The 57,671-nt window shown below is 57.8% G+C and carries 53 protein-coding genes (2 of these 53 only partly in view); 28 read left to right on the top strand and 25 right to left on the bottom strand.

The window, feature by feature from the left end; all coding sequences use genetic code 11:
- Both SPL01S_RS01480 and SPL01S_RS01475 read left to right on the top strand, forming a co-directional pair.
- Positions 1-395 carry the 3' portion of a glycoside hydrolase gene (locus tag SPL01S_RS01480; RefSeq protein ID WP_063197154.1) on the top strand. Its footprint begins 1,789 nt before the window's first position, so the window shows 395 of its 2,184 coding nt (coding positions 1,790-2,184); its start codon lies beyond the left edge, outside the window; it ends in the stop codon at positions 393-395.
- A gap of 64 nt (positions 396-459) precedes the next feature.
- Complete coding sequence (locus SPL01S_RS01475; RefSeq protein ID WP_063197152.1) at positions 460-1,845, top strand: CoA transferase; 1,386 nt, start codon at positions 460-462, stop codon at positions 1,843-1,845.
- 1 nt (position 1,846) lies between these two features.
- Here the strand turns inward: SPL01S_RS01475 and SPL01S_RS01470 are convergent, their stop codons facing one another.
- Positions 1,847-2,719, bottom strand: coding sequence for a LysR substrate-binding domain-containing protein (locus SPL01S_RS01470; RefSeq protein ID WP_063197150.1), 873 nt, complete (start codon positions 2,717-2,719; stop codon positions 1,847-1,849).
- Positions 2,720-2,820: 101 nt separating this feature from the next.
- Here SPL01S_RS01470 and SPL01S_RS01465 point away from each other — a divergent pair, with 101 nt between their 5' ends.
- On the top strand, positions 2,821-4,236 hold the full coding sequence (locus tag SPL01S_RS01465; RefSeq protein ID WP_063197148.1) for a pyridoxal phosphate-dependent decarboxylase family protein: 1,416 nt from the start codon (positions 2,821-2,823) through the stop codon (positions 4,234-4,236).
- 765 nt (positions 4,237-5,001) lie between these two features.
- Complete coding sequence (rcsA, locus tag SPL01S_RS01460) at positions 5,002-5,631, top strand: transcriptional regulator RcsA (protein ID WP_063197146.1); 630 nt, start codon at positions 5,002-5,004, stop codon at positions 5,629-5,631.
- A gap of 230 nt (positions 5,632-5,861) precedes the next feature.
- Here rcsA and dsrB read toward each other — a convergent pair whose 3' ends face one another.
- Positions 5,862-6,062, bottom strand: a complete 201-nt coding sequence (gene dsrB, locus SPL01S_RS01455; protein ID WP_006326209.1) for a protein DsrB — start codon at positions 6,060-6,062, stop codon at positions 5,862-5,864.
- A 346-nt stretch (positions 6,063-6,408) separates the two neighbouring features.
- On the bottom strand, positions 6,409-6,621 hold the full coding sequence (gene cspE / locus SPL01S_RS01450; protein ID WP_004946278.1) for a transcription antiterminator/RNA stability regulator CspE: 213 nt from the start codon (positions 6,619-6,621) through the stop codon (positions 6,409-6,411).
- A 548-nt stretch (positions 6,622-7,169) separates the two neighbouring features.
- Here cspE and SPL01S_RS01445 point away from each other — a divergent pair.
- From SPL01S_RS01445 to SPL01S_RS01435, 4 genes are all read left to right on the top strand, one after another.
- Positions 7,170-7,541, top strand: a complete 372-nt coding sequence (locus tag SPL01S_RS01445; protein ID WP_063197144.1) for a hypothetical protein — start codon at positions 7,170-7,172, stop codon at positions 7,539-7,541.
- A gap of 249 nt (positions 7,542-7,790) precedes the next feature.
- On the top strand, positions 7,791-7,907 hold the full coding sequence (locus tag SPL01S_RS25425) for a FeoB-associated Cys-rich membrane protein (RefSeq protein ID WP_006326216.1): 117 nt from the start codon (positions 7,791-7,793) through the stop codon (positions 7,905-7,907).
- Positions 7,908-8,049: 142 nt separating this feature from the next.
- Positions 8,050-8,259, top strand: a complete 210-nt coding sequence (locus SPL01S_RS01440; protein WP_006319262.1) for a hypothetical protein — start codon at positions 8,050-8,052, stop codon at positions 8,257-8,259.
- A 162-nt stretch (positions 8,260-8,421) separates the two neighbouring features.
- Positions 8,422-9,429 carry an NAD(P)H-quinone oxidoreductase gene (locus SPL01S_RS01435; protein WP_063197142.1) on the top strand — a complete coding sequence of 336 codons (1,008 nt, stop codon included), beginning with the start codon at positions 8,422-8,424 and terminating at the stop codon, positions 9,427-9,429.
- A gap of 38 nt (positions 9,430-9,467) precedes the next feature.
- Here the strand turns inward: SPL01S_RS01435 and SPL01S_RS01430 are convergent, their stop codons facing one another.
- Complete coding sequence (locus tag SPL01S_RS01430) at positions 9,468-10,550, bottom strand: endonuclease/exonuclease/phosphatase family protein (RefSeq protein ID WP_063197140.1); 1,083 nt, start codon at positions 10,548-10,550, stop codon at positions 9,468-9,470.
- A 110-nt stretch (positions 10,551-10,660) separates the two neighbouring features.
- Positions 10,661-11,713 (bottom strand): SDR family oxidoreductase, encoded by a 1,053-nt coding sequence (locus tag SPL01S_RS01425; RefSeq protein ID WP_062871243.1) that lies wholly within the window; start codon positions 11,711-11,713, stop codon positions 10,661-10,663.
- 111 nt (positions 11,714-11,824) lie between these two features.
- Here SPL01S_RS01425 and SPL01S_RS01420 point away from each other — a divergent pair, with 111 nt between their 5' ends.
- A complete protein-coding gene (locus SPL01S_RS01420) occupies positions 11,825-12,757 on the top strand; it encodes a LysR family transcriptional regulator (RefSeq protein ID WP_063197138.1) in 933 nt (310 codons plus the stop codon).
- Between the two features lie 3 nt (positions 12,758-12,760).
- Here SPL01S_RS01420 and SPL01S_RS01415 read toward each other — a convergent pair whose 3' ends face one another.
- The 5 genes from SPL01S_RS01415 to SPL01S_RS01395 form a co-directional block, all read right to left on the bottom strand.
- A complete protein-coding gene (locus SPL01S_RS01415) occupies positions 12,761-13,153 on the bottom strand; it encodes a YidB family protein (protein ID WP_062871245.1) in 393 nt (130 codons plus the stop codon).
- Between the two features lie 93 nt (positions 13,154-13,246).
- Entirely contained in the window at positions 13,247-13,495 is a 249-nt protein-coding gene (locus SPL01S_RS01410; RefSeq protein ID WP_013813563.1) for a GlsB/YeaQ/YmgE family stress response membrane protein, read from the bottom strand.
- 15 nt (positions 13,496-13,510) lie between these two features.
- The gene (locus SPL01S_RS01405; protein WP_063197136.1) at positions 13,511-13,708 is read right to left on the bottom strand and encodes a glycine zipper domain-containing protein; all 198 of its coding nucleotides are present in this window, start codon (positions 13,706-13,708) and stop codon (positions 13,511-13,513) included.
- A gap of 351 nt (positions 13,709-14,059) precedes the next feature.
- Entirely contained in the window at positions 14,060-14,962 is a 903-nt protein-coding gene (locus tag SPL01S_RS01400) for a LysR family transcriptional regulator (RefSeq protein WP_063197134.1), read from the bottom strand.
- 51 nt (positions 14,963-15,013) lie between these two features.
- Positions 15,014-15,787, bottom strand: a complete 774-nt coding sequence (locus SPL01S_RS01395; protein ID WP_062871248.1) for an SDR family oxidoreductase — start codon at positions 15,785-15,787, stop codon at positions 15,014-15,016.
- A gap of 268 nt (positions 15,788-16,055) precedes the next feature.
- On the opposite strand from SPL01S_RS01395, the gene SPL01S_RS01390 reads away from it, so the two are divergent.
- Positions 16,056-16,472 carry a VOC family protein gene (locus tag SPL01S_RS01390; RefSeq protein ID WP_013813567.1) on the top strand — a complete coding sequence of 139 codons (417 nt, stop codon included), beginning with the start codon at positions 16,056-16,058 and terminating at the stop codon, positions 16,470-16,472.
- 53 nt (positions 16,473-16,525) lie between these two features.
- Here SPL01S_RS01390 and SPL01S_RS01385 read toward each other — a convergent pair whose 3' ends face one another.
- On the bottom strand, positions 16,526-16,720 hold the full coding sequence (locus SPL01S_RS01385) for a hypothetical protein (RefSeq protein WP_006326225.1): 195 nt from the start codon (positions 16,718-16,720) through the stop codon (positions 16,526-16,528).
- Between the two features lie 153 nt (positions 16,721-16,873).
- On the opposite strand from SPL01S_RS01385, the gene SPL01S_RS01380 reads away from it, so the two are divergent.
- A complete protein-coding gene (locus SPL01S_RS01380) occupies positions 16,874-18,436 on the top strand; it encodes a sensor domain-containing diguanylate cyclase (protein ID WP_063197132.1) in 1,563 nt (520 codons plus the stop codon).
- Between the two features lie 41 nt (positions 18,437-18,477).
- Here SPL01S_RS01380 and paaZ read toward each other — a convergent pair whose 3' ends face one another.
- Complete coding sequence (paaZ, locus tag SPL01S_RS01375) at positions 18,478-20,550, bottom strand: phenylacetic acid degradation bifunctional protein PaaZ (protein WP_063197130.1); 2,073 nt, start codon at positions 20,548-20,550, stop codon at positions 18,478-18,480.
- 319 nt (positions 20,551-20,869) lie between these two features.
- Here paaZ and paaA point away from each other — a divergent pair, with 319 nt between their 5' ends.
- The 13 genes from paaA (at position 20,870) to pdxR (ending at position 32,628) form a co-directional block, all read left to right on the top strand.
- Positions 20,870-21,808, top strand: a complete 939-nt coding sequence (paaA, locus tag SPL01S_RS01370; RefSeq protein ID WP_063197239.1) for a 1,2-phenylacetyl-CoA epoxidase subunit PaaA — start codon at positions 20,870-20,872, stop codon at positions 21,806-21,808.
- 15 nt (positions 21,809-21,823) lie between these two features.
- Positions 21,824-22,111 (top strand): 1,2-phenylacetyl-CoA epoxidase subunit PaaB, encoded by a 288-nt coding sequence (paaB, locus tag SPL01S_RS01365; protein ID WP_004946321.1) that lies wholly within the window; start codon positions 21,824-21,826, stop codon positions 22,109-22,111.
- A gap of 8 nt (positions 22,112-22,119) precedes the next feature.
- On the top strand, positions 22,120-22,878 hold the full coding sequence (gene paaC / locus SPL01S_RS01360) for a 1,2-phenylacetyl-CoA epoxidase subunit PaaC (protein ID WP_063197128.1): 759 nt from the start codon (positions 22,120-22,122) through the stop codon (positions 22,876-22,878).
- A gap of 10 nt (positions 22,879-22,888) precedes the next feature.
- Entirely contained in the window at positions 22,889-23,386 is a 498-nt protein-coding gene (gene paaD / locus SPL01S_RS01355; protein ID WP_063197126.1) for a 1,2-phenylacetyl-CoA epoxidase subunit PaaD, read from the top strand.
- A gap of 26 nt (positions 23,387-23,412) precedes the next feature.
- Positions 23,413-24,471, top strand: a complete 1,059-nt coding sequence (gene paaE, locus SPL01S_RS01350; RefSeq protein ID WP_062871253.1) for a 1,2-phenylacetyl-CoA epoxidase subunit PaaE — start codon at positions 23,413-23,415, stop codon at positions 24,469-24,471.
- A 9-nt stretch (positions 24,472-24,480) separates the two neighbouring features.
- Positions 24,481-25,254 carry a 2,3-dehydroadipyl-CoA hydratase PaaF gene (paaF, locus tag SPL01S_RS01345; RefSeq protein ID WP_063197124.1) on the top strand — a complete coding sequence of 258 codons (774 nt, stop codon included), beginning with the start codon at positions 24,481-24,483 and terminating at the stop codon, positions 25,252-25,254.
- Between the two features lie 3 nt (positions 25,255-25,257).
- The gene (gene paaG, locus SPL01S_RS01340) at positions 25,258-26,049 is read left to right on the top strand and encodes a 2-(1,2-epoxy-1,2-dihydrophenyl)acetyl-CoA isomerase PaaG (protein WP_063197122.1); all 792 of its coding nucleotides are present in this window, start codon (positions 25,258-25,260) and stop codon (positions 26,047-26,049) included.
- A 2-nt stretch (positions 26,050-26,051) separates the two neighbouring features.
- The gene (locus SPL01S_RS01335; RefSeq protein ID WP_063197120.1) at positions 26,052-27,572 is read left to right on the top strand and encodes a 3-hydroxyacyl-CoA dehydrogenase; all 1,521 of its coding nucleotides are present in this window, start codon (positions 26,052-26,054) and stop codon (positions 27,570-27,572) included.
- Positions 27,572-28,012 (top strand): hydroxyphenylacetyl-CoA thioesterase PaaI, encoded by a 441-nt coding sequence (paaI, locus tag SPL01S_RS01330; RefSeq protein WP_062871257.1) that lies wholly within the window; start codon positions 27,572-27,574, stop codon positions 28,010-28,012. Before SPL01S_RS01335 ends, paaI begins: the two co-directional genes overlap by 1 nt.
- A gap of 126 nt (positions 28,013-28,138) precedes the next feature.
- Positions 28,139-29,446: a phenylacetate--CoA ligase PaaK gene (paaK, locus tag SPL01S_RS01325; RefSeq protein WP_062871258.1), complete on the top strand. Its 1,308-nt coding sequence runs from the start codon at positions 28,139-28,141 to the stop codon at positions 29,444-29,446.
- Positions 29,447-29,524: 78 nt separating this feature from the next.
- Positions 29,525-30,469, top strand: coding sequence for a phenylacetic acid degradation operon negative regulatory protein PaaX (paaX, locus tag SPL01S_RS01320; protein WP_063197118.1), 945 nt, complete (start codon positions 29,525-29,527; stop codon positions 30,467-30,469).
- A 2-nt stretch (positions 30,470-30,471) separates the two neighbouring features.
- Positions 30,472-31,068, top strand: a complete 597-nt coding sequence (paaY, locus tag SPL01S_RS01315) for a phenylacetic acid degradation protein PaaY (RefSeq protein ID WP_062871259.1) — start codon at positions 30,472-30,474, stop codon at positions 31,066-31,068.
- 81 nt (positions 31,069-31,149) lie between these two features.
- A complete protein-coding gene (gene pdxR / locus SPL01S_RS01310) occupies positions 31,150-32,628 on the top strand; it encodes a MocR-like pyridoxine biosynthesis transcription factor PdxR (protein WP_063197116.1) in 1,479 nt (492 codons plus the stop codon).
- Between the two features lie 11 nt (positions 32,629-32,639).
- Here the strand turns inward: pdxR and SPL01S_RS01305 are convergent, their stop codons facing one another.
- The 6 genes from SPL01S_RS01305 to SPL01S_RS01280 all read right to left on the bottom strand — a co-directional run bounded on the left by SPL01S_RS01305 (position 32,640) and on the right by SPL01S_RS01280 (position 38,554).
- On the bottom strand, positions 32,640-33,557 hold the full coding sequence (locus SPL01S_RS01305) for a DMT family transporter (protein ID WP_063197114.1): 918 nt from the start codon (positions 33,555-33,557) through the stop codon (positions 32,640-32,642).
- A 94-nt stretch (positions 33,558-33,651) separates the two neighbouring features.
- Positions 33,652-35,052, bottom strand: coding sequence for an amino acid permease (locus SPL01S_RS01300; protein WP_063197112.1), 1,401 nt, complete (start codon positions 35,050-35,052; stop codon positions 33,652-33,654).
- Between the two features lie 18 nt (positions 35,053-35,070).
- Positions 35,071-36,258 (bottom strand): amino acid aminotransferase, encoded by a 1,188-nt coding sequence (locus SPL01S_RS01295; RefSeq protein WP_063197110.1) that lies wholly within the window; start codon positions 36,256-36,258, stop codon positions 35,071-35,073.
- Positions 36,259-36,318: 60 nt separating this feature from the next.
- Positions 36,319-36,690: a RidA family protein gene (locus SPL01S_RS01290; protein WP_062871266.1), complete on the bottom strand. Its 372-nt coding sequence runs from the start codon at positions 36,688-36,690 to the stop codon at positions 36,319-36,321.
- A gap of 3 nt (positions 36,691-36,693) precedes the next feature.
- Positions 36,694-37,488 carry an alpha/beta hydrolase gene (locus tag SPL01S_RS01285; RefSeq protein WP_063197108.1) on the bottom strand — a complete coding sequence of 265 codons (795 nt, stop codon included), beginning with the start codon at positions 37,486-37,488 and terminating at the stop codon, positions 36,694-36,696.
- 166 nt (positions 37,489-37,654) lie between these two features.
- Positions 37,655-38,554: a LysR family transcriptional regulator gene (locus SPL01S_RS01280; protein ID WP_062871268.1), complete on the bottom strand. Its 900-nt coding sequence runs from the start codon at positions 38,552-38,554 to the stop codon at positions 37,655-37,657.
- Positions 38,555-38,652: 98 nt separating this feature from the next.
- Between SPL01S_RS01280 and SPL01S_RS01275 the strand changes: the two genes are divergently transcribed.
- Complete coding sequence (locus SPL01S_RS01275; protein ID WP_063197106.1) at positions 38,653-39,270, top strand: glutathione S-transferase family protein; 618 nt, start codon at positions 38,653-38,655, stop codon at positions 39,268-39,270.
- 5 nt (positions 39,271-39,275) lie between these two features.
- Positions 39,276-40,190 (top strand): pyridoxamine 5'-phosphate oxidase family protein, encoded by a 915-nt coding sequence (locus tag SPL01S_RS01270; RefSeq protein WP_063197104.1) that lies wholly within the window; start codon positions 39,276-39,278, stop codon positions 40,188-40,190.
- A 46-nt stretch (positions 40,191-40,236) separates the two neighbouring features.
- Here the strand turns inward: SPL01S_RS01270 and SPL01S_RS01265 are convergent, their stop codons facing one another.
- Positions 40,237-40,452, bottom strand: a complete 216-nt coding sequence (locus SPL01S_RS01265; protein ID WP_063197102.1) for a glycogen synthesis protein — start codon at positions 40,450-40,452, stop codon at positions 40,237-40,239.
- Between the two features lie 189 nt (positions 40,453-40,641).
- Here SPL01S_RS01265 and gabD point away from each other — a divergent pair, with 189 nt between their 5' ends.
- Both gabD and SPL01S_RS01255 read left to right on the top strand, forming a co-directional pair.
- Positions 40,642-42,117 (top strand): NADP-dependent succinate-semialdehyde dehydrogenase, encoded by a 1,476-nt coding sequence (gene gabD / locus SPL01S_RS01260; RefSeq protein ID WP_063197100.1) that lies wholly within the window; start codon positions 40,642-40,644, stop codon positions 42,115-42,117.
- Positions 42,118-42,216: 99 nt separating this feature from the next.
- Positions 42,217-42,582 carry a glyoxalase superfamily protein gene (locus SPL01S_RS01255; RefSeq protein ID WP_063197098.1) on the top strand — a complete coding sequence of 122 codons (366 nt, stop codon included), beginning with the start codon at positions 42,217-42,219 and terminating at the stop codon, positions 42,580-42,582.
- Between the two features lie 79 nt (positions 42,583-42,661).
- Here the strand turns inward: SPL01S_RS01255 and SPL01S_RS01250 are convergent, their stop codons facing one another.
- From SPL01S_RS01250 to SPL01S_RS25105, 6 genes are all read right to left on the bottom strand, one after another.
- Positions 42,662-44,578: a putative phage tail protein gene (locus SPL01S_RS01250; RefSeq protein WP_063197096.1), complete on the bottom strand. Its 1,917-nt coding sequence runs from the start codon at positions 44,576-44,578 to the stop codon at positions 42,662-42,664.
- Positions 44,579-44,768: 190 nt separating this feature from the next.
- A complete protein-coding gene (locus tag SPL01S_RS01245) occupies positions 44,769-45,164 on the bottom strand; it encodes a (R)-mandelonitrile lyase (protein WP_063197237.1) in 396 nt (131 codons plus the stop codon).
- 345 nt (positions 45,165-45,509) lie between these two features.
- Positions 45,510-45,941 (bottom strand): hypothetical protein, encoded by a 432-nt coding sequence (locus tag SPL01S_RS01240; RefSeq protein ID WP_063197094.1) that lies wholly within the window; start codon positions 45,939-45,941, stop codon positions 45,510-45,512.
- Entirely contained in the window at positions 45,938-46,642 is a 705-nt protein-coding gene (locus SPL01S_RS01235; protein WP_063197235.1) for a hypothetical protein, read from the bottom strand. Before SPL01S_RS01235 ends, SPL01S_RS01240 begins: the two co-directional genes overlap by 4 nt.
- Before the next feature lie 563 nt (positions 46,643-47,205).
- A complete protein-coding gene (locus SPL01S_RS01230; protein ID WP_063197092.1) occupies positions 47,206-57,243 on the bottom strand; it encodes a non-ribosomal peptide synthetase in 10,038 nt (3,345 codons plus the stop codon).
- A gap of 309 nt (positions 57,244-57,552) precedes the next feature.
- On the bottom strand, positions 57,553-57,671 hold the 3' end of the coding sequence (locus SPL01S_RS25105; RefSeq protein ID WP_147424909.1) for a hypothetical protein. Its footprint extends 214 nt past the window's final position; 119 of the gene's 333 nt are visible here — the last part of the coding sequence; its start codon lies beyond the right edge, outside the window; it ends in the stop codon at positions 57,553-57,555.

Below are 57,671 nucleotides of genomic sequence, written 5' to 3'. Positions count from 1 at the left end.
CGCTTTATCAGGCGGTATTTCACGATGCGATTATCAGCAGCCACCACTGGAATTACGACAACCTGAAGTTCAGCGATGTCAAAACCCTTCGCAGTCTGCTCAGCCAGTTGTACAACACCGCGCCGATGTTCCATCTCAGCCGAGCCACCCTGCAGGCACGCCTGCCGGAGATCAAACGGAGCGATGCGGCGTTCCGCCCGCTGCATCAGGCGTTGTGGGATAAGGCGCTGACGGACTTCCGCTGGCTGGATACGGCGGGTTGGGTACAGCAAACCACCTTCAGCGACGGCTCAACGTTGATCGCCAACTTTGGCAACCAGCCGTTCGAGGGCATCGCCGCCCATAGCCTGCGTGCCAAACTGGCGGACGGTCGCACCCTGAACATCACGCAATAGCAACTCCGGCCGGGGTGAACTACGCTAGGCTCAGTCCCCCGTTCGGCAACGATGGAGTTTACTGATGCCTACCCTTACCCAAAAGCTGCTCGAAGAAATCTGGCAAAGCCTGAGCCACACCCCTCCTCCTGTGAGCCAATTGGCGGTCAGCGGCGAAGGCGAACTGGCCAGCGCATTCCCGGTGACCGAACTGGCTACGGCCTGTTGGGGCGCCGCCGGCCTGGCCTGCGCCGGGCTGTTGCAACAAAGCAAAGGCGGTATGCAGCAGGCATTGGTCGATCGCCGGCTGGCTTCGCTGTGGTTCGGTTGGACCTTACGGCCGCTGGGGTGGCAACTGCCTGCCGCCTGGGATGCGCTGGCGGGCGATTATGCCACTCGCGACGGCTGGATCCGTCTGCATACCAATGCGCCGCATCACCGCAAAGCGGTAGAGCGGGTGCTGGGGCCGCATCAGGATAAAGGCACGCTGGCGCAACGGGTGCTGGAGTGGCAAAAAAGCGAATTGGAACAGGCGGTGATAGAGGCCGGTGGCTGCGCGGCGGAAATGCGTTCGGTCGAGGCGTGGCGGCAGCATATTCAGGGCAAAAGCGTCGTACAAGAGCCGTTAATCCATCAAACGCGGCAACCTGAAGCCCCGCCCCCTGCCTGGACGTTGCCGGCCGCCAGACCGCTGCACGGCGTGCGGGTGTTGGACCTGACGCGGATTATCGCCGGGCCGATCGCCACCCGCTTTCTGGCCGGGTTGGGTGCAGACGTATTGCGTATCGATCCCTACGGTTGGGATGAACCGGGCGTCGAGCATGAAGTGCTCCTCGGCAAACGCTGCGCGCGCCTGAATCTGAATAACGCCCACGATCGCCACACCTTTGAGCACCTACTGCAAAACGCCGATGTCATCGTGCATGGCTACCGCGCCGGCGCGCTGGAAAAATTGGGCTATGGTGCGGAACAACGGCGTACGTTGTCACCGGGGTTGATCGACGTCTGTCTGAACGCTTACGGCTGGAGCGGCCCGTGGCGTGGGCGGCGCGGCTTCGATAGCCTGGTGCAAATGAGTTGCGGGTTGGCGGCATCAGGTATGACGTGGAAAAACGCCGCCATGCCGGTGCCATTGCCGGTACAGGCACTGGATCACGCTACCGGTTACCTGATGGCGACGGCGGTGCTGCATGGCATGCGCGAGCGGCTGGCGCGTGGCACCGGTTACAGTGCACGGCTGTCCCTGGCCCGCACCGCACAGATGCTGTTCGATAATCCTTATCCGCTGGAGCACCTGTCAAAGCCGTTGGCGCCGGTCACCGAGGCCGATGAAAACCCGGAAACCGAGTTGACCCATTGGGGTGCTGCGCTGCGCCTTTGCGCCCCGCTGCATCTGAACGGGACTGCGCTGCAATGGGCCCTGCCCGCTACCGCTCTGGGCACTTCCCAGCCGGAGTGGCTGCGTCGCTGATTCAGGCCAATTGGCGTTGTAACCAGTGTAATAACTCTTCGACCGCCGGCGTCAATCCCGCGGTCTGTGGCCAAACCAGGTAAAAATCGCCATTATCCAGATGCCTGGCCTCGGCCAGCGCCACCAGCCGCCCCTCCGCCAGGGCATCACTGACCAGCAGCCTTTTCACCAGCGCAATGCCGAATCCCTGCTCGGCCGCACGGATCAGCAAACCGGCGTCATTGAACAACGCCATTTGCTGACCGTACTCCCCCTGTTGCTGCGCCGCGAACCACCTGCGCCACGGCGTAACATCATGCTCCAGCAGCGGCGTGCGCGGTGAACCCTTGTCGAATGCCGCCTGCCACTGTCGCGCCAACTCAGGGGTGGCCACCGGTACCACCTCTCCGGAAGCGATACGCTGTGCCTGCAAGTTCGGCCATTGGCCCTCGCCAATACGGATAGCCGCATCAAACCCCTTACGCGACAGATCCTGCACCGCCAGAGAAGCGTCGATATCCAGCGCAATGCCGGCGCAGGCCTCGCGGAAAGCGGGCAGTCGCGGCATTAACCAATAGTGTGCGAAGGAAGGCAGTACGCTGATGTGCAGCCTGTGGCTTTGCGCAATACGCCTGACGCGGCCAATCCCCTGTTGCAGCGCCTGTAGCGCCGGTTCCGCCACCGCCAACAGTTCGCGGCCGGCGGCGTTCAAACGCAACCCGCGCCCGTGTCGTTCAAACAACGGGCAGCCGATAGCCTGTTCGAGCTGCTGGATCTGTTGACTAACCGCTCCGTGGGTCAGATGTACCTGCTGCGCGGTGGCGCGCAAATTCTCCAGTTTGGCGGCAATCACAAAAGTCGGCAGGGTATGCAAGGGAACACGCTCATTAAGCATTGGTTAGTCCAGCTATCCAAAAGGGTCATTTTTCATCGATTTTCGCACTAAAGCAAATGCTCTAAGGTGTCACCCTTATCCTCTTCTCTCCGGAGCCACAGATGCACCCTCGCTTACAGCAGGATCTTGACCAATTTCCACAAATACTCGACCGGACCCGCCAGTTGGCAGAGGGGTTTCTTGCCGGGTTGAAACAGCGTCCGGTTTACCCTCCTCTTGAGGCCCAACAGCTGCAGTTGGGCGACGACCAACTGGCGGACAGTGGCAACGGCGCTTTGGCGACGCTGGAGGATTTCTGGTTACGCTATGCCGAGGGCCTCTCAGGCAGCGCCGGGCCGCGTTATTTTGGCTTTGTCACCGGCGGCGCTACTCCGGCCGCGCTGGCGGCGGATTGGCTGGTTAGTGCCATAGACCAAAACAGCCTACTGAGCCACGACACCGTGGCCGCAGCGATTGAGCTGGCCACTATTGAGCAATTGAAGTCGTTGCTGGGTTTACCGAAAGCATTTAGCGGCAGTTTTGTCAGCGGGGCGACCATGGCCAACTTTGTCGGCATCGCTATTGGCCGCCAGTGGCTGGGGCAACAACGAGGAATTGATGTCGCCGAACAGGGATTGGCGGCATTAGGGCCAATACAGGTGCTGTCGGCGAATGCCCATTCCAGCAGCGTGAAGGCACTCAGCATGCTCGGGATCGGCCGCGATGCGCTGAAAATCGTCGATTGTCTGCCGGATTCCGAAGCCATGGACACCGCAGCTCTGGAACGGCACCTGGCCGCCAGCAATGGCGCACCTGTCATCGTGCTGGCCAGCGCCGGCACGGTCAACACCGTGATCTTCGACGATTTGCCGCGCCTGCTGGCACTGCGCGAGCGCTACCCGTTCTGGTTGCACGTTGATGCCGCGTTTGGCGGTGTCGCCGCCTGTTCACCGCACTACTCCCCGCTGTTGACCGGCTGGGAGCAAGCGGATTCAATCACCGTTGACGCACATAAATGGTTGAATGTGCCCTATGACAGCGCCATTCAATTCACCCGTCATTTGGAACTGCAGATGCAGGTTTTCCAAAACCATTCGGTCTATATGGAAGCGCCGACGTTGCGCCCGGACGACTACCTGCACCTGACGCCGGAAAACTCACGGCGTTTCCGCGCCCTGCCGTTATGGATGGCGCTTAAGGCCTATGGCCGCAGCGGCATGCAAGACATGGTTGAGCGTAATATCCAGTTGGCACGCCGGTTGGGCGCAGGGTTGGATGCCAGCGAGGGTTTTCATCTGCTGGCGCCGGTCAATTTGAACGTGGTGTGTTTCGCTCTCAGTAACGTTGAAGGGGATGCCGCGGCCGCACGGGATCGCTTTATCGCCCGGCTCGATCGACATGGCATAGTGCGCTGCACCCCCACGCATTATAACGGGCAACCCGGGATCCGCGCCGCATTGGTCAATTGGATGACGGAAGAAGAAGATATCCGCCTGGCGCTGGAATCGTTGCGACACTGCCTGCCAGAAGCATTTTAATCACCACGTTTAGGGCGCCCTTGCGGCGTCCTGCTTTATCATTGTTATTGCTACCAACATACTGCAAGCAGCAGGCCCGGCGCATTGTCCCCTTATCGCCCCTCTTCAGCGCCACACTGGCCACAATGGGCAAAATAGTTCAGAGAAACCAATTAATCACGCTCTGACATTTCTCACATTTCGTGGAATAGCACATATAGCTACATCAACTCGTTGTTATAACGCCTGTTTCCTTAACAAAGAACCGGTTCCATGTTAACTCAATGTGAGCGTTGGATATCGCAACTGATAAAAAAAGAAAAAATTCTTATTATCAAATACGAGAATAAAACAAATAATATATTGATATATAATGATAATTTTGTAAAAAACAAGACTTGTCAGTTCTCAATGCGATGAAAAATCAGACTGAAAAATGTTAAAAAAACAACACATGAATTTTTTTTAAGAATTTTCCTAGCAATTTAAAATTTCATTTCGTGACATGATGCGCAGATTCAATCATAACGATGCCCACAGGCACGCAGCTCAAGCATAAGTTAGCGTTATAGACTGGCTATTTGTCGGTTAGCAGATTATTCTGACTTAAGCTAAACTTATAGGTTCATGCAATTAATTAGTTTAGAAAGAAAATATCGTTGAGTGCCGTCGTGTTTATTGATAGAACACTGGCTATACGTGAAATTTTGTTCCATTTTTTGCCTTTAGGCTTCAGGCTTTTTCTTTTTGTTACCGCGGTAAAACGGATTTAAGTGGGGGTGCGATATGCCAACGATCATTATGGATTCATGCAGCTATACCAGATTGGGTTTAACAGACTACCTGACAACACATGGAGTAAAAAAACGCCAAATTAATGCCATCAACGATATCGACGATCTGCATGAAAAATGCAGCAAGTTGAAACCCAGCCTGGTGTTTATTAACGAAGATTGCTTTATACACGAAGCCGATGCGACAGAACGTATAAAGCGGGTGATTTCACTGCACCCGGACACCTTATTCTTCATCTTTATGGCTATCACCAACGTGCATTTTGACGATTATTTATATGTTCGTAAAAATGTCATTATCTCGTCAAAATCCATCAAGCCAGAGACTATGAATCAGCTACTTAGTCACTATCTTGAGAAAAAAGCCAGTCGTACGGAAAAGACCTCATTTGACCAAACGCCCGTTACGCTGAGTCAAACAGAATCAAACATGTTGCGCATGTGGATGTCGGGTCAGGGAACCATCCAGATATCCGACCAGATGCAAATTAAAGCCAAGACCGTCTCTTCCCAGAAGGGAAATATCAAAAGAAAAATTAAAACGCACAACAAGCAAATTATTTATCATGTTGTCCGTTTAACCGACACCTTAACCAGTGGGATATTTGTCAATAGCCGCTAGGTAAAGAGATTTACCGTGTATTCTGCTCAGCCTTGGTTTTAAATGTCTTACAACCAGTCATCCTGGATATAAAACATTTAAATAACCTCATACCTGCTCGCGACGACATTTTCGGCCGCGGCGGGTATTCCCGCAGCAAAAATAGCCCCTCCCCTCCGAAATAGTAACCTTGCGAAAAACTTGCTGATTAAATTAATCCGTTGGAGAGATATTGGCTCTTTGCCGAGCGCCTACCGGGTTCCGCCCTGTCTCAGCTCGACGAAGGTGCCGTCCCGGCTGTCAATCTCGTTGAAAAACCAGACGCCGGCAGGATACTCATCCAATGCGACCAGGTACATTATCCCTTCATTGAATTCTTCTACCGCCAGTATCACCCCTTCACGCCTCAGTTCACCGTCAGTTTTAACCGTTACCAGATCGTTAACTTTCATACTGTGCCCCATCATTTATCATTGATGTCAGTGTATTACAGAATAAGGTGCGAAAAACACTGTGCCGTGCCGGTAAACCCGCAGCTCGCCCGTTTTAGTGCTTTTCTAAAGCGTAGCAGGCCGCCGCACCAACATGTTTTTTCACTTTCTTAACGTTTTGACCGCAGAATCTTAAGACCGTAAAGGATAGGCTGTTCACAGGTGCTTCCCCCCAGAGAGGTACCTGCAAATGAAGAAGTAACAAGGAACTTTTGCCCGCAGACTTGCGGGCTTTTTTTTGCCTTCGGCAAATTGCAGGCACAAAAAAACCCGCCTTGGCGGGTTTTTGTTAATCAGCAGAAGCCGATTAGATAGCGGTAACGTTAGCCGCTGACGGACCTTTAGCACCGTTCTCGATAGAGAACTGTACGTTCTGGCCTTCAGCCAGGGTCTTGAAGCCTTGATCCTGGATAGCAGAGAAGTGTACGAACACATCTTTGCTGCCGTCTGCTGGAGTGATGAAACCAAAACCTTTAGACTCGTTGAACCACTTCACTTGACCTTTGATCATGTTAGACATGTCTAATTCCTTCAATATTAAATGTAAGCCACCATGGGCATATGATATAGCCGGTCATCAGTTACTTATGGAGGCACTAGAAAGGAAATTCGTCAGAGAAGAGCTATCTAGGATAACGCTTTAAATTTGAACTACTTTACTCAAAATGTCGTGCATAAATAGGTCTGTACCACAGGCCGAGAAGCATTAACTCATGACAGGACTTTAATAGCAACTCTTTTTATCAGCCCCTCTGTAGAAACGGGGTTAAATGCACAGAATTTAACCCAATTTGTTTAATTTTTCAGCGTTATCTACCGTATTTGCCCGATAATGACGGCCAGGCACAGCCAAAAATTTTTTTTAATTTCACCCAGGCCAAGTAGCCACCTTGTTGAGATTGAACACAATTTCGCCTTTCAGGCTGTCACCGAACCTGGTCCGATGCCTGATAAAGAGCAATTGTTTATGGCGCAGCCTCAAAAGAAGACTCCCACAGCCATAAATGATAGTCATTCTCGTTGAGCTGTTTTATAGTTGCGCCGCGTAATGATGAAGGGAGATCGACCATGCTTAGAAAGCGTACGCTGGCAGCATCCTGCTGCACTGCCCTGTTGATGCTGAGCGCCTACTCAGCCCAGGCGCTCGATTTATCTTATACCGCGCCGGAGCCGAGCCCCACTCCTGCGCCCGTGCCGCAAAGCGCGCTTGGCCCGGCAGCTAAAACGGCCAAGCCACCGGTTGTCTGGTCTGAGTCAGAGGACAAAACCGGTTTTCGCGTTGAAATGGAATGCGATCACCCCGGTTGCAGCCGTCCGCGCGCCAAACCCTATTCGGCACTTAGCGGCCCGGTGAAAAAAACCGATCGTCTCCGCCAATCCGATCCTTACTCCACCAATCAGGATCCCGATTACAGCCTGAATATGGGCTATCAGTGGTAGCTGAGCTTTAAGAGTTATCCCTATATCTGCCGCTGCGGGGAGTTCATACAATGGCGCCGTGTTCACCACTCCTCCTGGTGCTGAGCATGACAAGCTGTGTTGTAAATTTTTATGCGCCTTCCTATAGGCGCTTTTTTTATGTCTAAATATCAACACTCTGCTGCGTTACAGAATGGTCTCATTGCGCGATAACGTGATAACTGTCACAAATAGCGGCTCCTTAGCCACTCTTTATCGGAGGTTAGTCTCATGGCGACAGAATATATGTCTTTACTGGCGGTTTTGGCCGGCATTGCAGGATATGCGCTGTACAAACACTTTAAATCACAGAAGAAAAGCACGCTGATTCGTCCGCACGATCGTTGACAGAACAGAGGGGAGCATAACCCCCGTGTTATGCTCCAGGCCACACAACCGTTCACTGTCATGCTTCCATCACAAAATTGTCACAATTCAGCCATATGATGGTCCCCGATTATCCGCACTGGCTTACACCAAGGATTTCGTTATGACCACCATTAAAGCAACAAACCACCAGGAAGCAGAAAAGCTGATCCGTTATGGAACAGCCAAGAAAATCGAACTGGCTTATGACATCGACAGCGACGACTTTTTCCAGCTCGCCAGTCTGTGGTGTGATAAAGGCGCCAAGATCTCCAAAGGGAAAGAGCACTTCATCGTCTCACTCAAAGGTTTCCGCATTCCGCCAAACGACTGATACCATGCCGCCCCTACGGCGGCTCCCCTCTTCTGCCCCCCTAAAAACCGCCCTATGATCCACATTCTCTCGTCGGCATTTCTGTAAGATAAAATATGAATTACAGCAGGTGCTTATCTACACTGTTCACTGTGCCTGAACGCCAATCGGAGGAGAATGACCATGTCAGTAAACCCGCCACTGCCCAACACCATGAAAGCGATCGAAATCAGCCAGCCGGGCGAACCGGAGGTGCTGGTTGTCGCCGAGCGGCCATTGCCGACGCTGCAACAAGGTGAGATTTTGGTGAAGGTCGCCGCCGCCGGGGTTAACCGGCCCGACGTTATGCAACGCCGTGGCCAATACGCGCCGCCAGCCGGTGCATCGGATATTCCCGGCCTCGAAATAGCCGGTGAAGTGGTTGCCATCGGCGTTGGGGTGAAAAATTACGCCATCGGCGATCTCGTGTGCGCCCTGATTGCCGGCGGCGGCTACGCCGAATACTGCAAAGTGCATGAGAGCAATGCGCTGCCGGTGCCTCAGGGCATGAGCCTGACGGAGGCGGCAGCCATCCCTGAGACCTTCTTTACCGTCTGGGTCAACGTGTTCCAGCGCGGGCATCTAAAAGCCGGTGAAACCGTGCTGATCCACGGTGGCACGTCAGGCATTGGTACCGTCGCCACCCTGCTGGCGAAAGCGTTCTGCGCCCGCGTGATCACCACCGTCGGCTCCGAGGAGAAACGTCAGGCCAGCCTGGCACTGGGTGCCGATGTGGCGATTAACTACCGCAACGAAGACTTCGTCGAGCAGACCAAACACGCGACCAACGGCAAGGGCGCAGACGTGATTGTCGATCTGATCGCCGGGGATTACGTGGCGAAGAACTACCAGGCGGCGGCGATGGATGGGCGCATTGTGCAAATCGGCACCCAGAACGGCGTGGTCAAAGAACTGAACCTGATGCCGCTGCTGCTCAAACGTCTGACTCACACCGGCTCAACCCTGCGCGCGCGCAGCGTGGAAGATAAGGCGAAAATTGCCGCCGATTTGCAGCAGAAGGTGTGGCCGCTGCTGGAGCGCGGCGCGTTAAAACCGCAGATATTCAAAACGTTCCCGCTGGAACAAGCGGCCGCAGCGCATGCGTTGATGGAATCCAGCATGCATATCGGCAAGATTATGCTGACCCTCTAAAGAGAGACACCCCGCAGCCGATGCCGCGGGGTGATGTTTCAAGCGCCCGGCGTATGCACGTCCTCTGGCGAAGAACCGGTGTTGGCCAGTTTTTCTTGCGCCAACGCTTCATCTTCGCCGTCTTTCTCCAGGCTTTCCTGTTCAGCCCCCTGCTTGGGCGCGTACACCAGTTCCACCAGAATCGGGAAGTGATCCGAACCGACGTGGGTTAAACGACGCAGCGAGCCGAGCACAAAATCATCGCTGTGGAACACATGATCCAGCGGCCAGCGCAGGAACGGATAGCCGGCATGAAAGGTGCTGAACATGCCGCGACCGCGACGCGGATCCAACAGACCGCTGACTTTAAGGAACAAGCGGGTAGTGGTCGACCAAGCCACATCGTTCAGATCACCGGTCACAATCGCCGGGAACGCCGATTTGGCAACACTTTTTCCCACCATGACCAGCTCGGCGTCACGATCTTCCGACTCGTCATTCTCGGTGGGGCTTGGCGGCATCGGATGCACGCAGTGCAAGCGCACCTGCGGCCCTTGCGGCAAATGCACCATCATGTGCATCGACGGAATCTCTTTATCTACCAGGTACTGAATTTCCGCATCGCTGAGTTTCAGCCGCGAATAAACATGCATGCCGTAAAGATTATCCTGCGGGCATTTCAAACTGTGAGGATAATCTTGTTCCAGCGGCGCCAGCCGCTGCTCCCACCAACTGTCGGTTTCCACCACCACCAGCACGTCCGGCCGTTCGGTCGCCACCAACGCCAGCAGTTTATCCGCCTGCCGATTGGGGGTTAACACATTGCACACCAGAAGGCGCAAACGCGGCTTGTGCTGGTAGCCGGTAAAGTCCACTACCTGGGGCTTGCTCAGTCGGGTATAAGGGAAGATCCATACCCCCTGATACGCTACACAGGCCAGATTCACCGCTATCATGCCCCACACCAGCGGCGAGGACAGAGGCAGAAAAAGCAGGTTAAGCAGTAACACCGATAATGACAGCGCCAGTATTTGCAGGCGTGGAAAATCCCACACCCGAATCCACCAGGCTGTATGCTTTGAGAGTGGCGCAATGGTCACCAGCGCCAGCAAAAGCGTCAGTATGGCGGTAATCCCCGTCACGTTTATTTCCTCATCATCCTCCAGGCCGGTCGGGCTGACGGCCTCTCTGGCCGCCCGACCGGGCGGCAGCCAAAGAGTGCCATAAAAAGCGCCCGCCCCGCCAGCAGGCGCTAGGGAATAATCCTTCTGCGCCGGAACTCGTCAAACAGCGTGAAGAACATCGCCTCGGTTTCGACAAATTGGGTGAAACCAAAACGCCTCGCCTTGCTGCCGTCGGCAAACATGTCGTAATCCCACGAGAAAACAAAATCGGCAAAGCGCCAGCCGGTCACCGCATGGTAATCAGTCACCGCCAAATCATGCTGCTGCGCGAGGGTCGCCCACAACGCGGTTTTATCCGCCATCATCTGTTCCAGTGACATCGGCAGCGGCGGCGCCGTCTCCAGGCCAAAATAATCGGCAATTTTCGGCCACATCTCGCTCCAACGGAACAGATCGCCATTATTGATGTTAAACGCCTGATTGGCCGCTGCAGGCTCGGTCGCCGCCCACAGCGTAGCCCGCGCCAGCAGGCCGGCATCGGTCATTTCCAACAGGCTGTGGTAAGCCCCCGGTTTGCCGGGAAAACGCAGCGGCAGCCCCAGCGCCTTGCTGATTGAGGCATAAACGGCAACGGTCAGCGCCAGGTTCATTGGATTGCCGAGCGAAAACCCGCCGACCACGCTGGGGCGAATCGCGCTCCAGCGCCAGCGTTTGCCCTGCTGTCGCCGCTCAAGGTAGTGCTGCTGATCCACGTTGAACTCCGGTGGCATATGTCCGGCGTCACTTTCACGCGCCGGGGTTTTAAATGGCCCCAGATGCGCGCCATAAACCTTGTAGCCCTGCATCAGGCTGATGTGCTCCAGCCCTTGCGCTACCGGCTCGACCGCGTCTACCACGTTCGTCAACATCGCCAGATTCGGTACCACCAGCCCCGCCCAGTCCGGCGCGTCCTGATAAGCGGCATAGAAAATATGGCTGACCTGCGTTAGAGGTTGCAGCGCGTCGCGCGTCGCCTGTGCATCCAGCAGATCAACCGCCAGATAACGCACTTGCGGCCGGTCCACGCCACCGCGCCGCGACAGACCAACCACTTGCCAACCCTGCACAACCAGTTCCTCAATCAGTTTATGGCCGATGACACCATTAGCGCCGACCACCAGCGCCAGTTTGCCGTTTTGCATGCTCTCTCTCCTGCCAGGTATGGATGCGCCCACTGTGAACGATTAGCAAAACTTGCGGTAGACGCCATTTTCAACTAACACTTATAAGCAAAACCTATAAGTGGAGCATCGATGGACAAGCTGAGCGCCATGAAGACTTTTGTCCGCGTAGCGGAGCTGGGCAGCCTCTCGGCGGCGGCCCGCGATCTGGGGTTGACGCAACCGGCGGTCAGCCAGCAGATCGCCGGTCTGGAACAGCAATTGGGCACGCAGTTGCTGTTTCGCAGCACCCGCGCCGTCTCCCTGACCGATGCCGGCGGTGGTTATTACCGGCAAATCAAACCGATTTTAGCGGCGGTAGACGAAGCGGAAGAGGCGCTGCACGGCCTGAACCAGCGGTTGCAAGGAAACTTACGCATTCATGCACCCACGGGGTTCGGCCAGCAGCATCTGACGCCGCTGGCGATCGCCTTTCAACAGCGCCATCCGGAGCTGAATATTGAGTTACTGCTGGACGATCGTCGGGCAGATGTCATCGGCGAGGGCATTGACGTAGCGATTCGCTTTGGCGAACTGAGCGCGCCGGGCACGGTGGCACGGCGGTTGGGGGAATTACAGCGTATTCTCGTGGCTTCGCCGGCTTATCTGGCGGCGCATGGCACACCGCAAACACCGACCGCATTGGCGGCCCATGCACATATTCGTTACAGCGGCCTTAGCGACGGCGATGCGCTGACGTTAATCGGTCCTCAGGGCGCCGAGATGGTGAACGTACGGCCGGTATTCCGCGCCAACAACACCTTCTCGCTGCTGGCCGCCATCGAGTCTGGTTTGGGTATCGGCGGTGCGCAACGGCCGCTGATTGGCCGGCAGTTGGCGGCCGGTACGCTGGTACAGGTATTGCCTGCCTGGCACTATCCGCCGATGGCGCTGCATGCCGTTTACCCCGCCGCGCGGTTTATTCCCGGCAAAGTGCGGGCATGGGTAGATTATTTGCTGGGAGCGTTGGAGGGCATTGAAGGCATTAGGCTAAACAAGGCCCCCGACTCGATGCCGGGGGCCTAAGCGTTATTTGAACAGCTTACCGACCATATCGCCCAGTTCGTTGCTGTCCTGCTGCACTTCGCCATTTGGCGATGCGGCGTCAGTCACCGACGGCAGGAACTGCGCGATGGTGCTGGAAGCCTGAGCAGGATCGATCCCCAGCTTTTCGGCCAACTGGTTGATGGCATCGCTGCCCAGCGCCTGCTGAACGTGATCGCCGCTGATCGGCTGGTTTTCACCGTTGCCCAACCATGAGCCGACCACATCGCCAAATTGCCCCTGGCGGAACTTGTCCAAAATCGCCTGCAGGCCGCCTTGCTGCTCGACCCATTGCATGATAGCGACGTAATCCAGGCCTTTGCCGCCGTTAGCGCCGCCACCCAGAATACTGCCCAATACGTTATCAAACAGACCCATGGTCATCCCCTTCTGGCCGCCGGCCCAGGCCGCGCGACCGTTATGATTTAACGAAAAAGGGTCGCCGCAGCGACCCTGTTGATCAGCATCTGACTAGCTTCTGACCTTTCTGTAGACAAAAAGTACCACCAGGGCACCGATTATTGCGACAACGAAGCTGCCCAGGTTAAAGCCATCTACGCGACCCATACCGAAGAAGGTACTGATATAGCCGCCAACTACCGCACCGATGACCCCGAGGATAACAGTCACGATAAAGCCACCGCCGTCCTTGCCCGGCATGATCCATTTAGCCAGGATACCGGCGATTAAACCAAAAATGATCCAGGAAATGATGCCCATTTTTACTCTCCCTATTTACTTTTTGCCTAAAAGAAAACCTACCACCAGGCCCACAACGGCGCCGGCGCCAACCCCAGCCCAGGGGTTGTCCTTAATGTAAGAACAGGAGTGACCGGCAACCTCTTTCAAACCGGCCCGCACTTCGCATGCAGCAGATTTTGTACTGCCGCACAGCTGTTCCACATTGTCTTTAACGTCATTTTTAACTGACATTTCATATCCTTAAGTTAACATAGCCGAAAAATTCGCACCTATGTTTCCCTATGCTTGCCGTTACCGGCAGCGCGATACAGGGTGATTCGCGACAAACACGCAGCTTCACACTGTTACTATAGTCAAATATCAGCAGTTTACACATTTCCGTCTGTCTGAATTTAGCTGTACAAAAAACAATCTAATTCATCTGACTGTCATTTCCGCGGGCTATACTTGAAGTGAATATTTCCGCTGGAGATAGGCAATGAACAATACGCCATTCATGCTGATACTGGCTGTCATCTATACCTTTGCCGCCTTCTGGGATGGGTCTGCCGCGCAGTTGCTAATGTAATCTCGCGCCCCGATTCAACTTTCGCAAAAAGGTTTGATTAAACGGCCGAACCACTCAGCAAACGCCGTGAAACGCGCCGAACGCTGTCGCCGGTGGGGATAAAGCAGCGCAATGCTCATCGCCGATGGCCGGGCCTGCGGCAGAATCTCTCGCAGGCTGCCGTCATCCAGATGATGCTGGAGATCGAATCGCGGGTTCTGAATCATTCCCAGCCCTTCCAGACAGCAGCCGATATAATTCTCCGCATTGTTGACCGTCACCCGGCTACGCAGCGTTTTTTCAACCGATTGCCCTTCCTGCTCCCACTGCCAGGTCTCCGCGCCCGCCAGATTAGGCTGCGCGTACCCCACCACCCAATGCTCGTCCAGTTGATCGGTATGCTCCGGCGTCCCGTAGCGCCGCAAATAATCCGGGCTGGCGCAATTGACCATGCTCAAACGGCCAAGCGGCTGGCTGACCAGGCTACTGTCGCTGAGGCTGCCGACACGCACCACGCAGTCTACCCCCTCCTGAATCAAATCGATCGAGCGGTCGCTGGCGCTAAGGAAGAGTTGAATATCGGGATATTGCAGGAAAAAATCAGGCAGCGCCGGCACGATGATTCGCCGGGCAATGCGGCTGGGCACATCGACCGTCAAGCGGCCGCCTATCGGCCCGTTTTTCTGCTGAAACAGCGTGTCCAGCACATTCACGTCGAACAGCAGGCTGCGCGCTTTGTCGAGCAGCAGCTCGCCGTCGCTGGTCAACTGTACCTTGCGGGTAGTGCGATGAAACAGGCGCGCGCCCATTTCATGTTCCAACTGTTGGATCGCCGCCGACACCGTGGTTTTTGGCATCAGCAGGATGTGCGAAGCGCGGATAAAACTGCCCACCTCGGCAACCTGGATAAAAACCCGTAATCTCCCTATCTTATCCACCGGCAGTGCATCCTGAAAAAAGCTGCGGCGGTTTGCCGCAGCAAATTGATATTAACGGGTAGTATAGCCACCGTTGGCGAACAACGTCTGCCCGGTGATCCACCAGCCGTCGGTGACCAAAAACTTGACGATAGGCGCGATGTCCTCAATATCGGTCAGGCCGGTTTTCGAGAACTTGCTCAACGCGGCGGCACTGCTATGGTATTCCACCGCGTCCTTGCTTTCCTGCCCATAGAAGAACGGCGTATCCATCGGGCCGGGGCCGATGGCGTTCACGCTGATGCCACGCTCGCCAAACTCCTTGGAAGCCGCGCGGGTAAAGTGTTCCACCGGTGCCTTGCTGCCGGGGTACACCGCATAAAACGGCGTATAGGCCGCCAGCAGCGAACTGACGATGGTCACGATACGGCCATTGTCCGCCAGGTGTTTGCCTGCTTGCTGAATGAAAAAGAATGCCGCTTTGGCATTGACGTCAAAACTGGTGTCGTAATCCGCCTCAGTCACCTCGGCGATCGGCTTTTTGATCACCAGACCGGCGGTATTGATCGCAATATCCACCTTACCGAACGCCTTAATCCCTTCCTCAAACAGATGCGCCACGTTGGCCGGCCGGGTCAGATCGCCCTGCACCGCTATCGCCTGCGCCCCCGTCGCTTTCACCGCGGCCAGGGTTTCTTCCGCCGCCGCACGGGTCGCGTCGCTGTTGTAATGCACCACTATGGCCGCCGCGCCGTTGGCCGCCAAATCGCGTGCTACCAGGCCGCCCAGGTTCTTCGCGCCGCCGGCGATCAGCACCACTTTTCCATTCAAAGATTGCTTACTCATGACCATGACTCCGTTAGTGAAAGTTGCAACGAGTATAGGAACCCTGACCGCTCAGATAATCTGTCCAAATCGGGATGAACCATCCCACTTTTTCGCTCAATTTGTTTGGCCGCATACCAAAGCGCCAGAGCGTGATCGTCCACCGGGCATTCACCGCGAATCGCACTACACTTGTAAGTCACCTGCGGCAATAGTTGCCCAGAGAAATTATTTATCCCCGCCCTCGGGCCGGTTTACAGCCTGACGGGCCATAACCGAGGTCAATGTCATGTTGATTCAACCTTATTTATTTTTTAACGGTAATTGCGAGCAAGCGGTGAATTTCTACGCCCAGCAACTGGGCGGTAAAATTGAAATGATCATGCGTTACAAGGAAATGCCCGAGGAAGCAAAACAAGGTGGCCCACAGGATGCCGATCCGGAATCCATCATGCATGCAAGGTTGCTGATTGGTGAAAGCGCGCTGATGGCCTCCGACGGCTGCCCGCAGGATGGCGCCGACGCGTCACATAAAGGATTTTCCCTGTCGCTCAACCCAAAAGACGTGGAACAAGGGCGTGAACTGTTTGAAAAGCTGTCGCAGGGCGGACAGGTAACCCTGCCTTATGGACCCACTTTTTGGGCCAAGGGGTTTGGCATGCTGACCGACCAATTTGGCGTCAATTGGATGATTAACGTTGAATAATGCCACCTCATCGCGGTGCCCACGGCCTCTGACGGACACCGCGCCTTCGGCAATCAGCTATAGTGATGCCAGTCGTAGGCTGCCATGGCGAACAGTGCAAACAGCCCCGCCAGCAGCACCAGTCCTAAGCGCCAGTAAGGCGATTTACGTCGCCGCCAGGCAAAAAACATCATCACCGCCAGCACGCCCAACGTGACCGGGTAATACACCGCCAGCGTCAGTAAAGTAATAATGATGGTGTCAGACACACTCGCGATCCTCTGGTTTTCGGGCGGTTTTGAACGAATCGTAACATCTGCCGAGGGTAACTTGTTTAAGGGAGTAGTGGTCAGCAGAATTAACGAATAAGATGTAAGATAGTTCTTAACTTTATTTAAAAATCACACAGTAAAAAGGGTTACATGACACAGCAGCAACCGCAGGATGCCGATCTGCCGCGCAACGGTAAAAATTCCCCGTTATTATTTCAGGCTGGCGTGTTTGTCATCATCGTTGCCGCCACGCTGATTCTGTTTAACGTTTGGCAAATTTGGAATGCGCATCAGCGCGAGCTGAAAAGCGCCGAATATGAATCCGCCAATCTGGCACGCTCGCTGGCGCAACATGCCGATGACACTTTCTTGCAAGTGGACAGTACGCTGTCCGATCTGACCGAACGCATTCAAACCGACGGTCTGGGCCAGCCGCAGCAATTGAGGCTGCAAAAGTTGATGCAAGGAGAGGTCGGCAATCTGCCTCAGTTGCATGGCCTGTTTATTTATGATTCGCACGGCAGTTGGATAGTCACCTCTTCAGGCAGGTTCGTGCAGGGCGCCAACAATGCCGATCGCGAGTATTTTAAATACCACCTCGAGCACAACAGCAACGCGATTTATATCGGCAAGGTGGTGCGCAGCCGTTCAACCGGCGATTTGATCATTCCGGTGTCACGCCGTTTAAATCACCCGGACGGTAGCTTTGCCGGCGTGGTGCTGGCGACGCTGTACGTCGATTATTTCCGCCAGTTTTACGACACCTTTGCGCTTAACAGCGACGCCGCGCTCAGCCTGCTGCTGGCGGATGGCACCATTCTCTACCGCCGCCCTTATTCCGCCGCGTCGATCGGCAAAAATATCTCTCAGGGTGTGCTGTTCCGCGAAATCCTGCCGCATTCCGAATTCGGTAATGCCACCATCACCTCGCTGTACGACAAGGTGGAAAGGATTTATGGCTATTCAAGGGTCAGCCGCTATCCGTTGGTGATCACCGCCGGGCTGTCGAAGGAAGACGCGCTGGCCGACTGGCGCAACGATTCCGGCCTGTTTGTGGCCGGAGGCGCCACGCTGCTGGCCATTTTGTTGGCGTTGGGGCTGGTGTTGATGCGGCAGATAAACCACAGCGTGCGCACCGAAGCCGAACTGATGCGCACCCGCGATCAGCTCACCAGCATCAACCTGCGGCTTGAAGAGCTGGCGTTGCTGGACGGCCTGACCGGGCTGGCCAATCGCCGCCAATTTGATATCGCCTTAAAGAACGAACTGGCGCGCGCGGCGCGAAACTACCGCAGTGTGGCGCTGCTGATGTTGGATATCGACTATTTCAAGCAGTACAACGATATCTACGGCCACGTCGCCGGCGACCAATGCTTGCAGCAGATCGGACAAATGCTCAAGGGGCTGGCCAGCCGCAGCAATGACATCATGGCCCGCTATGGCGGTGAAGAAATGAGCATCATACTGCCGGATACCGACGCCCAGGGGGCGCTGATTTTCGCCGAACGCGTGATGCAGGCGGTGCGTGAACTGAAGATACCGCATCAGGGGAATCCGCACGGCGTTATCACCCTCAGCATTGGCATCTGCGCCAAAGTGCCGCATATGTACAACGACACGCCAATTGGTTTTATCAATATGGCGGACAGCGCGCTGTATCAGGCCAAAAAAGAGGGTAAAAACCGCATCGTCTGCAACAGCGCGGCGGTTTAACCCAGCCCCATAGTGATACATGACCGGCAATCTGTTGCCGGTCAGCTTACCGCCCCAACGTCGCCTTCCTGGCACGCCACCAGCGTCAAAATGCTGTACAGCGCCACCGCCTGCTGATGCTGATTCAACACCTGAACATCCCACACCACGACCCCATGCGGGCGATCCTCTGCGGTTTTCTGCGGCTTGCGGATTTTCTTTTTGCAGGTCAGGCGCACCTGGAGCGTATCGCCGATTTTCACCGGTTCGATAAAGCGCAGGTTTTCCATGCCATAGTTGGCGATCACCGGCCCCACGCCAGGGTCGACAAACAGCCCGGCGGCGGCTGAAACCACAAAATAGCCGTGCGCCACCCGCTCGCCAAACAGCGACTCGGCGGCGCCGATCTTGTCCATGTGGGCGTAGAAATGATCGCCGCTCAGGCAGGCAAAATTCACGATATCGGCTTCGGTCACGGTGCGGCGGGCGGTCAGCAGACTTTCGCCCAGTTGCAGCTGTTCAAAGTATTTACGGAACGGATGAACCGGATCCTCAATCACTGTCGCTCCGCGCACCCACTCGCGGCCAATCGCCGCCAGCATCGCCGGGCTGCCCTGGAGGGCGGTGCGTTGCATATAGTGTTTCACCGCACGCAACCCGCCCAACTCCTCGCCCCCACCGGCACGCCCCGGCCCGCCGTGCATCAGCATCGGCAGCGGTGAGCCGTGGCCGGTGGATTCCACGGCCGCGTGGCGATCCAGGATCAGCATACGGCCGTGGGCGCAGGCGGTGGCACGGATAAAGCGCGTTGCCAACGCCTCATCGGCAGTCACCAATGATCCCACCAGGCTACCCTGGCCCAGCAGCGCCAGCTCAATCGCCTGCTCGCTCTGTTGATACGGCATCAGCGTCGCCACCGGCCCAAAAGCTTCGGTGCCATGTACCGCCTGGTGCGAAAACGGATCGGGACAATACAGCAGCGTGGCCGGATAAAACGCGCCGTTCTGCACGCCCTCACCGACCAAATCCAGTTTATCGAGCGCCGCACCGCACAGCGGTTCGCAGCCGTGGTGCAGCAGGAATTCCACCTTTTGCTGCACATCATCGCGCTGCTCGCGGCTGACCAGCGCCCCCATTCGCACCTGTTCCAGCTTGGGATCGCCCACCGTTACCCCGGCCAGCCGTTGCAGTAGCGCCTGTTGCACCTCAACCACCCGCTTCGCCGGCACGATAATCCGCCGGATGGCGGTGCATTTCTGCCCGGCCTTGGCGGTCATTTCACGGCACACCTCCTTGATGAACAGCGCAAACTCCGGCATTTGCGGCGTGACGTCCTCCCCCAGCACGCAGCAGTTGAGCGAATCGGCCTCCATAGTGAAAGCGATAGATTTTGCCAGCAGGCGCGGGTGCGCGCGCAGGTGTTGGCCGGTCTGCGCCGAGCCGGTGAAGGTCACCGCGTCCTGATAATCCAGGTGATCGAACATGTCGCCGATGCCACCGCACACCAACTGCAAAGCCCCTTCCGGCACCAGCCCGCTGTCGATAATCAACCTGACCATCGCCTGCGTCAGCTGCGCGGTGGCCGTCGCCGGTTTAATGATGGCCGGCATGCCCGCCAGCCAGGTCGGCGCCAGTTTTTCCAGCATCCCCCAGCAGGGGAAGTTAAAGGCGTTGATATGCAGCGCCACGCCCGGTCGCGAGGTCAACACGTGGCGAGCGGCGAACTGCGCCTGTTTGGATAACGAAATCGGCTCGTCCTCCGGCCACAGGGTATCGTCCGGCAGTTCACGCCCCGCCAGGCCGGCATAGGCGAACAGCGTCGCGATGCCGCCTTCGATGTCCACCCAGCCGTCGCTGCGCGTGGCACCGGTCTGGTATGAAATCGCATACAACGCCTCTTTGTGCGCCAGCAGGTGTTTGGCCACTGCCTTCATCATTTGCGCGCGCTGCTGGAATGTCATCTGCGCCAGCGCCCTGCCGCCTTTATGGCGCGCATAGTCCAGGCTGGCGGCCAGCGGCAGGCCGTCGGAGCAAACCTGATACAGCGGTTCGCCGGTAATGGCGTGATGGATTTCGCGGGCTTGCCCCTGGCCGAACACCCAGCCGCCAGAAAGGTAACTGTGTAACTGCTGCATGTGCATCTCCGGAATTCATAAATTTACACTAGATAGCTTAATTACGTATCACATATTGTCCAGTTTACACCCGATAAAAATTTAACAAAAATCAAACAACATGACCCCGACTGGAGCCAAACACATCGAAAAAACTCTCGAACTTACTTTATAAAAAACATATAAAACAAATAATTAAAAAACACCTTTGTGAGTAGCATCGCAAAACAACATAAAGGCCCTTTGATCTTTTTGTTATCAGTTTGTAGCCTTAAGGTGAATTAACGTGATTCACATTTTTATATTTAATGTGAAAAATACGAATCACCAAGAGGCAAGCATGACCACTGACGCGCAATATCAGCAGCACTTCGACGCCAAGATTGCGGCGGATACCGCCATCGAAGCCAAAGACTGGATGCCTGACGCCTATCGCCAAAATCTGATCCGCCAGATTGGCCAACACGCCCATTCCGAAGTGGTTGGCATGCTGCCGGAAGCCAACTGGCTGACGCGGGCACCGACCCTGCGCCGCAAGGCGGTGCTGCTGGCCAAGGTGCAGGACGAAGCCGGACACGGTCTGTACCTGTACAGCGCCGCCGAAACCCTGGGCTGCTCGCGCCAGGAGATCTACCGAAAAATGCTCGACGGCAAGATGAAGTATTCCTCCATCTTCAACTACCCGACGCTCAACTGGGCGGATATCGGGGTGATTGGCTGGCTGGTCGACGGCGCAGCCATCGTCAATCAGGTGGCGCTGTGTCGTGCCTCTTACGGCCCCTATGCGCGGGCGATGGTGAAAATCTGCAAAGAAGAAAGTTTCCACCAGCGCCAGGGTTACGAAGCGGTGATGGCGATGGCTAACGGCAGCGAGCAGCAAAAAGCGATGCTGCAAGACGCCATTAACCGATTTTGGTGGCCAGTGCTGATGATGTTCGGCCCGAGCGACACCGACTCACCGCACAGCGCGCAAAGCATGGCGTGGAAGATCAAACGCCACAGCAATGACGAACTGCGGCAGAAATTTGTCGACAACACCGTGCCGCAGTTGGAAGCGCTGGGCATGACCGCACCCGATGCCGAGTTGGCCTGGGACGAGGCTGCCGGTCACTACCGCTTCGGCGCTATCGACTGGAGCGAGTTGCATGAGGTGATCAAGGGGCGCGGGCAATGCAACCACGAACGCCTGCAGGCCAAGCGCCGCGCCTGGGACGACGGTGCCTGGGTGCGTGAAGGCGCGCTGGCCCACGCGACGAAAAATGCCGCCACCGCCGCATAGATGAAGGAATCGAAAATGACTCACGCTGAATGGCCGCTGTATGAAGTGTTTATTCGCAGCAAACAAGGGTTGGCGCACCGCCATGTCGGCAGCCTGCACGCCGCCGATGACCAAATGGCGCTGGAAAATGCCCGCGATGCCTATACCCGGCGCAGCGAAGGCTGCTCAATCTGGGTGGTGCAATCGAGCCATCTGATCGCTTCACAGCCGGAAGATCGCGGGGCGTTCTTCGATCCGTCCGATGACAAGATCTACCGTCATCCGACGTTCTACACCATTCCCGACGGCATCAAGAACATGTAGAGGCGGCCATGACCTTTAACGATCCGCGAATCACCTATGTACTGCGTCAAAGCGATACGCCGCTGATCCTGGCCCAGCGGCTGTGTGCCTGGTGCGGCCACGCGCCGGAGCTGGAAATCGATCTGGCGCTGGCGAACATCGGCCTGGATCTGCTCGGGCAGGCGCGCAACTTTCTCGGCTATGCCGCCGAACTGGCCGGGCCGCAATACGGTGAAGATCGCCTGGCCTTCGGCCGCGACGAGCGTGAGTTCCACAACCTGCTGCTGGCGGAACAGCCGAACGGCGGTTTCAACGACACCCTGGTGCGGCAGTTTTTGCTCGACGCTTACCACGTGCAGTTGCACCAGGCGCTGAGCCGCAGCCGTGATCCACAGCTGGCCGCCATCGCCGCCAAATCGCTGAAGGAGGCGGATTATCACCTGCGCTTCAGCCGCGGCTGGATGATTCGCCTGGGCGATGGCAACGCGGTCAGTCATCAAAAAATTCAGCAGGCGCTGGATAACCTGTGGCGCTTTACCGCTGAACTGTTCCACGCCGATGACCTCGAGCTGGCGTTGGCGGAACAAGGCATCGCCGCCGATCCGCGTCAGCTTGAGGCACCCTGGCGGGCGCTGGTGGACGACACCCTGCGCCTGGCCACCCTGACGTTGCCGGAGGAACAGGCGTTCCGTCACGGCGGCAAACAGGGGCGGCACAGCGAACATCTCGGCCCGCTGCTGGCAGAAATGCAGTTTCTGCAGCGCTCCTATCCCAACAGCAACTGGTAAAGAGGCCGCCATGAACATCACCCGGCTGCAAGCCGCCGAGATCCCGCAAATCTGGCACTGTCTGCAACAGATCAGCGATCCGGAACTGCCGGTACTGTCGATCACCGATCTGGGTATGGTGCGCGACGTAGAGCCGGACGGCGCAGGCTGGCGCATTACCTTTACGCCGACCTACTCCGGCTGCCCCGCTACCGAATATCTGCTCAACGCCATCGAGCAGCGGCTGGCGGAAGCCGGTTTCAGCCCGGTGAAGGTGGCAATCCGCCTCAGCCCGGCCTGGACCACCGATTGGATGAATGCGGCTGCGCGTGCGCGGTTGCGGGACTACGGCGTCGCGCCGCCGCAGGGCCACACCTGCGATAAACCCGAGGCCCACGGCCCGGTGCCCTGCCCGCGCTGCGGCAGCACCCACAGCGAAAAAATCAGCGAGTTCGGCTCCACCGCCTGCAAGGCACTTTACCGCTGCTGCGAGTGCCGGGAACCGTTCGACTATTTCAAATGTATATAGGCCGCGCCCTGCAATAGGAGAACACCATGACGCTCTTCCATCGCCTTAACGTCGCCGCCATCGAGCGCGAAACGCCGGACGCCGTGGCCATTACGCTGCGCGTGCCCGATGAGCTGAAAAGCCATTACCGCTACACCCCCGGCCAGCATCTGACGTTAAAGGCGTGGGTCAACGGCGAAGAGCTGCGCCGCTGCTATTCCATTTGCAGCGCCCCGCAAGAAGGACTGCTGCAGATCGGCGTCAAAGCGATTCATCAGGGGCGTTTCTCCTCGTTCGTCAATCAAATGCTACAGGTCGGCGACGCGCTGGAGGTGATGGTGCCGCAGGGGCGTTTCGGCTATCAGCCGCAGGCGGAAAACTGCGGCAACTATCTGGCGATTGCCGCCGGCTCCGGCATCACGCCGATGCTGTCGATCATCAAGGCCACGCTGCAACTGGAAGCCAACAGCCGCTTCACGCTGATCTACGGCAACCGCAGCAGCCGTTCGGTGATGTTCAAAGAGGCATTGTGCGACCTGAAAAACCGCTATCCGCAGCGCTTTCAGCCGCTGTACCTGTTCAGCCAGGAGAGCCTGGACAGCCCGCTGCTCAGCGGTCGCATCGATCGCGAACGCCTGACGGCTATCGGGAGTGCGCTGCTGGATTACCGCGACTACGACCACGCCTTTATCTGCGGGCCGGAGGCGATGATGGACGACGCGCAAACCGTGCTGGAACAAGCCGGCGTACCGGCTGCCCACATCCACAGCGAACGTTTTAACACCAGCGGCATTGCCGCCCGCCCGCTCAACGACAGCAGCCGCAACGCCACCCAGGTAGAGATCCTGCTCGATGGCCGCCGCTTGAATATCGAGGTTGGCGCACAAGACGACAGCATTCTGGACGCGGCGCTGCGCCAGGGCGCGGACCTGCCCTACGCCTGCAAAGGCGGGGTATGCGCTACCTGCAAATGCCGGCTGAAGGCCGGCCAGGTGGAGATGGCCGTCAACTACAGCCTGGAGCCGGATCAACTGGCCGCCGGCTTCGTATTGAGTTGCCAGTCGTGGCCGCGCGGCGACGGCGTGGTGTTGGACTTTGACGTCTAGGAGACGGTAATGGAAACCCCTTTGATCTTGCAACAACAGCAGCGACGCGTGGTCACCCTGACGCTGCATCGCCCGGAGGCGCGTAACGCCCTGAGCACCCCGTGCCTGGAACAGTTGGCGTATCGGCTGGAACAAGCCGATGCCGACGCAGGCGTGGGCGCAGTGGTGATAACCGGTGCCGCGCGCTTCTTTGCTGCGGGTGCCGATCTGCGGGAGCTGCAACAGCAGGACCTGCCCGCGGCACTGGCGGATCGCCGACCGTTGCTGTGGCAGCGGCTGGCGCAGTTCAGTAAGCCGCTGCTGGCGGCGGTAAACGGCTACGCGCTCGGTGCCGGCTGCGAGCTGGCGCTGGCCTGCGACCTCATTATCTGCGGCGAAAGCGCCCGCTTTGGTCTGCCGGAAATCACCCTTGGCCTGATACCGGGAGCGGGTGGCACCCAGCGTTTAATCCGCTGCGTCGGGAAATCCCTGGCCGCCCAGATGGTGTTGACCGGTGAGGCCATCAACGCCACTCGCGCGCTGCAAGCCGGGCTGGTCAGTGAAGTGTGCGTCGACGCGCTGACGCTGGAACGCGCTCAGCAGATCGCCGAACGCATCAGCTTACAAGCCCCGCTGGCGCTGCGTGCCGCCAAGCAGGCGCTAAAACAGGCGGAAGAAGTCGGCCTCAGCCAGGGGCTGGCCTGTGAGCGCCAGCAGTTTGTCGCGCTGGCCGCCACCGACGATCGCCGTGAAGGCATCGCCGCCTTCTTCGAAAAACGTACGCCAAACTATCAGGGGCGCTGATTTATGGATAACGCATTGATTCTCACCCACCTCGGCGCCGGGGTTCTGACCCTGACCCTCAACCGGCCGGACCGGCTGAACAGCTTTAACGACGAGATGCACCACCAGCTCAGCGAGGCGCTGACCCGCGCCGAACGTGACGACGAGGTGCGCTGCTTGCTGATCACCGGGGCCGGGCGCGGTTTTTGCGCCGGGCAAGACCTGAGCGATCGTAACGTCAGCGTTGAGCAACAGGCACCGGATCTCGGCCTGTCGGTCGAACGTTTCTATAACCCGCTGATCCGCCGCCTGACCGCCTTGCCCAAACCTGTGGTGTGCGCCGTCAACGGCGTGGCGGCGGGTGCCGGGGCCGCGTTGGCATTGGCCTGCGATATCGTGATCGCCGCCGACAACGCCAGCTTTATCCAGTCGTTTTGCCGCCTGGGGCTGGTGCCGGACTCCGGCGGCAGCTGGTTCCTGCCACGTCTGGCGGGCCATGCCCGCGCCATGGGCATGGCGCTGCTCGGCGACAAAGTCAGCGCACAGCAGGCGTTGGAATGGGGCATGATCTGGCAGGTAGTGGCCGCAGGCGAATTGACCGACCACACCCAAACGCTGGCGCGGCATCTGGCCACCCAGCCGACTTACGGGCTGGGACTGATTAAAAAAGCCCTCTACGGTTCGGCAACCAACAGCCTCGATCAACAGCTTGAGCTGGAGCGCGATCTTCAGCGCCTCGGCGGCCGCAGCGACGATTATCGCGAAGGCATCAGCGCCTTCTTCGCCAAACGCACACCCCATTTCAGCGGGAAATAACCATGAGCCTGCCGAACTTCAACGGAACCGTGGCGGTGATTGGCGCGGGCACCATGGGCATCGGCATTGCCCAGGTGGCGGCCCATGCCGGGCATCAGGTGAAACTGTTTGATATCGCCGCAACCGCTGCCCAAAACGCGCTGGGCGCCTTAAGCCTGCGATTGCGCCAGCGTGTGGCGGCCGGCAAAGCCGATGCGGACGCCACCGAGGCATTGCTGGCGCGCATCCAGCCGGTGGATACGCTTGAACAACTGGCCGACAGCACACTGATCATAGAGGCGGTAGCCGAAAAACTGGCGATCAAACAAAGCCTGTTTCGGGAGCTGGAAGCCCTGTGCTCACCCGCCACGCTGTTTGCCAGCAACACCTCGTCGCTGTCGATTACCGCCATCGGCGGCGCGCTGCAGCATCCGCAACGCCTGGCCGGGCTGCACTTCTTTAACCCGGCGCCGCTGATGACGCTGGTGGAGATCGTCAGCGGGCTGGACACCGGCGCCGATACCGTCGCCACTCTGCAAACGCTGGCCCGGCAATGGGGCAAACAGAGCGTGCTGTGCCGTTCCACACCGGGGTTTATCGTCAACCGCGTGGCGCGGCCTTTTTACGCCGAAACCCTGCGCGCGCTGGAAGAACGGGTGGCCGATGTCGCCACGCTTGATGCGGTGATGCGCGATGCCGGCTGTTTCGCCATGGGGCCGCTGCAACTGACCGATCTGATTGGCCAGGATATTAACTATGCCGTCACCGAGTCGGTGTTTCAGGCCTTTTTCCAGGACCCGCGATTTACGCCGTCGCTGGTACAGCAAGAGCTGGTGGCCGCCGGGCGTCTGGGCCGCAAAAGCGGCTGCGGCTTTTATCGTTATGATGGCGAACAAACGTCGTCGACCGCCGTCTGCCTGCCCCTCTCGCAGGCGGAGCCGCCACGCAGCATCCAACTGCACGGCGACGAAGCGGGCGTGGCGTTTTTGGCCGGATTGCTGACGGGAAATGCGGAGGCGATCATACAACCTGGCCAGACCAGCGCCTTTGCCCGGATCGACGAAGTTACATTTATGTTAACCAATGGTAAAACAGCCAGCCAGATTGCCGAGGAAACCGGAACCCCCGTGGTGCTGTTTGATCTGTCTGCCAACTATTCGCAAGCCCCCTGCGTCGCCATCAGCTGCGCAATGCAAAACGACGCACGGCACAACGACAAGGTAGTGCGCCTGCTGCAATCGTTCGGTAAGCAGGTGATTTTGCTGCCGGATTACCCTGGCCTGTTGGTGATGCGAACCCTCGCCATGCTGAGCAACGAGGCGCTGGATGCGGTAAATAAAGGCGTCGCCAGCGCCGAAGATATCGATAGCGCCCTGCGTTGCGGCGTCAATTACCCGCGCGGCCCGCTGGAATGGGGGGCTGCGCTCGGCTGGCGGCAAATCCTCGCTACGCTGGAAAACCTGCATCGCTACTACGGCGAGCCGCGTTATCGGCCAATGCCGTTGCTGCGCCACTACGCTTTCCTCTCTTCAGGAGCCGAATGATGAACGCCAATACGCCCCATGCGCTGGCGCAGCGCTGCGCCGAACGGATGTTTCAACAAGATACCTGCGCGCAGGCGATGGGTATGCAGGTAGATGATGTCGACGCCGGTTTCGCCAGGGTCAGCATGACCGTTGGCCCGCAGATGCTTAACGGCCACCGGACCTGCCACGGTGGCCAGCTGTTCAGCCTGGCCGATACTGCCTTCGCCTATGCCTGCAACAGTCAGGGGTTGGCTGCGGTGGCATCCGGTTGCAGTATCGATTTTATCCGTCCGGCGCTGGCGGGCGATCGCCTCACCGCCAGCGCCGAGCTGCGTCATCAGGGCAAAACCACCGGGCTGTATGACGTAGAGATCGTCAACCAACGGGGCAAAACCGTCGCCTGGTTCCGCGGCCGCGCGCACCGCCTCGGCCACCCTGTGTTAGGGGAGCAGCCATGAGTCAGGCATTTATTTGCGACGGCGTCCGCACGCCGATGAGCCGCGACGCGCTCTACCCCCAGCGTATCGACGCCGGTCAGGGTATTGCTATGATCATTGAACGGGCATGACACTCCGAGGCTAACTATGACAACCCTTCCACGGCCACTCGACACCATTGAGTTCGCCTCGCGCGATGAGATAGAAGCGTTGCAGTTGGAACGCCTGAAATGGACGCTGCATCACGCCTACAACAACGTGCCGATGTATAAACGCAAGTTCGATCAGGCAGGCGTACACCCCGACGATCTCAAACAGCTGAGCGATTTGGCGCGCTTCCCCTACACCACCAAGCAGGATCTGCGCGACAACTACCCGTTTGATACCTTCGCCGTTCCGATGGAACAGGTGGTGCGCATTCACGCCTCGTCGGGCACCACCGGGCGACCGACGGTGGTTGGCTATACCCAACGGGATATCGATAACTGGGCCGATATCGTCGCCCGCAGCCTGCGCGCCGCGGGCGCCACCGCCAAAGACAAGGTGCATGTGGCCTACGGCTATGGCCTGTTCACCGGCGGCCTGGGCGCCCATTACGGCGCGGAGCGGCTCGGGGCGACGGTGATCCCGGTGTCCGGCGGGCAAACCGAAAGGCAGGCACAGCTGATCCTCGACTTCAAACCCGATGTCATCATGGTGACGCCGTCTTATTGCCTGACGCTGATCGACGAACTGGAACGCAAGATGGGCGGCGATGCCCGCAGCTGTTCGCTGCGCCTCGGGGTGTTTGGCGCCGAACCCTGGACCGAGGCATTGCGCCACGAGATTGAGTCCCGTCTGGGCATCAGGGCGCTGGATATTTACGGCCTGTCCGAAGTGATGGGGCCGGGCGTTGCGATGGAGTGCGCCGAAAGCGGCGGCGGTTCGACCATCTGGGAAGACCACTTCCTGCCGGAGATCATCTGCCCGGAGAGCGGCGAAGTCCTGCCGGACGGCCAGCATGGCGAACTGGTGTTTACCACCCTGACCAAAGAGGCGCTGCCGGTGATCCGCTACCGCACCCGCGACCTCACCCGCCTGCTGCCGGGCGATGCGCGCCAGATGCGGCGCATGGGGAAAATCACCGGTCGTTCGGACGACATGCTGATCATTCGCGGCGTCAACGTGTTCCCATCGCAGGTGGAAGAGCAAATTATGCAGTTCGAACAGCTGTCGCCGCACTACCAGTTGCAGGTCAGCCGCAGCGGGCATCTGGATACCCTGGCGGTACGCGTTGAGCTGAAAGAGTCGGCGCTCAGTCTCAGCCACCAGCAGCGCTGCGAGATCTGCCACCAGTTGCGTCACCATATCAAATCGATTATCGGCGTCAGCACCGACGTCAGCATCGCCAACTGCGGCGACATTCCGCGTTCGGAAGGCAAAGCCCAACGCGTGGTCGATCTGCGGCCGCGCTAATTCAGCCGGCGTCACGGATGACGCCTTAATGAATTGTGTTAATGTTGTGTCTCATCGACGGCTAACCCATGGAAAAATATGGAACATAAACTGGATGAGTTTATCCGCCATGCTGTAGACGACCAGCCGATCAGCGGCACTTCACTGATTATCTCCCTGTATGGCGATGCGCTGAGCCATCGCGGCGGCGAGGTGTGGCTCGGCAGTCTGAGCGCGCTGCTGGAGGCGCTGGGTTTCGGCGATCGCTTCGTGCGCACCTCGGTGTTCCGTCTGCAAAAAGAGGGTTGGTTGGCGGTGGAGAAAATAGGCCGACGCAGTTTTTATCGGGTGACCGATCAGGGCATGCGCCAGTTCCGCCACGCAGAGTCGAAAATCTACCTCAGCGAACCGCCGGCCTGGGACGGCAAATGGGATTTATTGCTGCTGGAAAGCGCGGAAAAAAGCGAGCGGGCACGGCTGAAAAAAGAGCTGGGCTGGCTGGGTTTCGGCCAGATCGCCAATAACCTGATGGCGGCGCCCACCCATGCGCAAACCGACGTGACGGCACTGCTCGGCGAGCTTAACGCCAGCGAGCAGGTGATCTATTTCCGCGCCGACTACCCGTACAACCGCTCCGAACCTACCCTGCAACAGTTGGTGGCTACCTGCTGGTCTTTGGCAGACGTGGCTGCCGGTTATCACGAGTTTATCGTCTCCTTCCGCCCGCTGATGCAACTGCTGCGCGAAGCCGACGACGCCCTGCTGACGCCCCAGCGTTGCTTCCAGATTAAGCTATTATTGATCCACTTCTTTCGCCGCGTGGCGCTGAAAGATCCGCTGCTGCCGGACGCCCTGTTACCGGCACAGTGGGAGGGGCAAATCGCCCGCAATTTGTGCATCAACATTTATCAGCGGGTAGACCGCGCCGCAACCGATTATGTCAGCGCGCTGGCGGAAACCACTATCGGTTCCCTGCCCGCCCCGGCGGCAAGTTATTATCGGCGTTTTGGCGGCCTGCCACGCGATACTCTCAAGGAGATTTAACTATGCCTGTGTATCAGATTGACGGCCTGACGCCGGTGGTAGATCCGAGCAGCTATGTGCATCCGACGGCGGTGCTGATTGGCGACGTGATTATCGGCAAGCAGGTCTATATTGGCCCGAACGCCAGCCTGCGCGGCGATTTTGGCCGGCTGGTTATCTGCGACGGCGCCAACATTCAGGACAATTGCGTGATGCACGGCTTTCCGCAACAAGACACCGTAGTCGAGGAAGACGGCCACATCGGCCACGGCGCAATCCTGCACGGTTGCCGCATCCGCCGCAACGCCATGGTCGGCATGAACGCGGTGATCATGGACGGCGCAGAGATTGGCGAGAACAGCATCGTCGGCGCCATGGCTTTCGTGAAGGCGGCGGCGGTGATTGAGGCCAACAAACTGGTGGTCGGCAGCCCGGCGCGAGTACTGCGCGACCTGACCGAACAGGAGCTGGCGTGGAAAGTGACCGGCACGCGTGAATATCATGATCTGGTGCTGCGCTGCAAATCCACGCTGAACGAGGTCGAACCGCTGGCCGAAGTGGAGCCCGGCCGCCAGCGCCTGAGTTTTGGCGATCACCTGCTCCCAAAAAGCCAACTTTAAACGGGACGGGCTACCGCATTCCGTTCAAAAGTGGTTTACAGTTAATACCCTGTATTGCCACTGACTTCTGGACCGGAATCCATGCCAAGAACCGCCAAAACCGTTGAAATCCCCGCCATCGGCGAACTTGACCGAAACGCGGGGCAGCTCAGCCGCCAGCTTGCCCAGGCGTTGCGGGCCGCCATTCATAAAGGCGAGCTGAAAGCAGGCGATCTGCTGCCCTCGACGCGGGTGCTGTCGGGCGCCTTGCAGCTCGCCAGAGGAACGGTACTGGCCGCCTTTGAGCAGCTAACCGCCGAAGGATTTCTGGAAGCGCTGCCCGGTTCGGGTACCCGCGTGGCCCTGTCGCTCAATCGCAAAACCCCGCCACCGGCCAAAAAACCGCAGACCTGCGACATTCCCCTGACCGCCCAGGCGCAGGCGCTGGCACAATTCTCCGCCCAGCGGGCGCCCTTGCCACCGGTCCCTTTCACCGTCTCGGTACCGATCAATGATACTGCCCCCGATGACGTCTGGCGCCGGCTCGGCAACCGGATCCGCGCCCGGGGGCCTGGCGCCCCATCAGGCTACGGCGACCCTCTTGGCGAGTTGCCGCTGCGCAAAGCAGTCTGTGAATATGTGCGAAAATCGCGTTCGGTGCTCTGTACGCCAGAACAGGTGATCATCACCTCCGGCACCCAGCAGGGGCTTTATCTCGCCACGCAAATCCTGCTGGACGCCGGCGACGCCGCCTGGGTTGAGGACCCCGCCTATCGCGGTATTACCGCTATCTTTGACAACCTGCTCAGGGACCGGCAGATGGCACGGGTGCCGGTCGATGACCAAGGCATCGACGTGGCGGCGGGCCGAAGAATAGCGCTACGGGCCAGGGCCGCTTTTGTCACCCCGTCTCATCAGTATCCGCTGTGCATGCCGATGAGCATGTCGCGCAGGCTTGAGCTGCTGGCCTGGGCGAAAGAGCAAAAAGCCTGGATTGTCGAAGACGATTACGACAGTGAAATGCGCTACGCCGGTCACCCTTTTCCCTCTCTGCAAGGGTTGGATCCCGCCAGAGTCATTTACCTCGGTACCTTCAGCAAAATCCTGTTCCCGTCATTGCGGCTGGGTTACGCCATCGTCCCGGAACCGCTGCTGGCTGCCTTCTGCGGTGCGAGAGTGCTGATGGACCGCCACCCGCCTACCGCCGACCAGCACGTACTGGCCAGCTTTATGGCGCAGGGGCATCTGGATCGTCATATCCGCAGAATGCGCGGCGTCTATGCGGAAAAGCGGCGCGTGCTGACCGACGCCGTCAACGCGCATATTTCGCCGCAGCTTGCCACCTTACTCCCCAGTGACCAGGGGATGCACCGGGTATTGTGGTTGAAAGCGGGGTTGGACGACCGACGGGTGGCCGCCGGCGCCGGCGAGGCCGGAGTGGCGGTCAGTGCGCTGTCGCCGATGTACGCACCCGACAGCGGAAAAAGCGGGTTGATACTGGGGCTGGGAGGTTACGACGACGAGGCTATTCACCGCGCCGCCCAAAAGTTGAATCAGGTCATCTTGTCGCTGACAAGCTGACACCGCCGGATTTAACGCGAAAAACGCTTGGCGCCGAACACGCAAATCACGACGCCGGCCATCACTGCAATCATCGCCGGTTGGACGGTTTCATGCAGTACCAGCCCCGCCAACGCCAGGCCAAAGAACGGCTGCAGCAATTGCAGTTGCCCCACCGCGGCAATACCGCCCTGCGCCAAGCCGCGATACCAGAAAATAAAACCTATCCACATGCTGAACAGCGAAATATAACCCAACGAGAACCAGGCCCCGGCGCTCACCCCTGTCCAGGCTGCCGGTGCCGTCCAGGCCGCGACCGCCGCCGCCAGCGGCAACGCGATCACCAGCGCCCAGGAGATCACCTGCCAGCCGCCAAGCCGGCGGGACAGTACCGCCCCTTCGGCATAGCCCAATCCGCAAAGCAGTACCGCGACCACCATCAGCGCATCACCTGCCCAGGAACCGCCAGAACCCTGGCTCAGTGCGAAAGCGCCAACCAACAGGCCGCCTACCAGCGAAAAGCCCCAGAAGGCCGCCCTCGGGCGCTCCCCGCCGCGCAAAACGCCGAAACAGGCCGTCGCCAGCGGCAGCAGGCCGATGTAAACCATGGAATGCGCCGAGGTAGTGTGTTGCAAGGCTAATGCCGTCAGCAGCGGAAAACCGATCACCACCCCGACGGCGACAAAAATCAGCGGCGCGATATCAGCGCGCCGAGGCCAACGCTGGCGCATCAACAACAGCGCGCTCAGGGCCAGCAGCGCGGCAATCGTCGCCCTCATCGCCGTCAGGAATACCGGATCAAACTCCAGCACCGCCACCCGGGTGGCGGGCAAGGAGCCGCTGAAAATCAACATCCCCAAAAAACCGTTGACCCAACCCTGCGCCGAACGCGTGGCGCCCGCATGCACCCCGCCAACGTTAACCCCGGTTTTTGCTGTCTGACTTGTCATTCCAATAAGGCTCCACACGCTTCAAAGAGGGGTCATTCTCCGGATAAAGTGGTTTATTGCCAGAGCCACATAGACACATTTTCAGCAGACCGGTTTACTCTGCGCCCGTCGTTTCCACCCGGCCCGGCACGGGCTGGTGACGGCTATAGAAGAAATAGACCGCCACCAGCAGCAGGGTGAACGGAATGCCAAACCACAGCGTCATTTTGAAAAACTCGGTGAACGCCGTCGAGATCAGCAACGCGGCCATCAAACCGGCCCCCGCCAGCGTAGTGTACGGGAAGCCCCACATGCGGAATTTCAGGTGGGTTTTGCGGTGCTGACGGCGGAAAAACAGATGAGTGACAAAGATCATCAACCAGGTAAAGCAGGCGCCATACACCGAGATCGACATCATGGCGGCGAACGATTTTTCCGGATAAACCAGGCTCAGCACGATCGACACCACAATGCCGATACAGGACATGGCCAACGCGCTCACCGGTATGCCGCGTTGGCTGACGCGGCCCAGCGCAGCGGGAGCCTGCCCGGCGCGGGAAAGTGAAAACATCATGCGGGTGGTGATGTACAGTTGGCTGTTCATCGCCGACAGCGCGGCCACCAGTACGATGAAGTTGAAGATACCGGCGGCGGCAGGCAGATGGATCACGTTCATCGCCACCAGGAACGGGCTTTCGCCGGTACCGGACTGCCGCCAGGGTACGATCGCCAGCATCAGCGCAATCGACAGCATGTAAAAGATAAACAACCGCAAAATGGTGCCCTTGAAGGCGGTTTTGACCGCAATCACCGGGTTTTTGGCTTCCCCGGCGGCCACCGCAATCATCTCAATGCTCAGGTAACTGAAAATGGAGACGATCACCGCGAACCACATGCCTTTGACGCCAAAGGGGAAGAAGCCGCCGTTGTCGGTAAAGTTTTTAACCCCAAAGGCCGGGTTGGCGGAAAAGGCCAAGATGCCGATACCAATGGCGATAAAGGCCGCAATCGCCACCACCTTGATGGTCGACAGCGCGTACTCCACCTGGCCGAACGACTTGACGCCAATCACATTGATGGCGATCACCGCCGCAGAAAACAGCAGCACCCAGGGCCAGATTGGCGTGCCGGGGAACCAGAACTGCATGTACATGCCGATGGCGGTCACTTCGGTGCCTACCGCCAGCACCACGCAAGACCAATAGGAATAGCGCACCAAAAAACCGAACAGCGGGCTGATATAAAACTCGGCGTAGTCGCCAAAAGAACCGGGCGTCGGATGTTCGGAGGTCATCTCCGCCAGGCATCCCATCAGCAATAAAGCCACCACGCCGCCGATAAAATAGCTCAGCAACACGCTGGGGCCAGCCATTTGTATGGCATAGGCGCTGCCGAGAAACAGCCCGGTGCCGATCGCGCCGCCTATCGCCAGCATCGACATCTGCCCGGCGGTGAGCTGCTTTTTCAACCCGCCCTGCCGCCGGGCTATTTCGTCAAAACCTTTCATCTCTTTCATGGCAATGTCCTACCTTTTTCACACAGCGCGGGTGACGTCCAGCATGGCGGCAGTAACGTAATCGACATTATTTTGGTTCAGGCCAGGCAGGCACATGCGGCCGGGCGCTACCAGATAAATGGCATACTCTTGCCGCAGCCGGGCAAGTTGCTGTTGGTTCAGCCCGGTATAGCTGAACATGCCTTTCTGATCGCGGATCCGACGGTGATCCAGCCGTGAACCGCCCTGCTCCAGCCCTGCGGCCAGAATTTGGCGCATCTGCTTAATGCGCTGGCGCATGCCGGCCAGTTCACTCTCCCACTGATGCCGCAGCGCCGCGTCCGCCAACAGGGTCTCCACAATCCGGCTGCCATGGGTCGGCGGGCAGGAGTAGCTGCGGCGGATCAGCGTTTTCAGTGCGCCCTTCACGTTCACCGCGCTTTGCGGGCTGCCACAGCGTACCGATAAGCCCCCGAGCCGCTGGCCGTACAAAGCGACATTTTTAGAAAACGAGTTGGCGACCAAAAATTCCAGATCGGTTTTCAGCGCCTCATGCAACGCAAAACCATCTTCTACCAGGCCGTCGCCAAACCCCTGATAGGCGATATCGAAGAACGGCAGCAGCCGGCGGCGTTGCAGCACCTCGATCGTGGCGCGCCACTGCGCCTGAGTGAGATCGGTGCCGGTCGGGTTGTGGCAACAAGGGTGCAGCAGCACCACGCTGCCTTCCGGCAGGCTGGCGAGCGTATCGAGCATGGCGTCAAAACGCAGACCGCCGCTGGCCTCATCAAAGTACGGATAGGTGTGAACCTTCAGCCCGGCCCCCTCGAAGATGGCCCAATGGTTGGCCCAGGTCGGGTCAGACACCCAGATATCGCGGCGGGACAAATAGTGGTGGATAAAGTCCGCCGCCAGTTTCAACGCGCCGGAGCCGCCGAGGGTCTGTACCGTGGCGATAGCGGAGGTATCCTGTTCGCCAAACAGCAAGCTTTGCACCTGTTGGGTAAACAGCGGCGAACCTTCTATCGGCGGGTAACCGTGGGGAGTACGCTGTTCAAGCAAGCGCCGTTCGGCCGCTTCAACCGCCTGCATCAGCGGGATCCTGCCCTGCTGATCATAATAAAGGCCAATACCCAGATTCACTTTCTGCGTATTTTCATCCTGTAAATAAGCTTCCATCAACGACATAATAGGATCGGGCGCAGATGCGCCGATATGATTAAACATAGCGATTCCTTAATTCATTATTTAATGAATTGACTGGTGCAGGTGATAATTAAATGCGACTCAGGCCGTGGCGCTGACGGTTATTTCTATTTTCATTCCCGGCACTACCAATTTATCGACAATCACGGTTGAGCGATTGGGGTAAGGGTAATTAAAGTATTTTTTATAAATCTCATCGAGTAATTTAACGTCATTCACATCGGTGAGATAAACAATCACCTGCAATACGTTATCGCTGTGGCTATTGGCCGCTTTCAGCGTTTGCGCCAGATTATCGAACGTCAGGGTAATCTGGCTTTCCGGCGCACCGGTTTCAATACTGCCGTCTGGCCTGACCGGGCCGTGGGCAGTGAACAACATGCCCCCGCCTTTGGTGGCCCAGGAAAAGGGTTGCCCAATCTCCGGCAGGCCGGTATCAACGATGCTGCGCATGGTTTATTTCCCCGTGGTGATTAACTGCCGGATCAGCGCCCCGTCAGCGGCGAACAGCGCATCCAGTACGTTGTAATGATTGGCTCCCGCTACGGCAACCAGTTCAGCCGGCAGGTTTTTCTCCCGCAGCGCGGCGTAATAATGAAGCGACTGCCCTATCAGCTCCGGCAGTTCGGCTGCGCCGTAAAACAGCGTCATGGGTTTTAGCTGTTCAGGAATATGGCGCACCGGGCTCAGCTGCGTGATTTGCCGCCGGGTCAGTTGCAATTGCCGATTTACGTAAGTGCTTAACAGCGGTTCCAGTTCAAAAATGCCGCTGATGGGCAATACCGCGTCAACAACGGCATGCTGTTGCCAATAACTGGCCAAATGCCCGCCGGCGGAATGGCCGCACAAATAGACCGGCGCGTTTTTTTGCGGTGCCAGCCGCAGTTCAATGGCATCCAGCGCCGTGCCGATTTGCCGGCAAATATCCTCCAGCGTCGCCACCGGCGCCAACGTATATTCCAGCAACACCACATCAAAACCCAGCGCCAATGGCACCTCAGCAATAAAAGCGAAGTCGTCTTTACGGCAAAATTGCCAATAACCGCCGTGAATAAATATTAATGTTCCTTTAGAGGGCGCGTCAGAATATAACCAATCAAAAACTTCCCGTTCCGAATAACCATAGGCAATATTAAGTTCGCTACGTACTTGCTGATAAACGGCCTGACTGCGGGTTTGAAATGAGTTCAGGATCTCATTTTCATTGTCTACCGTCGAACCGTTATCGTAACTTCCCGGGACAAGTTTCATATATTAAACTTCGTTTATTATTTAAGATAAGATATGCGTTAACTATTAGCACCGGCCAAAATATTGTCAAGAAGGGAACCGCAGCAATGCGTGCACGGTAAAATAAATCTTATTTTTGCACCAAATAAGTTTAACCAGTGAAACTTATCGGTATTGATTCGCCGGTTTATACCGGCTGAATTTGCGCCAACCGACTTAATTCTTGCCAGGCGTAGTCCCAGAAGGTGCGCACCTTCAGCGGCATGCGCTGCACGTTCTGCGCCACCAGTTGCACCGGCATCGGCAAGGGTTCATACGCCGGCAGCAAACGCACCAGCGTGCCCGCCGCCAGATCGTCCGCCACCTGATACGACAATAATCGGGCGATGCCCTTGCCCGCCCGCACCGCCAGCAGTTGGGTTTCCACCTCGTTGATCAACAGCCTGGGCGTCAGCCGCACCCGCTCGCCATTTTCCTGCGGGCCAAAGCGCCATTCGCGCAGCGACGCGCGTTGGGTACCGACAATGGTATCGTGATCGGTCAACTGCGCCGGGTGTTGCGGTTCACCGCGCCGCGCCAGATAAGCCGGGCTGGCGACCGTAACCCGCGACACCTGCCCCAACCGGCGCGCCACCCGGGAAGAATCCTGCTGATGACCAATGCGCACCGCCACATCCAGCCCTTCATCGATCAAATCCAGGTTGCGATCGTTGAGCACCATTTCAATCTGCATCTGCGGATAGCGGTCAAGAAACGCCATCACCAGCGGCGCCACGTGTTTGCGCCCGAACTGCACCGGCGAGGTGACGCGCAACAGGCCGGAGAGCTGGCTGTCCGCCGTGTCCAGCACCGCCGAGTCATAGTCATGCAGCAGCAGGCGCGCACGCTCCGCCAGCCGCAAACCCGCCTCGGTCGGTGCCAGCCGCCGGGTGGTGCGCTCCACCAAGCGGGCGCCAAAGCGCTGCTCCAACGAGGCAATCGCACGGGTAATCGCCGGCGCGGAACGCCGCAGCTTGCGCCCGGCCGCAGCCAGGCTGCCGTGCTGAATCACCGCCACAAAGATAGCCAGTTCGTCCAACCGATCCATAGATTCTTCCAAAATGTGAAATTATCAATTTCTACATTGCCGGATTCCGCTCGCTGCCCGCAAGAGTATGCTGATAAAAATTATTCAGGAGCCTCATTATGCAAACCCTCAAACTGTACGGTACCCCGCTTTCCGGCCACGTTCATCGCGTGGCGTTACTGCTGCGCATGCTTGACCTGCCCTACGAATTTATCGAGGCTCCCGCCGGCGTGCGCCAGAGCGAGGCTTTCCGCCGCCTCAATCCGTTTGGCCAAATCCCGGTGCTGGTGGATGGCGACTTGGCGCTCGCCGACAGCAACGCCATTTTGGTGTATCTGGTCAAACGCTACGCGCCGGGCAGCCACTGGCTACCGGAAACGCCGCAGGCTTCGGCGCAGGTGCAAGTGTGGTTGTCCAAAGCTGCCGGAGAGGTCCGCTACGGCCCGGCCTCCAGCAGGTTGATCGCCCAATTTTCCTCTCCGGAGGATTATCAGGCTGCGCTGGCGATCGCGGCGCGCTTCCTGCAGCAGATGGAACTGCATCTGGCGGAACGTGATTTCCTGGCGACGGAACACGCCACCATCGGTGATTTGGCCTGCTACAGTTACGTGGCAGTAGCGCCGGAAGGCGGCATCTCGCTGGCGCCCTATCCGGCGATCCGGCGTTGGGTCGCGCGCATCGCCGCTCTGCCTGGTTTCTTCGCCATGCCGGCGCTGCCGGAACCCACTGCGAGGTAACGCTGATGACACAGCCGCTGTTCCACCCCGATGAAGTGCGCGCCCAGGCATTGGCCGGTTTTGACCGCGTGGGCGCAGGTATTTATGCCGCCATGCCCGACCAGCACCGCGAATTTTTCGCCGCGCTGCCCTACCTGTTCGTCGCTACGCTGGACGATCAGGGCTGGCCGGTCGCTACGCTGTTCAGCGGCCCGCCCGGTTTTCTGCGCACGCCGGATGACACCCACCTGCGGATCAGCGCGCCGCGCCGCAACGACGATCCGGCGCAGGCCGCATTGCAAAGCGGCAAACTGGTTGGCGCGTTGGGGCTGGATTTCAGCAACCGCAGGCGCAACCGAGCCAACGGCGTGATTGGCCGCACCGACAAGAACCGCATTGAAATCGAGGTCCGGCAAAGCTTTGGCAACTGCCCGCAATATATTCAGCGGCGCGAGCTTTACCCGGTGGCCGCTGATCCTGCGCCGATTGAATATCTTCCTGCGCTGGATGCTGGTGCGCAGGCGCTGATCCGGCGGGCGGACACCTTTTTCGTCGCCAGTTGCGCTCACTCCGGGCTGGCGCAGGGCGGCATGGATATGTCGCACCGTGGCGGCAAGCCGGGGTTTATCCATCTGGCGGACAACCGCCTGTGGATACCGGACTTTCGCGGCAACCGCTACATGAACACGCTGGGTAACCTGTTGGCCGAGCCACGGGCGGCGCTGCTGTTTATCGATTTCGACAATGGCGATATTTTGCATCTGCAAGGGGAAACGCAGATCCTCTGGCAAACGGATATCGACCACGGGGTGGAGGGGGCGGAACGTTACTGGCGATTTGATATGCGCAGTGCGTGGCGCTTCCCGCAGGCTTTGCCCTGGCGCGGCCGCAACCTGGAATACTCTCCGGCCACGCTGAACACCGGGGTGTGGCAAAGGTAAGTCGTCATAAAAAACCCCGCGTTGGCGGGGTCTGGGTGATAAGGATTTATACGCTGTGTTCCGCCGCCGAAACGGCCCGATAGAGCTGCCGAAAATAGCTCAGGCGCTCAAAAAATAAACGACTTTGCGCTTCCGACATATTGCCGGCCACCTTGCCGGCGTCGATTTCGCGCCCCTGCCACTCCATCAGCGCAATGCTGGAAGCGAGGAAATCCATGTTGCTGCTGTAGGCCGCAAGGTGCCGATTCACTGAATTTACCATTCTGCACACTCCTTTTTGTTATCTCGAAAAGGGACATATGCTTACTGAGTTCAGTATCGTCCCGGCGACGACTGTTTTTTGTACAGAAGGTGCGCATGGCAGCAAATGAATGCGGAAAAGTTTGCTAGGGTAAAGAGGAATATTTGGGACAGACCACAGTGTTTGAAATTCTGAAAAGGAAGATAACCGATGAGCACGACCTTCTCCGCCACCCTCAAAGATCCCGCGCTATTTCGCGAAGCAAACTACATCGATGGGCAATGGCTGCAGGCCAAAGACGGGCAAACCATCAAGATCCATAACCCGGCCACCGGCGAGTTGGTCGGCCAGGTGCCGGCCTTTGGCGCCGAAGAAACCGCGCAGGCGATAGCCGCCGCCAAAAAAGCCCAGCCGGCCTGGCGCGCGCTGACCGCCAAAGAGCGAGCCGGCAAGCTGCGCCGCCTGTTCGAACTTATGATGGAACACCAGGACGACCTTGCGCGCATCATGACCGCTGAACAGGGCAAGCCGCTGGCCGAAAGCCGCGGTGAGATTGCCTATGCGGCTTCGTTTATCGAGTGGTTCGCCGAAGAGGGAAAACGCGTTTACGGCGACACCATTCCGCAAAACCTGCCCGGCCGGCGCATTATCGTGCAAAAAGAACCTATCGGGGTATTTGCCGCCATTACGCCGTGGAATTTCCCGGCGGCGATGATCACCCGCAAGGCCGGCCCCGGCTGGGCCGCGGGCTGCACCGGAGTGATCCGCCCCGCCAGCCAGACCCCGTTCTCGGCGCTGGCGATTGCCGTGCTGGCCGAACGTGCCGGTTTACCGGCGGGCGTCTGCAACGTGATTACCGGGCCCAGCAAAGCGATCGGCGGCGAATTGACCGCGAACCCTGACGTACGCAAACTCTCCTTTACCGGCAGCACCGAGGTGGGCGCTCAGTTGCTGGCGCAGTGTGCGCCCACCATCAAAAAGACCAGTATGGAACTGGGTGGCAACGCGCCCTTTATCGTGTTTGACGATGCCGATCTGGACGCCGCCGTCGCCGGGGCAGTAGCCTCAAAATACCGTAACGCCGGCCAGACCTGCGTGTGCACCAATCGCTTTCTGGTGCAGGACGGCGTCTACGACGCTTTTGCGGAAAAGCTGAAAACCGCTGTGGCAAAGCTGAAAGTGGGCAATGGTATGGACGACGGCGTCACTATCGGCCCCTTGATTAACCGGGAGGCGGTGGAGAAAGTCAGCGAGCATATCGCCGATGCCGTGAAACGCGGTGCTTCGGTGCTGCTGGGTGGCCGGCCCCATGCGCTGGGCAATAACTTCTATACGCCGACCATCCTGACCGACGTACCGAGGCACGCCAAAATCTTCCATGAGGAAACCTTTGGCCCGGTGGCACCCTTGATCCGTTTTGAGCACGAAGCCGAAGCCATCGAACTGGCGAACGACACGCCGTTCGGCCTGGCCTCATACTTCTACAGCCGCGACATCGGCCGGGTGATGCGCGTGGCCGAAGCGCTGGAATACGGCATTGTCGGCATCAATGAAGGGCTGATCTCTACCGAGGTCGCCCCCTTTGGCGGGGTTAAAAACTCCGGCCTGGGGCGCGAAGGGTCGAAGTACGGTATCGAGGATTATCTCGAGATCAAATATCTGTGCCTTGGCGGGCTGGATATCTGAATCTGTCACCGGCCCCCGCAAGGGGGCTGAGCGCTGGCTAATCTGCTGCCATTTCTGCTACTTTGGATCGCCCGTCAGGGGCTTCTCAAGGACTCTCACATGGAATTCTCCGCCGCCATTCCCATTATCCGTATCTTCTCGGTTGAAAAAGCCAAAGAGTTTTATCTGGATTTTCTCGGTTTCACGCTGGATTGGGAGCACCGTTTTAGCGAAGACCTGCCGCTTTATGCCCAGATATCGCGCTCAGGTCTGACTCTGCATCTCAGCGAGCATTACGGCGACGCTACGCCCGGCTCAGCGGTGTTTATTCCGACCCGCGATGTCGATACCCTGCATCGGGAGTTAATAGCGAAACAGTACCGTTACGCCCGTCCGGGGGTTGAAACCCTTGATTGGGGAAAACAGGTGAACCTCACCGATCCCTTCGGCAATTGCCTGCGTTTTTGCGAGCCGAGCCACCACTAACGTAGTGTTGAATGCCATGCCCACAAGAAGTTGCCCCGCAGACGTGCCGCAGGGCAATAGGGCTGATATAAATAAGGGTTCAACTGTAGTTTTGCGGTGCCAAGAAACCGATATCAACACCATCAAGAGCAACATGAATGCGTGCGCCATCCCAAGCTAATGCCAGTTCAGCGTTGCCAGTCTGCCCAGTTCCGGCAGCTAACGTAAACCCGCCCTGCGCCACTGCATTAGCCGCCTTATGGTAACTGCCGCCAACAGGTTTACCGACATAAAGCGCCGACGATACTGGCGTATCGATATACCAAGGCAAACCGCTGTACTGCCCAATCGTCAGATGCACCCCTGCGCCACGTAACGCAGGAAGTACAGTTTCTTTGCCCGTGATGCGCCAATTGTTCGCCACGCTTTGACCAATCCCCATCAACTTCACTGGTGAATCAATAGCTTCGACGCTTTGCTCAATGATTACATTGCGCGGCACTTTGAGAGTGTTGGCAGTAGTTAATAGGCAAACGGCCTTGGTTTCTTTGACAATAAGCTCATCAATATCGCAATCTGCGGCCATCAAAACTACCGGCAGTGAACCTTCAGGTAATCCTTGAGAGAAATTCAGGCGGCGAATGGAGCAAGGGCTCAAAATACGGCAAATGGCAGTACCTGCAGTATAGGCAGCAGAAAATTCGCGCACGTTAATTTCATCGATCACCAACTGCGGCATATTGATATAGAGACTGTCTGCAATATCGACCTTACCTACATCCAAACGCCCAATACGACAACGACTCTGTGTACCCGATGCAGATAACGCAAAGCTGTGGTAACAAGAGCGAAGAGAAATGTCATCGATTAAAGTATCTTCAGAACCATTATGCAGTTCGACGCCGCTCAGACAGGCACCGACGACCACATTACGGACGGTGTGCCCTTTACCTGAGACATAAACGGCACAAGCGCGATTTTTTATCGCCGTACTGGTCGGGTTGTTCAAAAAATAACAATCCCCTGCACTAACGTTAATACAGAGATTATTGCTACCAGAGCCAATGATGACACCGCTACCCCATTGCCCACATTGAATGTTCGCAATGAAATTATTACTGCCGACATCCCCATCCTGAGCAATACTCAATACGGCACCTGAAAGGTAATTGGCTTCGGGTTTAGCTGCCGGAATACCCGCACCCAGCATGGTAATATTGGTCACATGGTTATTATTGCCTTTCACCAGGAAACCATCTCCCAGACAATAACCACAAGAGATGTTAGAAATTACATTGTCATTATTGTAAGTTGCGAAGAAATCATCACGGCATTCATCGACTATAATGTCATGAGCCATTGATTTACCCTGGAGACTAAAACCGTCGCAAAAATTGCTCAGTTGCATGTGATGGAAATAACTACCGTCTGCACCGGAGTAACCCACGTGTTTCTGCACCACATTGTAAATGCTATCGCGGTTGGCTACCCCAATCAGCTTGCCGCCAAACATTTCAACACCATGCAGATAATCATAGGTGCTTGCGGTGGAGGTTTCATTGGCGAACATCGGTTTCACATGCCCTGTTTTGGCCCGGATGGTCGATCCATTTAGATTGATGGTTTTACGCAGTGTTCTGCCATCTTTAACCCTCACTGTATCGGACGTCAGATAAGTCGCACCTGCGCGACAAATTACGCCATAAGAGGAAAGGAAACACCGGGTGAGCGCCTCTGTATCGTCGGTAACATTATCTCCTCTAGCCCCATACATGGCTGGCGTAACAACGCCTGATACATCCAAAACTCTTACCCAAACCCAATTGCCGCCAGATTTGATATAAATTCCGCCGTCATCGCTTAACGTTGTCGATTGCACCGCGCTGAATAAACCACCGCCGTCCGGCAATGTCGATGATGCATTCCAATTGGAATAATAGGATGTCACTTCAATCAGTTCTCCGGTAGCGGCCGGTATGATAGTGCGCAATGTGGAAATATCAGGGCAGGTATTCATGGTAGTAGCCTCGTTTGCTCATTAGCCGACAGTCGGCAGAATCAAGACTAATGACCGCAGGGCATCCTGTCCCATCGAGAGCGTTGTACCATCGATAAATAAACAAGATAGAGGCCCTGCAAAGGAAATCGCAGGGCGAAGAGGATTTCATCGATATTTCACATTTTACTTATGCCATGCATACCCCAGCTTATTGCCGGTATTGCTCGTCGCTCACCTTCTCCATCCAGTCAACCGGGCTGCCGTTGAGGGATTCGGCAATGGCGATGTGGGTCATGGCGGTTTCGGGGGTAGCGCCGTGCCAGTGCTTGACGCCTTCGGGGATCCAAACGATATCGCCCTGATTCATCTCCTGGATCGGGTCGCCCCATATCTGGATCCAACCGCGCCCCTGGGTGACGATCAACGTCTGCCCCAGCGGATGAGTATGCCAGGCGGTGCGAGCGCCGGGTTCGAAGGTCACGGTGGCGCCGCCCACGCGGGCCGGTTCAGTGCCGGCAAAAGGCGCATCAATCCGCACTTGGCCGGTAAAGTAATCCTCGGGACCTGGTCGGGATGGCAGGGAACCGCTGCGTTGAATTTTCAATTTTTCCTCCGTTTCGGCAATGGCTGCCGGTGCTGACATGAACAAGATAAGGGTAGACGCTGCGAGTAATTTCACTGGGTGTTCCCGTTAAGATGGCGCGAAAAAGAGAAAGATAACGCCACGCCGCTGCCGGGACTAGATAACAAAATACGCAAGGACCTATGAGCTTAATTCATGAGTGTTCGGGTGTGATGCCCCCGGCAAGCGTATACAAAGGATTTGAGGTTCAATCGTACGTGCAACAAACCACAATAAGAACATAGTTTGCTGTTTTTATTGATTTAACTGCTCTCAATTTAAAAGGGTCCCAGAAAGACCCTTTACATGCTCTGAAGATATCAGACGCTACTCTGTGTAAGGGCTGCGGTAGACCTGAACCACTAGGCTATCTGGCGAAGTGTATTGAATGACCGTCACAACATCCTTAGAACGCTGAGTTCTCCAGCATTCTGCTTCAACATCACATTGAGCTTGCACTTTATAACCCACAGAAGCCAGGTAGTTGCGAACCTTACTCGTATCAGGAGTGCCATAAAATCTCACAGTAAAAACATGAGCCTGTGGGCCGCTAACATTTCCGAATTCAAACTTATAATTATCTGAGATTCGCGGCATGTTTTTCAGCAGTTCTGGCGTGTAATACTCATATTCCCTTTTATCCTGCTGGGTATAATATGCACTGTCGGCGAACTCCATCTTGAGATACGGCCATGTGAAAGATAACGCGGCACCAGTGCCCACAACCACTGCAGCCAGCACCTTCAGAGACTTTTTCATAGATCCATTCTGCCAGTGCCAGAACCTAAAACGACAAATGTTCTATCAGGGTTCGGCAGAATCACGTTTCCTGATAAAAAATCGTTATAGGGCACGATAGTTCGCATAAACGGCGGCAGTATCCCATGACGTGGCCTGGCATTAGGGAATTTTTCAGGATCAGGGAATAGCAGAGGCTGGAAAGTTTCGTTTTTCCATTTACCCATTTTGCCGTAATAATCCCAACGCTTTAGCGCCGCCACTTGGCTGACCGGGCGCAGCATATCAAACGGGTTCTGAATCGATACTGCACGATAGAATCCAAGCAAATCAGAAACCAGGTCTTCACCGCTAAATCCGCTGTCTGTCACATAGTTATTGGGGAAAGATCCCTGAAAAGCTTCAAACCTCCGCGCCATTGTCATCATCATCGCCAGCGCAATGCTCTTCTGTTCCCAGTACGGGCGACCACACCTGATACGCCACGTCATCACTTTACCCGAACGGACTACTCCATAGGGTGACGTCATGCCCTGAGAGTAAGTGACATCGTAGTATTCCTGTCCCGATGATTCTCCACGAGCTATTTTATTCAGCAGTGCTCGAATATCTGTTCCCTGCGCGTGCCCCAGGTCAATCCAGCCAAGCATCTCCGTATAAACCAGTCCATACTTTTCAGTCGCGGCCTGCCTTACGTCGCGTATTTCTGAACGTTTACTCATCCCTGATATCCCTTCCTGTTTAACAATACAATTGTGCTCCATTCGCTCACTCGATAATACGCTGCCACCGCCCGGTTTCAATATTCCGGTTTTCACTGCATAGTATTCCCCGATACGCAGCGGGACCCCATCTTTGTGCTGGAAGGACATCTGGCGCAGCATAAGAGGCTGAATTCGGTGGAAATGACGCGGCGCTGCTCGGCTTCGGCATCGCCTTTGTGCCGGCTATTACCTCTATTACCCCAGCCGCAAACAGCACACCGCCACTGCACCGAGGTTTTCGGTCTGATGATGGAGTTAGTGGTGCCGGGCCGTAACCAAAACTCAGGCCCATACAACCCAGCCCTAACGCCGAGACTTCCAGGCCGCCGTTGCCCAATTTGCGTGTTTGCATTTCATTCCTCCGGGTGAATCGCACAGGCCCCCGACGTGCTTGTCGGGGGCCGATTATCGTGTGATGACTGTAGAAGAGCGGGATGGCGGTGACTATGGAGCAAATCCGCTTGAGTTTATGAGTTTGGCTCATAAATCAGACGATGGCGCCTACCGTCTTCCCCATAGCGTCATTGCCCCGCGTTAAGCGCCGCCCTTATCTCCTCCCCGCATTGCAGAATGTTGTGGTGGTGGCAGGCCAGCGGGATCACCGTCAAATGTTCGCAAGCGGCGCTCAGGCCGTTGTCCGCTACCGCCAGCAGCGGCGCCATCACGCCTTGCGGCAGTTGCGGATTCACCTGCATCGCCTTGAACAGGGTCACCTGAGTGGTTTGCAGCCTGCGGCTGAGCCTTCCCCCCGCCAGGCGCTGTTCAGCCTGCGCCACCGCCGTAGCGCGCCGGGCCGCATCGCCCTCAATGCCCAACGCCGACAGCAGTTGCTCAAGCGGCAGCTCAGCCGACGTTTGCCGATAGAAGCTGTCCAGCAGACATAGGCGGACGCCGCAGTGCCCGCGCACCTCCAGCCTGGCGGCGATCTCCAAGGCAATGATGCCCCCCAATGACCACCCCAAAATGTGTATCGGCCCCGCCTGATTCAGCAGGCCGTTGGCGGTCATTTCATTCAGATACAGCTCGGCGATGTTACCGAGAGAATCTATGGCCGGTCTGTGGTAAAGATTGTAATTATCAACACCATAACAGTTTATTTCCCCCTGCAATTCCTGAGCCAGAGAGTGAAAGGCTTCCGCGCCCACCAACGCCGGGTGAATCATCCACAACGCAGGCGCATCGCTGACCGGCCGATTGAGCGGCATCACCAAAGGCTGCTCACCCGCCGCCAGCAGGTTCTTCAACGTACGGTGCTGGAACAGCCTGACCACCGGAACCGGCGTGCCCAGCAGTTCCGCCATGCTGAGGCACAGCGAGATCGCCCGAATTGAGGTGCCGCCCAGTTGGAAAAAGTCGTCCGTCATGCCGACCCGATCGCACTGCAATGCCAGTTGCCACAGCGCGCACAGCCGTTGTTCCAGCGCATTTCCCGGCGCAACATAGTCATTGAGTTCACGCGCCGCCGGCGCCGGCAGCGCTTTACGATCCAGCTTGCCGCTGGAGTTGTACGGCAAGGCCTCCAGGCGCATCAGCGCGGTAGGGATCATGTACAACGGCAACCGCTGGCTCATAAACGCCAGCAGCGCCGGTTCCGCCAGCGCTTCATCGCTGACGTAGTACAGCGCCAGCCGATGCTGTGACGCCTCCTGCAACACAATGGCGCAACAGGATTTTATCGGGCCAAACGCCAGCGCCCGCTGTTCGACCTCTGCCAGTTCCACCCGGTACCCGTTGATTTTGACCTGGAAATCCATCCGCCCCAAAAACTCCAGATTGCCGTCCGGCAGGTAGCGGCCTGCGTCGCCGGTGCGATACAACCGCTCCCCCAGTTCTGGATGATAAATAAACTTTTCGTCGGTCAGCGACGGGTTGCGATAATAGCCGCGGGCCACACCGGCCCCGCCGATGTATTGTTCGCCCGGCAGGCAAGGCGGCAGCAGCCGCAGATGGCGATCCAGCACATAGAAGCGCTGGTGCGCCATCGCCTGTCCATAGGGCACGCTGGGCGCGGTTATCGGCGTTTCCGGGATGTCATACAGGATCGACCAAATAGAGCTTTCGGTGGCGCCACCGGCGCTGACCACCCGGCAACCCGGTCGCCACTGGCGAATGCGGGCAGGCAGTTGCCGGGAAATAACCTCGCCCACCAGCACCACGTTGCGCAGCGCTGGCCAACAGGCCTCTGCGGCCCCGGCTTCAAGCTCCTCGACCAGCAGGCTCATCACCGAAGGCGCCGAATTCCAGAAGGTCACGCCCTGGGTCATCAGCAAACGATGCCAGGCCTGCGGCTGATAGCGTTCGGCTTCGGACGGCATCACCAGGGCGCCGCCCACCGACAGCAGGCCAAAGAGGTCGAACACCGAGATATCAAAACTCAAGGCACTGAGCGCCAGCGCCCGATCTTCCGCGCCGAGATCCAATTGGCGCAGGGTATCGATAATGCTGTTCACCGCACCGCGATGCTCTACCGCCACCCCTTTCGGCGCACCGGTGGAACCTGAGGTGAAGATCACATAGGCCAGCGCGGAAGGTGGCGGCAACAACGGTGCCCTCGGCGACGCAGGCGGCAATTCGGCCACCGCGCCCTGCGGATCGACCACCAGCACTCTGGCCCCGCCGGTCTCCCGCCACGGCCTGCTGCTGAGGATCACCCGGGTCTGCGACTGGTCGATAATGTCCAGGCAACGGCGTTCCGGCCAGGCGCCGTCCAGCGGCAGGTAGGCCTTGCCGGACATGACCACCGCCAGCACCGCGATAATTTGCGCCCGCCCTTTGTCGACCATTACCGCCAAGGTTTCGGCCGTCATATCCGCGTGTTCACGCAGTTGCAGCGACAGGGTCAGCGCCGCCCGGTACAGTTCGCCATAACTCAGTTCGCCCAGGCTGTCGACGATCGCCACTCGCTGCGGATACCGGGCGGCCTGCTGGATAAAATCATGATGGATGGCGCGTTCAAAATCATAGTGCGGCAGGCAGGACTGGCGGAGAGCCCGTTGGTGCGCCACCTCCTCTTCCGGCACCAGCGCCAGTTGGCTGACGAGCAGTTCGCCTCGTTCGACGATTTGCCGCAGGATTGTCAGATAATAGCCGGACAGCCGCTCCAGCGTGGCCGGGCTGAACAGCGCGGTGGCATAGTTGAATACCGCTTGCCCGGCGCCCTTCGCCAATTGGATGCTCAACGTCAGGTCAAACTTCGCCGCCTGATAGTGTTCCATCAGGCTTTGCGGCTTCAGCCACTCCGGCGGCGACGGCTGCGCGTCGTCATCCTCCAGCACGAACAGCACCTGGAACAGCGGGTGACGCGAAAGATCGCGCGGCACCTGCAGCAAATCGATCAGGTGATCCAGCGGCAGGTTCTGGTATTTCTGCACCTGTAGCACGCCGTCGAATACCTGATGCACATAGTTGGCCAACGGCTGGCCGTCGTCGATCTGCGAACGCAGCGGCAGCGTGTTGACGAAGAAGCCGATCGCCGAGCGCGTCTCCTCCGTCGGGCGATTGGCGACCGGCGTGCCGACCAGAATGTCCTGCTGACCGCTGAAACAGCCGAGCAACAGGTTGAACGCCGCCAGGTACAACGCAAAAGGCGTTACCCCTTCACGTTGCGCAAAATTTTCCGCCTGCGCGATCAACGCTTCGGGCAGGCTGATGGCGTGATTGGCGCCCTGGTGGTCGAACTGGGCCGGGCGCACAAAATCGAGCGGCATCTCCAGCGTTTGCCACCCCGCCAGCCGTTGCCGCCAATAGGACTTCACCCCTTCGGCCTGCGCCGAGGCCAGGTACTCCTGCTGCCAGACGGCATAATCGCCATACTGCAGCGCCAGCGGCGGCAACGCCGCCGGTCGCCCCTGCCGCCGCGCCTGATACAGGCCGTCCAGCTCTTGCACAAATAGCCGCTGCGACCAGCCGTCGAACGCCAGGTGGTGCACCAGGATCAGGCTGTAACGTTCGCGGCCCCCCTCGGGGTGCGCGAGCTCATAAATAAAGGCTCGGATCGGCAACTCGGTATCCAGCGCGAACGGCCGGTCGATATCCTGCTTCAGCCGATCCCGCCAGCGCGGTGCGTCGATCGTCAATCGCTCCACGCACAGCGTCTGCGTGCAAGATTGAGAAACGGCGATGTGGGAGTGCGTTTGGTCAATCAGGCTGTGCAGCACCTGATGGCGGGCGACGATCGCCTGCAGGCTGTCGGCATAGGCCGTCAGGCAGACATCCTCGTCGAGGCGAAACAGCATCGGCACATGATAGAGATTGCTGCCGCCGTTCAGATTTTCGATAAACCACAGCTGCATCTGCGCAGACGACAGCGGGTAAGCCTGCCGCTGCAACGCCGGTATCGATAGCGGCGCTTCGCCGCCACCGAGCTGGCGCAGGGCCTGGCACAGGGCGCGGATGGTCGGGAACTGCCCCAGTTCGCTCAGCGTGACCTCACGCTGCAAGCGTCGGCCGATCTGATAGCAAGCCTGGATCGCCAGAATCGAATTGCCGCCCAGCGAGAAGAAGTTGTCCTCCACGCTGATGTCCGGCCGTTGCAGCAGTTCGCGCCAGATGGCAACGCAGGCGCTCTCCCAGGCATTTTCCGCCGCGGCGAATTCGCGCGCTTCCACCGCCGGCAGCGGCAGCGCCTGGCGGGCAATTTTACCGTTCTCGGTCAGCGGTAACCGTTCCAACTGGATAAACGCCTGCGGCATCATATACTGCGGCAGTTGGCTGCTCAGATGCTGCGCCAGCATTCGGGTCTCTGTCGCTTCATCGGCGACAAAATAGGCGGCCAGATAGGGCTGTGGCTGGGTAATCAACACCACGCAGCAGGCGGTGACGGCGGGATAAGACAGCGCAATATTTTCAATTTCGCCCAGTTCGATACGGTAGCCGTTAAGCTTAATCTGCTGATCGAGGCGCCCCAAAAACTCAATATTGCCGTCTTCAAGCAGACGACCGGCGTCGCCGGTACGATAGACGCGATCCTGCAACTGCTCATGCCAAAAGAAACTGTCTGCGGTTCGCTGCAGATCACCGTAGTAACCCCGCGCCAGCCCCGCACCGGCCAGATAAATCTCGCCCCTGACCCCTTCAGGCGCCGGTCGTAGCCAGGCGTCCAGGATATAGCAGCGTTGGTAGGCCAGCGGTTTGCCGTAGGGGATGCTGGCTGACAAAATCGCTTGCTCGCTTTGCACCTCGTACAACATCGAGAATATCGCCGCTTCGGTGGCGCCGCCTGCGCTGAAAAAGCGGCTGCGCGGCGCCCACTCGCGACAACGCGCCGGCAGCGAAGTGGCGATCCAGTCGCCGCCCACCATCACCGCACGCAGCGCCGGCTCAGGCCCGGACATCAGCCCTGCTCCTTTGACATAGTCCAGCAACAGCTCCATTAACGCCGGGGCGCTCAGCCATACCCTAACCCGGTGCTCAATCATCAATTGATACCAGGCCTGCGGGCTGACCCGGTCCCGTTCGGCCGGCATGACCACCGCACCGCCTGCGCTCAGCGGGCTGAAAATATCGTAGATCGCCAAATCAAAACTCAGTGCGCTGATCGCCAGGCTGCGATCCCGCTCATCGAGGGAAAAATAGCGCCGGGTGACGTCGAGCGTGCTCACCACGCTGCGGTGCTCGATCGCCACGCCTTTTGGCGTCCCGGTCGAACCCGACGTAAAAATGATATACGCCAGGCTGTCCGGGGCAGCGTCGATCGCCGGCAGCAGCGGCGCGGACACCGGCAGCCCCAGGGCAAGGCCGTCGGCACCCAGTTCGATAACGTTAATCTCGCGGGTCGGCCAGGGCGCGCTGCTCAACAGCGTATTGATCCCGGCCTGCATCATCACCGCCAACCGCCGCTGCAACGGCCAGCTCGTATCCATCGGCAGAAACGCCTTGCCGCACATCAGCGCCGCCAACATGGCGACCGGTTGTCGGCGCCCTTTGTCGGCAATGATAGCGATGGCCTCACCGACGATTGGCCCCTGCCGCCGCAGTTGGGTGGCAAGCGTCAGCGCCGCCTCGTACAATTCGCCATAGGTCATTTCGCCCAGCTCATCGATCACCGCCACCGCCTGCGGATTACGCTGGGCATGGCGGATGAAATCATTCTGCAAGGTGCGCTCGAATGCGCCGGGAAATGCCGGCGCCGGTTGCGCCGGCGGGCGTTGCGGCTGCAAGCTGATGTTTTCCAGAGGCCAATCGCTATGCTGCGCCATCTGCTGCAAAATGGCGACGTAGTAACCCGCCAACCGCATTATCGACGCCGGGCTGAACAGCGCCGCGGCAAAGTTGAAACGGGCACGCAGCCGCTGCTCATCCGGCACCAGTGTCAGGGTCAGATCGAACTTGGCGGTCCGCTCGTGGTCGCTCAGATCGACCACCGACAACCAGTCCGGGCGCTCCGTCGCATTGGCGTCGCTTTCTAGTGCAAACATCACCTGGAACAGTGGGTGACGTGAGAAGTCGCGCGGCAGCTTCAGGCTGTCGACCAACAGTTCCAGCGACAACTCCTGGTGCTGCTGTGCTTGCAGCGTGGTGGCCGCAACCTGGCGGATAAACGCCGTTATACTGTGCTGATGATCCAACCGGTTGCGCAGCGGCAGCGTATTGACGAAGAACCCGATGACCCCCTCCAGTTCCGGCCGGCCGCGATTAGCCAGTGGCGTACCCACCATCACGTCATTCTGGCCGGTATAGCGCGACAACAACAGGGTGAATCCCGCCAGCAGCACCGCATGCAGCGTAACCCCTTCTCTGCGCGCCAGCCCGTCAAGCGAGGCCACCAGTTCCGCCGGCAGTATCACTTCGCGGCTGTCCCCACGCACGTCGAAAGCGTTGGGTCGGACATAATCCAAGGGGATGTCGAGCTGCTGGCAACCCTCCAGTTCCCGCTGCCAAAAGGCCAGATCGTCCGCCTGGCGGCTCGCGTTTTCCGGCGCACGCTGCCAGAGCGCGTAGTCGAGATACTGCAGGCCCGGCGTCGGAAGCGGGGTTGTCGGCGAACGCTGGAAATGGCGATAGAGCGCGTCCAGCTCTTTCAGCAGCACCTCCAGCGACCAGCCATCAAAAACGATATGGTGGAAAACCAGCAGGCAAGCGGTTACCTCGCCCCCCGTAGGCTCAGGATAGCGGTAGAGCGCAGCCCGCAGCGGCAGCTCGCAGGTGAGATCCATCGGCTGTTGCAGCGCCTGCGACAGCGCCACAGAAAACGCCTCGGCGCTCAACAGGTGCAGCGATACCGGCAATCTCTCTTCGCTGACCCATTGACTGGCCTCCCCTCGCTCATCCTGGCGGATCAGACTGCGCAGCACCTGATGACGGCTCACCAGCGCCTGCAGGCTTTTAATGAAAAGCTCGCAATCAACCCCGGCGGACAGCCGCAACAACACCGGGGAAAGATAGTGCGTAGCACCGCCCGACAACTGTTGCATAAACCACAGCCGGGATTGCTGGAACGACAGCGGCGCTTCCCGCAGCCCGCTGGCGACAATCGCCGTATCCGCCGATGCCTGTTGCTGCCGGTTGATATGTTCGCTTAATGTCGCCACCGTCGGGTGCCGGTTCAGCGTCAACGCCGAGATCTTCACCCCCAGCAGCTTATTGACTTCGTGGCAAAGCCGGATGGCCATGATGGAGTTGCCGCCCAGGCGGAAGAAGTGATCGTCTACGCCCGCCTGGCAGCCCAGCAGCCGGTTGAACAGCGCCAGCAGTTGGCTTTCCAACGGGGTGCCCGGCTGGCGGAACGCGCCTTGTCGTTCGAACGGGGTCGGCTCCGGCAATGCCCGGTAATCCACTTTCCGGCTTACCGTCAGTGGGATCGACGGCAGTGCCATCAGCGCCGCCGGCAACATATAGTGCGGCAACTGTGCCGCCAGCCGTTGAAGGATTTCGTCGGCGGTCAACCGGCTGCCGGGCTGCAACACATACCAGGCCACCAGTTGCGTCGCCGTATCCGGACGCGCGGCCACCACCGCTTCGGCCACCTCCTCGATGGCGCGCATCTGCATTTCTATTTCACCCAGTTCAATGCGATAGCCGTGGATCTTGATCTGCTGATCGTGGCGGCCAAGATACTCCAGGCTGTTATCGGCCAGGCGACGCACCCGATCGCCGGTGCGGTACAGGCGCCGGTAATCCGCCTCTTGGCTGAAAGGATTGGCAATGAAAACGGAGGCAGTGAGCTCCGGCAGGTTCAGATATCCCCGCGCCAGGCCGATGCCGGCCAGGCACAACTCGCCTTCGGCCCCCAGCGGCAGCAGATTAAAATGCTCATCCACTACGTAACAGCGCATGTTGGCGATAGCCTGGCCGATATTACGCGCGCCGTTGCGGCGATAAAGGTTGAGGCTGACGCTAACCGAGGCTTCGGTCGGTCCATACATATTGACCACCTGCAGGCCGCTCGCCAGATAATGATCGAGCACCGTCCGTGAGGCCGCCTCTCCTCCCATCGCAAGATGGCGCACCGAGGGCGGCAGCGCCGGCAGCGTGTGGAGTAATGCCGGCGGCAGGAAGCAAAAATGAATCTGCCACACCGCCATTTGCCCGCACAGCAACGCGGGATCCCGGCGTTGTTGCTCACTGGCGATAAACAGACGGTGTCCGTTGCCCAACGCCACGAACACTTCGAACACATGCGCATCGAAGGCCAGCGAGGCGAACTGCAAACAGTTGAGCACACCTGACTCCCGCTGCAGCAAGCGCCGGGTATGCCCCTCGATCATATTCACGGCCCCCTGATGTTCACACAGCGTGCCTTTTGGCCGCCCGGTGGTGCCGGAGGTGTAAATCACATAAGCCAGCTGTTGCGCCCGCACGACAGGTAGCGCGCTCGCCCCTTCTTCCTGCAACTGCACATCCGCCAACAGACAGTGGCTGGCTGGCGACAACTGCTGTGCTGCGGCTTGCAGCGCGGTTTCGGTCATGATAATCGGGCTGTTCACGTCCTGCAGAATGTAAGCCAACCGCTGTGCCGGTGCATCAGGATCCAGCGGCACATAGGCGCCGCCCGCCTTCATGATGGCCAACATCGCCACCACCGCATCCGCACTGCGGTGCAAATACAGCGGGATCGGCGTATCGGGACGCATCTCCTCGCCGTTCAGTCTCAGGTACTCCGCGCGCAGCCGCAGCGCGAGTTGGTCGCTGCGCTGCGCCAACTGCCCGTAGCTCAGCTCAACGCGGGCGTCGGTCAGTGCGATGCGCTCAGGATAGAGACGGGCATGCCTTTCAACGCCGGCGAACAAGGTCATTGCCTGCTGCGATGGCGCATCCTGACCGCTGGCCCAGTGATCGTTCAAACGGCGGGTCTGCGGCGGCGTCATCTGCGGCAGCGAAGCGATCGGCGCATCCGGTTCGTTCAGGGCATTGCGCAACAGATGACAGAACTGTTCCGCCATTTCAGCCATCTGCGTCTCATCGAACAAATCCGACCGGTAACGCAACCTGAATTCAAAAGCGCAATCGGAAGGTTGGTACTCCAGCAACAGCTCGGAACCGGCCAGATCAACGTTGAAACGGTGATTAACGTCAACCCTGCACTCTCCGAGACTCAACGGCGCATCCTTGAGATAAGCCTGAGTAAAGTTGACGTTCAACTGGCGGATCTGGCTTTGGCCCAAAATGTCGTAAATCGGCAATTTGCTGTGCCGCAGTTTGCCCGTGGCTTTTAGCGCTTTGCTGTAGCCCAGGGTCGCCCGGTATAGCCGGTTGAAGGTGGCCTCCGGCGACAGCGTCAGCGGAAAAACGGCGGTGTTGACCTGAGCGCCGTAGTACAACGCGCTCCCGCCCTCCGCAGCGATGGGATAACCGATATACACCCTGTCCTGCGGCGACAGGCGAGCAATCAGCAGCGCCCACAGCGTTTTGAATATCAGGAAAGGATTGGCGTATTTGATGCCGGACTTCAGGCTTTGCCACTCGGAAAAAGGCAGCGCGAAACGGACTTCGCCGGCGCGGCCCGCTGGAACGGACGGATCGGGGAGATAAGGCAGCTCCACACGTGGCGGGCAGTCAGCCAGCAGATTGCGCCAGAAGGCGCGCGAATCGAATTCTTGTCTGAGCCCTGAAATATCCTCTTCATATTGTCGATACAGCCCATTGAGGCTATCGATGCTGCCGGCCGGCAATTCCGCTGCGCTCGGATTATTGTAATAAGTGGAAATGGCGTTATAAAACTCTTGGCCGGCAAGGCCATCGACCAAGACGTGGTGGACAACACTAATGAAATTATAGCGTTGCGGCGCCAGTTCAATCAGATAAAACCGGCACAGCGGCCCTTCTCTGAGATCGAAAGGTGTATTAATCAATTTGCTGACGTCGCAATCGGCAGCGACTATTTCAAGGGTGATGTTCTTGGTCGTTTTTACCCACCGCAGTTGCGGGTGTTTATCATCCAGCACATGGTGAAAAAGAAGATAATTTTGGCTCATGCTCTCCACCGCAGCACGCAGGCGGTGGATATCCAGATCGCCCTCAATAGTTTGGTCGAGCACCAAGTTGTATTCACATGATTGTGGGTTAAGAATATATTCATTCCAAAAAGTTTGGGTATAAGGCGAGGCGGAAATTACTTTCATTAATTCAATCCCTTTTAATTATAATCCATGACTATATATTTGGTGGCATTGGCGCAGCACGGCAGCGCCTCCGCATGCAAAGTAGGCGACCTGTTAATGTAAACGCTTAAGAAAATAGGAGATCGAATATTATTTTATTTTTTACACAAATAACACGCAAAATAAAAATAAATAAAATACAGTTAAAACAATAGGTAAAATAAAAAACAGGCATGTTGCGGCCAGATTTATAACGTAATAAAAAAACAATATAAATAATAACAATTAAGAATAAATAGAATTTTAAAATATAAAAAATCAAAGCATTGATTATTTATATTTAAATTGCAGAGTAAAAAATTCATCCTGTAACGAGAAAATTCCGAGAGGAAATAAAATAATTGAATACATTCCCTCAAGCCCAATGGTGAACTGCCAAATATCCCTTT

It is taken from the genome of Serratia plymuthica NBRC 102599 (assembly GCF_001590925.1).
GTDB lineage: Bacteria > Pseudomonadota > Gammaproteobacteria > Enterobacterales > Enterobacteriaceae > Serratia > Serratia plymuthica.
This window is presented reverse-complemented; position numbering and strand designations above follow the sequence as displayed.

What these genes read in the sequence shown, in the direction of transcription:
- paaF (WP_063197124.1), top strand. Translation starts at nt 24,481, where the DNA reads ATGGAAACCCCTTTGATCTTGCAACAACAGCAGCGACGCGTGGTCACC.
- SPL01S_RS01255 (WP_063197098.1), top strand. Translation starts at nt 42,217, where the DNA reads ATGGAATTCTCCGCCGCCATTCCCATTATCCGTATCTTCTCGGTTGAA.
- SPL01S_RS01390 (WP_013813567.1), top strand. Translation starts at nt 16,056, where the DNA reads ATGTTGATTCAACCTTATTTATTTTTTAACGGTAATTGCGAGCAAGCG.
- SPL01S_RS01300 (WP_063197112.1), bottom strand. Translation starts at nt 35,052, where the DNA reads ATGAAAGAGATGAAAGGTTTTGACGAAATAGCCCGGCGGCAGGGCGGG.
- paaI (WP_062871257.1), top strand. Translation starts at nt 27,572, where the DNA reads ATGAACGCCAATACGCCCCATGCGCTGGCGCAGCGCTGCGCCGAACGG.
- SPL01S_RS01250 (WP_063197096.1), bottom strand. Translation starts at nt 44,578, where the DNA reads ATGAATACCTGCCCTGATATTTCCACATTGCGCACTATCATACCGGCC.
- paaD (WP_063197126.1), top strand. Translation starts at nt 22,889, where the DNA reads ATGAACATCACCCGGCTGCAAGCCGCCGAGATCCCGCAAATCTGGCAC.
- SPL01S_RS01380 (WP_063197132.1), top strand. Translation starts at nt 16,874, where the DNA reads ATGACACAGCAGCAACCGCAGGATGCCGATCTGCCGCGCAACGGTAAA.
- SPL01S_RS01410 (WP_013813563.1), bottom strand. Translation starts at nt 13,495, where the DNA reads ATGGGCATCATTTCCTGGATCATTTTTGGTTTAATCGCCGGTATCCTG.
- SPL01S_RS01475 (WP_063197152.1), top strand. Translation starts at nt 460, where the DNA reads ATGCCTACCCTTACCCAAAAGCTGCTCGAAGAAATCTGGCAAAGCCTG.
- gabD (WP_063197100.1), top strand. Translation starts at nt 40,642, where the DNA reads ATGAGCACGACCTTCTCCGCCACCCTCAAAGATCCCGCGCTATTTCGC.
- paaK (WP_062871258.1), top strand. Translation starts at nt 28,139, where the DNA reads ATGACAACCCTTCCACGGCCACTCGACACCATTGAGTTCGCCTCGCGC.
- paaA (WP_063197239.1), top strand. Translation starts at nt 20,870, where the DNA reads ATGACCACTGACGCGCAATATCAGCAGCACTTCGACGCCAAGATTGCG.
- SPL01S_RS01265 (WP_063197102.1), bottom strand. Translation starts at nt 40,452, where the DNA reads ATGGTAAATTCAGTGAATCGGCACCTTGCGGCCTACAGCAGCAACATG.
- SPL01S_RS01405 (WP_063197136.1), bottom strand. Translation starts at nt 13,708, where the DNA reads ATGTCAGTTAAAAATGACGTTAAAGACAATGTGGAACAGCTGTGCGGC.
- SPL01S_RS01305 (WP_063197114.1), bottom strand. Translation starts at nt 33,557, where the DNA reads ATGACAAGTCAGACAGCAAAAACCGGGGTTAACGTTGGCGGGGTGCAT.
- SPL01S_RS01270 (WP_063197104.1), top strand. Translation starts at nt 39,276, where the DNA reads ATGACACAGCCGCTGTTCCACCCCGATGAAGTGCGCGCCCAGGCATTG.
- SPL01S_RS01335 (WP_063197120.1), top strand. Translation starts at nt 26,052, where the DNA reads ATGAGCCTGCCGAACTTCAACGGAACCGTGGCGGTGATTGGCGCGGGC.
- SPL01S_RS01420 (WP_063197138.1), top strand. Translation starts at nt 11,825, where the DNA reads ATGGACAAGCTGAGCGCCATGAAGACTTTTGTCCGCGTAGCGGAGCTG.
- SPL01S_RS01275 (WP_063197106.1), top strand. Translation starts at nt 38,653, where the DNA reads ATGCAAACCCTCAAACTGTACGGTACCCCGCTTTCCGGCCACGTTCAT.
- paaZ (WP_063197130.1), bottom strand. Translation starts at nt 20,550, where the DNA reads ATGCAGCAGTTACACAGTTACCTTTCTGGCGGCTGGGTGTTCGGCCAG.
- SPL01S_RS01235 (WP_063197235.1), bottom strand. Translation starts at nt 46,642, where the DNA reads ATGAGTAAACGTTCAGAAATACGCGACGTAAGGCAGGCCGCGACTGAA.
- SPL01S_RS01425 (WP_062871243.1), bottom strand. Translation starts at nt 11,713, where the DNA reads ATGCAAAACGGCAAACTGGCGCTGGTGGTCGGCGCTAATGGTGTCATC.
- SPL01S_RS01445 (WP_063197144.1), top strand. Translation starts at nt 7,170, where the DNA reads ATGCTTAGAAAGCGTACGCTGGCAGCATCCTGCTGCACTGCCCTGTTG.
- paaY (WP_062871259.1), top strand. Translation starts at nt 30,472, where the DNA reads ATGCCTGTGTATCAGATTGACGGCCTGACGCCGGTGGTAGATCCGAGC.
- SPL01S_RS01290 (WP_062871266.1), bottom strand. Translation starts at nt 36,690, where the DNA reads ATGCGCAGCATCGTTGATACCGGCCTGCCGGAGATTGGGCAACCCTTT.
- SPL01S_RS01440 (WP_006319262.1), top strand. Translation starts at nt 8,050, where the DNA reads ATGACCACCATTAAAGCAACAAACCACCAGGAAGCAGAAAAGCTGATC.
- SPL01S_RS01240 (WP_063197094.1), bottom strand. Translation starts at nt 45,941, where the DNA reads ATGAAAAAGTCTCTGAAGGTGCTGGCTGCAGTGGTTGTGGGCACTGGT.
- dsrB (WP_006326209.1), bottom strand. Translation starts at nt 6,062, where the DNA reads ATGAAAGTTAACGATCTGGTAACGGTTAAAACTGACGGTGAACTGAGG.
- paaB (WP_004946321.1), top strand. Translation starts at nt 21,824, where the DNA reads ATGACTCACGCTGAATGGCCGCTGTATGAAGTGTTTATTCGCAGCAAA.
- SPL01S_RS01285 (WP_063197108.1), bottom strand. Translation starts at nt 37,488, where the DNA reads ATGAAACTTGTCCCGGGAAGTTACGATAACGGTTCGACGGTAGACAAT.
- paaE (WP_062871253.1), top strand. Translation starts at nt 23,413, where the DNA reads ATGACGCTCTTCCATCGCCTTAACGTCGCCGCCATCGAGCGCGAAACG.
- paaG (WP_063197122.1), top strand. Translation starts at nt 25,258, where the DNA reads ATGGATAACGCATTGATTCTCACCCACCTCGGCGCCGGGGTTCTGACC.
- paaX (WP_063197118.1), top strand. Translation starts at nt 29,525, where the DNA reads ATGGAACATAAACTGGATGAGTTTATCCGCCATGCTGTAGACGACCAG.
- SPL01S_RS01470 (WP_063197150.1), bottom strand. Translation starts at nt 2,719, where the DNA reads ATGCTTAATGAGCGTGTTCCCTTGCATACCCTGCCGACTTTTGTGATT.
- SPL01S_RS01415 (WP_062871245.1), bottom strand. Translation starts at nt 13,153, where the DNA reads ATGGGTCTGTTTGATAACGTATTGGGCAGTATTCTGGGTGGCGGCGCT.
- cspE (WP_004946278.1), bottom strand. Translation starts at nt 6,621, where the DNA reads ATGTCTAACATGATCAAAGGTCAAGTGAAGTGGTTCAACGAGTCTAAA.
- SPL01S_RS01395 (WP_062871248.1), bottom strand. Translation starts at nt 15,787, where the DNA reads ATGAGTAAGCAATCTTTGAATGGAAAAGTGGTGCTGATCGCCGGCGGC.
- SPL01S_RS01280 (WP_062871268.1), bottom strand. Translation starts at nt 38,554, where the DNA reads ATGGATCGGTTGGACGAACTGGCTATCTTTGTGGCGGTGATTCAGCAC.
- paaC (WP_063197128.1), top strand. Translation starts at nt 22,120, where the DNA reads ATGACCTTTAACGATCCGCGAATCACCTATGTACTGCGTCAAAGCGAT.
- SPL01S_RS01295 (WP_063197110.1), bottom strand. Translation starts at nt 36,258, where the DNA reads ATGTTTAATCATATCGGCGCATCTGCGCCCGATCCTATTATGTCGTTG.
- SPL01S_RS01465 (WP_063197148.1), top strand. Translation starts at nt 2,821, where the DNA reads ATGCACCCTCGCTTACAGCAGGATCTTGACCAATTTCCACAAATACTC.
- SPL01S_RS25425 (WP_006326216.1), top strand. Translation starts at nt 7,791, where the DNA reads ATGGCGACAGAATATATGTCTTTACTGGCGGTTTTGGCCGGCATTGCA.
- pdxR (WP_063197116.1), top strand. Translation starts at nt 31,150, where the DNA reads ATGCCAAGAACCGCCAAAACCGTTGAAATCCCCGCCATCGGCGAACTT.
- SPL01S_RS01230 (WP_063197092.1), bottom strand. Translation starts at nt 57,243, where the DNA reads ATGAAAGTAATTTCCGCCTCGCCTTATACCCAAACTTTTTGGAATGAA.
- SPL01S_RS01435 (WP_063197142.1), top strand. Translation starts at nt 8,422, where the DNA reads ATGTCAGTAAACCCGCCACTGCCCAACACCATGAAAGCGATCGAAATC.
- rcsA (WP_063197146.1), top strand. Translation starts at nt 5,002, where the DNA reads ATGCCAACGATCATTATGGATTCATGCAGCTATACCAGATTGGGTTTA.